The 54,545-nt window shown below is 59.8% G+C and carries 58 protein-coding genes and 1 pseudogene (1 of these 59 cut by a window edge); 30 read left to right on the top strand and 29 right to left on the bottom strand.

The genetic code is table 11. The annotated features are described in order from the left end of the window. Nucleotides 1–140 precede the first annotated feature (140 nt). Together FW800_RS23525 and greB are read left to right on the top strand one after the other, a co-directional pair. Nucleotides 141–1,139, top strand: a complete 999-nt coding sequence (locus FW800_RS23525) for a hypothetical protein (protein ID WP_078820694.1) — start codon at nt 141–143, stop codon at nt 1,137–1,139. A gap of 112 nt (nt 1,140–1,251) precedes the next feature. Further along, entirely contained in the window at nt 1,252–1,731 is a 480-nt protein-coding gene (greB, locus tag FW800_RS23520) for a transcription elongation factor GreB (RefSeq protein ID WP_005786387.1), read from the top strand. Between the two features lie 38 nt (nt 1,732–1,769). Here greB and FW800_RS23515 read toward each other — a convergent pair whose 3' ends face one another. Together FW800_RS23515 and FW800_RS23510 are read right to left on the bottom strand one after the other, a co-directional pair. After that, nucleotides 1,770–4,280 carry an ABC transporter permease gene (locus tag FW800_RS23515; protein ID WP_032877140.1) on the bottom strand — a complete coding sequence of 837 codons (2,511 nt, stop codon included), beginning with the start codon at nt 4,278–4,280 and terminating at the stop codon, nt 1,770–1,772. Beyond that, nucleotides 4,280–4,963 (bottom strand): ABC transporter ATP-binding protein, encoded by a 684-nt coding sequence (locus FW800_RS23510; RefSeq protein WP_005786391.1) that lies wholly within the window; start codon nt 4,961–4,963, stop codon nt 4,280–4,282. The genes FW800_RS23515 and FW800_RS23510 overlap by 1 nt, the downstream gene beginning before the upstream one ends. Nucleotides 4,964–4,973: 10 nt before the next feature. Here FW800_RS23510 and FW800_RS23505 point away from each other — a divergent pair, with 10 nt between their 5' ends. The 3 genes from FW800_RS23505 (at nt 4,974) to FW800_RS23495 (ending at nt 6,972) form a co-directional block, all read left to right on the top strand. Then, a complete protein-coding gene (locus tag FW800_RS23505) occupies nt 4,974–5,579 on the top strand; it encodes an arylesterase (protein WP_446438557.1) in 606 nt (201 codons plus the stop codon). Between the two features lie 58 nt (nt 5,580–5,637). After that, entirely contained in the window at nt 5,638–5,931 is a 294-nt protein-coding gene (locus FW800_RS23500; protein ID WP_003189866.1) for a hypothetical protein, read from the top strand. 78 nt (nt 5,932–6,009) lie between these two features. Further along, nucleotides 6,010–6,972 carry a L,D-transpeptidase family protein gene (locus tag FW800_RS23495; RefSeq protein ID WP_194440350.1) on the top strand — a complete coding sequence of 321 codons (963 nt, stop codon included), beginning with the start codon at nt 6,010–6,012 and terminating at the stop codon, nt 6,970–6,972. Between the two features lie 71 nt (nt 6,973–7,043). On the opposite strand, the gene oprI is transcribed toward FW800_RS23495, so the two are convergent. Beyond that, the gene (gene oprI, locus FW800_RS23490) at nt 7,044–7,295 is read right to left on the bottom strand and encodes an outer membrane lipoprotei OprI (RefSeq protein ID WP_003172710.1); all 252 of its coding nucleotides are present in this window, start codon (nt 7,293–7,295) and stop codon (nt 7,044–7,046) included. Between the two features lie 613 nt (nt 7,296–7,908). Between oprI and FW800_RS23485 the strand changes: the two genes are divergently transcribed. Beyond that, nucleotides 7,909–8,190: a GNAT family N-acetyltransferase gene (locus FW800_RS23485; protein WP_003189869.1), complete on the top strand. Its 282-nt coding sequence runs from the start codon at nt 7,909–7,911 to the stop codon at nt 8,188–8,190. 75 nt (nt 8,191–8,265) lie between these two features. Here FW800_RS23485 and FW800_RS23480 read toward each other — a convergent pair whose 3' ends face one another. Both FW800_RS23480 and FW800_RS23475 read right to left on the bottom strand, forming a co-directional pair. Further along, nucleotides 8,266–9,342 (bottom strand): 3-deoxy-7-phosphoheptulonate synthase, encoded by a 1,077-nt coding sequence (locus FW800_RS23480; protein WP_005786414.1) that lies wholly within the window; start codon nt 9,340–9,342, stop codon nt 8,266–8,268. A gap of 130 nt (nt 9,343–9,472) precedes the next feature. Then, a complete protein-coding gene (locus FW800_RS23475) occupies nt 9,473–9,907 on the bottom strand; it encodes a pilus assembly protein PilZ (protein ID WP_078820697.1) in 435 nt (144 codons plus the stop codon). On the opposite strand from FW800_RS23475, the gene FW800_RS23470 reads away from it, so the two are divergent. From FW800_RS23470 to cysB, 5 genes are all read left to right on the top strand, one after another. Then, nucleotides 9,906–10,292, top strand: a complete 387-nt coding sequence (locus FW800_RS23470) for a hypothetical protein (protein ID WP_005786417.1) — start codon at nt 9,906–9,908, stop codon at nt 10,290–10,292. The genes FW800_RS23475 and FW800_RS23470 overlap by 2 nt on opposite strands. After that, entirely contained in the window at nt 10,289–11,251 is a 963-nt protein-coding gene (locus FW800_RS23465) for a putative 2-dehydropantoate 2-reductase (protein WP_032877136.1), read from the top strand. Before FW800_RS23470 ends, FW800_RS23465 begins: the two co-directional genes overlap by 4 nt. 15 nt (nt 11,252–11,266) lie before the next feature. Then, nucleotides 11,267–12,184: a 5'-nucleotidase gene (locus FW800_RS23460; protein WP_005786420.1), complete on the top strand. Its 918-nt coding sequence runs from the start codon at nt 11,267–11,269 to the stop codon at nt 12,182–12,184. Between the two features lie 48 nt (nt 12,185–12,232). Further along, a complete protein-coding gene (locus tag FW800_RS23455; protein ID WP_005786422.1) occupies nt 12,233–12,733 on the top strand; it encodes a universal stress protein in 501 nt (166 codons plus the stop codon). A gap of 103 nt (nt 12,734–12,836) precedes the next feature. Then, a complete protein-coding gene (gene cysB / locus FW800_RS23450) occupies nt 12,837–13,811 on the top strand; it encodes an HTH-type transcriptional regulator CysB (protein ID WP_005786423.1) in 975 nt (324 codons plus the stop codon). Nucleotides 13,812–13,816: 5 nt separating this feature from the next. On the opposite strand, the gene FW800_RS23445 is transcribed toward cysB, so the two are convergent. Together FW800_RS23445 and FW800_RS23440 are read right to left on the bottom strand one after the other, a co-directional pair. After that, nucleotides 13,817–14,299, bottom strand: coding sequence for a GreA/GreB family elongation factor (locus tag FW800_RS23445; protein WP_078820699.1), 483 nt, complete (start codon nt 14,297–14,299; stop codon nt 13,817–13,819). A gap of 5 nt (nt 14,300–14,304) precedes the next feature. After that, nucleotides 14,305–14,673 carry a hypothetical protein gene (locus FW800_RS23440; RefSeq protein WP_446438556.1) on the bottom strand — a complete coding sequence of 123 codons (369 nt, stop codon included), beginning with the start codon at nt 14,671–14,673 and terminating at the stop codon, nt 14,305–14,307. Between the two features lie 132 nt (nt 14,674–14,805). On the opposite strand from FW800_RS23440, the gene earP reads away from it, so the two are divergent. Next, entirely contained in the window at nt 14,806–15,939 is a 1,134-nt protein-coding gene (gene earP / locus FW800_RS23435; RefSeq protein WP_446438555.1) for an elongation factor P maturation arginine rhamnosyltransferase EarP, read from the top strand. Nucleotides 15,940–15,988: 49 nt separating this feature from the next. After that, on the top strand, nt 15,989–16,561 hold the full coding sequence (locus tag FW800_RS23430; protein ID WP_003172723.1) for an elongation factor P: 573 nt from the start codon (nt 15,989–15,991) through the stop codon (nt 16,559–16,561). A 65-nt stretch (nt 16,562–16,626) separates the two neighbouring features. On the opposite strand, the gene FW800_RS23425 is transcribed toward FW800_RS23430, so the two are convergent. From FW800_RS23425 to FW800_RS23415, 3 genes are all read right to left on the bottom strand, one after another. Continuing rightward, entirely contained in the window at nt 16,627–17,046 is a 420-nt protein-coding gene (locus FW800_RS23425) for an organic hydroperoxide resistance protein (protein WP_446438554.1), read from the bottom strand. Nucleotides 17,047–17,214: 168 nt separating this feature from the next. Next, a complete protein-coding gene (locus FW800_RS23420; RefSeq protein ID WP_005786431.1) occupies nt 17,215–17,667 on the bottom strand; it encodes a MarR family winged helix-turn-helix transcriptional regulator in 453 nt (150 codons plus the stop codon). A gap of 80 nt (nt 17,668–17,747) precedes the next feature. After that, the gene (locus tag FW800_RS23415) at nt 17,748–18,698 is read right to left on the bottom strand and encodes a LysR family transcriptional regulator (protein WP_005786433.1); all 951 of its coding nucleotides are present in this window, start codon (nt 18,696–18,698) and stop codon (nt 17,748–17,750) included. 106 nt (nt 18,699–18,804) lie between these two features. On the opposite strand from FW800_RS23415, the gene FW800_RS23410 reads away from it, so the two are divergent. Then, a complete protein-coding gene (locus FW800_RS23410; RefSeq protein WP_446438553.1) occupies nt 18,805–19,554 on the top strand; it encodes a sulfite exporter TauE/SafE family protein in 750 nt (249 codons plus the stop codon). Here the strand turns inward: FW800_RS23410 and FW800_RS23405 are convergent. Continuing rightward, nucleotides 19,544–20,425 (bottom strand): LysR family transcriptional regulator, encoded by an 882-nt coding sequence (locus FW800_RS23405; protein ID WP_005786436.1) that lies wholly within the window; start codon nt 20,423–20,425, stop codon nt 19,544–19,546. The two genes, FW800_RS23410 and FW800_RS23405, sit on opposite strands and share 11 nt — an antisense overlap. A gap of 70 nt (nt 20,426–20,495) precedes the next feature. On the opposite strand from FW800_RS23405, the gene FW800_RS23400 reads away from it, so the two are divergent. Both FW800_RS23400 and FW800_RS23395 read left to right on the top strand, forming a co-directional pair. Further along, complete coding sequence (locus tag FW800_RS23400; protein WP_032877129.1) at nt 20,496–20,702, top strand: DUF1127 domain-containing protein; 207 nt, start codon at nt 20,496–20,498, stop codon at nt 20,700–20,702. A 45-nt stretch (nt 20,703–20,747) separates the two neighbouring features. Next, nucleotides 20,748–21,968 carry a winged helix-turn-helix domain-containing protein gene (locus FW800_RS23395; protein ID WP_446438552.1) on the top strand — a complete coding sequence of 407 codons (1,221 nt, stop codon included), beginning with the start codon at nt 20,748–20,750 and terminating at the stop codon, nt 21,966–21,968. Here FW800_RS23395 and FW800_RS23390 read toward each other — a convergent pair. Beyond that, complete coding sequence (locus FW800_RS23390) at nt 21,958–23,304, bottom strand: class II 3-deoxy-7-phosphoheptulonate synthase (RefSeq protein ID WP_122732652.1); 1,347 nt, start codon at nt 23,302–23,304, stop codon at nt 21,958–21,960. The genes FW800_RS23395 and FW800_RS23390 overlap by 11 nt on opposite strands. Nucleotides 23,305–23,426: 122 nt before the next feature. Here FW800_RS23390 and FW800_RS23385 point away from each other — a divergent pair, with 122 nt between their 5' ends. Next, nucleotides 23,427–24,182, top strand: a complete 756-nt coding sequence (locus FW800_RS23385) for a spermidine synthase (RefSeq protein WP_005786442.1) — start codon at nt 23,427–23,429, stop codon at nt 24,180–24,182. Nucleotides 24,183–24,300: 118 nt separating this feature from the next. On the opposite strand, the gene FW800_RS23380 is transcribed toward FW800_RS23385, so the two are convergent. Then, the gene (locus FW800_RS23380) at nt 24,301–25,092 is read right to left on the bottom strand and encodes a crotonase/enoyl-CoA hydratase family protein (protein ID WP_446438551.1); all 792 of its coding nucleotides are present in this window, start codon (nt 25,090–25,092) and stop codon (nt 24,301–24,303) included. 422 nt (nt 25,093–25,514) lie between these two features. Between FW800_RS23380 and FW800_RS23375 the strand changes: the two genes are divergently transcribed. Beyond that, nucleotides 25,515–27,188 carry a DEAD/DEAH box helicase gene (locus FW800_RS23375; RefSeq protein ID WP_005786445.1) on the top strand — a complete coding sequence of 558 codons (1,674 nt, stop codon included), beginning with the start codon at nt 25,515–25,517 and terminating at the stop codon, nt 27,186–27,188. Nucleotides 27,189–27,277: 89 nt separating this feature from the next. Here FW800_RS23375 and FW800_RS23370 read toward each other — a convergent pair. After that, nucleotides 27,278–28,050: pseudogene (locus tag FW800_RS23370) on the bottom strand (DODA-type extradiol aromatic ring-opening family dioxygenase). Nucleotides 28,051–28,154: 104 nt separating this feature from the next. Here FW800_RS23370 and FW800_RS23365 point away from each other — a divergent pair. Next, the gene (locus FW800_RS23365; protein WP_446438550.1) at nt 28,155–28,811 is read left to right on the top strand and encodes a thiopurine S-methyltransferase; all 657 of its coding nucleotides are present in this window, start codon (nt 28,155–28,157) and stop codon (nt 28,809–28,811) included. A 57-nt stretch (nt 28,812–28,868) separates the two neighbouring features. Here the strand turns inward: FW800_RS23365 and htpX are convergent, their stop codons facing one another. After that, nucleotides 28,869–29,756, bottom strand: a complete 888-nt coding sequence (htpX, locus tag FW800_RS23360; RefSeq protein WP_005786451.1) for a protease HtpX — start codon at nt 29,754–29,756, stop codon at nt 28,869–28,871. A gap of 304 nt (nt 29,757–30,060) precedes the next feature. Then, nucleotides 30,061–31,272, bottom strand: coding sequence for a pyridoxal phosphate-dependent aminotransferase (locus tag FW800_RS23355; protein ID WP_003189906.1), 1,212 nt, complete (start codon nt 31,270–31,272; stop codon nt 30,061–30,063). Nucleotides 31,273–31,474: 202 nt separating this feature from the next. Here FW800_RS23355 and msrB point away from each other — a divergent pair, with 202 nt between their 5' ends. Beyond that, nucleotides 31,475–31,873, top strand: a complete 399-nt coding sequence (gene msrB, locus FW800_RS23350) for a peptide-methionine (R)-S-oxide reductase MsrB (protein WP_005786454.1) — start codon at nt 31,475–31,477, stop codon at nt 31,871–31,873. A gap of 74 nt (nt 31,874–31,947) precedes the next feature. Next, nucleotides 31,948–32,433, top strand: a complete 486-nt coding sequence (locus tag FW800_RS23345; RefSeq protein ID WP_005786456.1) for a glutathione peroxidase — start codon at nt 31,948–31,950, stop codon at nt 32,431–32,433. A 22-nt stretch (nt 32,434–32,455) separates the two neighbouring features. Here the strand turns inward: FW800_RS23345 and FW800_RS23340 are convergent, their stop codons facing one another. Then, nucleotides 32,456–34,765, bottom strand: a complete 2,310-nt coding sequence (locus FW800_RS23340; protein WP_446438561.1) for a response regulator — start codon at nt 34,763–34,765, stop codon at nt 32,456–32,458. 164 nt (nt 34,766–34,929) lie between these two features. Here FW800_RS23340 and FW800_RS23335 point away from each other — a divergent pair, with 164 nt between their 5' ends. Together FW800_RS23335 and FW800_RS23330 are read left to right on the top strand one after the other, a co-directional pair. Further along, entirely contained in the window at nt 34,930–35,820 is an 891-nt protein-coding gene (locus FW800_RS23335) for an ATP-binding protein (RefSeq protein WP_032877123.1), read from the top strand. Further along, nucleotides 35,817–36,299 (top strand): GAF domain-containing protein, encoded by a 483-nt coding sequence (locus tag FW800_RS23330; protein WP_032877122.1) that lies wholly within the window; start codon nt 35,817–35,819, stop codon nt 36,297–36,299. Before FW800_RS23335 ends, FW800_RS23330 begins: the two co-directional genes overlap by 4 nt. Nucleotides 36,300–36,366: 67 nt before the next feature. Here FW800_RS23330 and FW800_RS23325 read toward each other — a convergent pair whose 3' ends face one another. The 7 genes from FW800_RS23325 to FW800_RS23295 form a co-directional block, all read right to left on the bottom strand. Next, complete coding sequence (locus tag FW800_RS23325; protein ID WP_446438549.1) at nt 36,367–40,002, bottom strand: transporter substrate-binding domain-containing protein; 3,636 nt, start codon at nt 40,000–40,002, stop codon at nt 36,367–36,369. Nucleotides 40,003–40,010: 8 nt separating this feature from the next. Then, complete coding sequence (locus FW800_RS23320; protein ID WP_005786466.1) at nt 40,011–40,637, bottom strand: response regulator transcription factor; 627 nt, start codon at nt 40,635–40,637, stop codon at nt 40,011–40,013. Between the two features lie 269 nt (nt 40,638–40,906). Continuing rightward, complete coding sequence (locus tag FW800_RS23315; RefSeq protein ID WP_032877121.1) at nt 40,907–41,287, bottom strand: response regulator; 381 nt, start codon at nt 41,285–41,287, stop codon at nt 40,907–40,909. 169 nt (nt 41,288–41,456) lie between these two features. Continuing rightward, complete coding sequence (locus tag FW800_RS23310; RefSeq protein WP_005786469.1) at nt 41,457–42,788, bottom strand: deoxyguanosinetriphosphate triphosphohydrolase; 1,332 nt, start codon at nt 42,786–42,788, stop codon at nt 41,457–41,459. Between the two features lie 163 nt (nt 42,789–42,951). Further along, nucleotides 42,952–43,290 (bottom strand): hypothetical protein, encoded by a 339-nt coding sequence (locus tag FW800_RS23305; protein ID WP_032877120.1) that lies wholly within the window; start codon nt 43,288–43,290, stop codon nt 42,952–42,954. After that, complete coding sequence (locus FW800_RS23300; RefSeq protein WP_005786473.1) at nt 43,287–43,691, bottom strand: phage holin family protein; 405 nt, start codon at nt 43,689–43,691, stop codon at nt 43,287–43,289. Before FW800_RS23300 ends, FW800_RS23305 begins: the two co-directional genes overlap by 4 nt. Before the next feature lie 2 nt (nt 43,692–43,693). Then, the gene (locus FW800_RS23295; RefSeq protein WP_005786475.1) at nt 43,694–44,008 is read right to left on the bottom strand and encodes a DUF883 family protein; all 315 of its coding nucleotides are present in this window, start codon (nt 44,006–44,008) and stop codon (nt 43,694–43,696) included. Nucleotides 44,009–44,353: 345 nt separating this feature from the next. Between FW800_RS23295 and FW800_RS23290 the strand changes: the two genes are divergently transcribed. After that, nucleotides 44,354–45,562, top strand: a complete 1,209-nt coding sequence (locus FW800_RS23290) for an ammonium transporter (protein ID WP_032877119.1) — start codon at nt 44,354–44,356, stop codon at nt 45,560–45,562. Here FW800_RS23290 and FW800_RS23285 read toward each other — a convergent pair. Then, nucleotides 45,549–47,285, bottom strand: a complete 1,737-nt coding sequence (locus FW800_RS23285; protein WP_446438548.1) for a cation:proton antiporter — start codon at nt 47,283–47,285, stop codon at nt 45,549–45,551. The genes FW800_RS23290 and FW800_RS23285 overlap by 14 nt on opposite strands. Before the next feature lie 153 nt (nt 47,286–47,438). Between FW800_RS23285 and FW800_RS23280 the strand changes: the two genes are divergently transcribed. The 3 genes from FW800_RS23280 (at nt 47,439) to FW800_RS23270 (ending at nt 49,045) form a co-directional block, all read left to right on the top strand. Beyond that, nucleotides 47,439–47,675, top strand: coding sequence for a glutaredoxin family protein (locus FW800_RS23280; RefSeq protein ID WP_216090952.1), 237 nt, complete (start codon nt 47,439–47,441; stop codon nt 47,673–47,675). Nucleotides 47,676–47,749: 74 nt separating this feature from the next. Beyond that, nucleotides 47,750–48,085 (top strand): hypothetical protein, encoded by a 336-nt coding sequence (locus FW800_RS23275; protein WP_003189932.1) that lies wholly within the window; start codon nt 47,750–47,752, stop codon nt 48,083–48,085. A 69-nt stretch (nt 48,086–48,154) separates the two neighbouring features. Then, a complete protein-coding gene (locus FW800_RS23270) occupies nt 48,155–49,045 on the top strand; it encodes a pseudouridine synthase (RefSeq protein WP_103735121.1) in 891 nt (296 codons plus the stop codon). A gap of 55 nt (nt 49,046–49,100) precedes the next feature. Here FW800_RS23270 and FW800_RS23265 read toward each other — a convergent pair whose 3' ends face one another. Then, the gene (locus FW800_RS23265) at nt 49,101–49,322 is read right to left on the bottom strand and encodes a YgdI/YgdR family lipoprotein (RefSeq protein WP_005786486.1); all 222 of its coding nucleotides are present in this window, start codon (nt 49,320–49,322) and stop codon (nt 49,101–49,103) included. Nucleotides 49,323–49,401: 79 nt separating this feature from the next. Beyond that, entirely contained in the window at nt 49,402–50,004 is a 603-nt protein-coding gene (mobA, locus tag FW800_RS23260) for a molybdenum cofactor guanylyltransferase MobA (protein ID WP_446438547.1), read from the bottom strand. A 76-nt stretch (nt 50,005–50,080) separates the two neighbouring features. On the opposite strand from mobA, the gene moaB reads away from it, so the two are divergent. Together moaB and FW800_RS23250 are read left to right on the top strand one after the other, a co-directional pair. Beyond that, entirely contained in the window at nt 50,081–50,620 is a 540-nt protein-coding gene (gene moaB / locus FW800_RS23255; protein WP_032877117.1) for a molybdenum cofactor biosynthesis protein B, read from the top strand. After that, entirely contained in the window at nt 50,604–51,830 is a 1,227-nt protein-coding gene (locus tag FW800_RS23250) for a molybdopterin molybdotransferase MoeA (RefSeq protein ID WP_446438546.1), read from the top strand. Before moaB ends, FW800_RS23250 begins: the two co-directional genes overlap by 17 nt. A gap of 130 nt (nt 51,831–51,960) precedes the next feature. Here FW800_RS23250 and FW800_RS23245 read toward each other — a convergent pair whose 3' ends face one another. Both FW800_RS23245 and fliK read right to left on the bottom strand, forming a co-directional pair. After that, entirely contained in the window at nt 51,961–52,290 is a 330-nt protein-coding gene (locus tag FW800_RS23245; protein WP_032877115.1) for an EscU/YscU/HrcU family type III secretion system export apparatus switch protein, read from the bottom strand. Next, nucleotides 52,287–53,864 carry a flagellar hook-length control protein FliK gene (gene fliK, locus FW800_RS23240; protein WP_446438545.1) on the bottom strand — a complete coding sequence of 526 codons (1,578 nt, stop codon included), beginning with the start codon at nt 53,862–53,864 and terminating at the stop codon, nt 52,287–52,289. The genes FW800_RS23245 and fliK overlap by 4 nt, the downstream gene beginning before the upstream one ends. A gap of 200 nt (nt 53,865–54,064) precedes the next feature. Between fliK and ccmA the strand changes: the two genes are divergently transcribed. After that, a protein-coding gene (gene ccmA, locus FW800_RS23235; protein WP_223018405.1) for a cytochrome c biogenesis heme-transporting ATPase CcmA crosses the window boundary here: on the top strand, nt 54,065–54,545 show its 5' portion. It continues 155 nt past the right edge of the window; the window shows 481 of its 636 coding nt (coding positions 1–481); the start codon lies at nt 54,065–54,067; its stop codon lies off the right edge, out of view.

The following is a 54,545-nucleotide window of genomic DNA, read 5'->3' as shown; positions in this document are numbered from 1 at the left end:
GGCGCGACTTATAAGAAGAATCCTACGTTCGGCTCGATAATTCGCTGAAACAATTGTTTTGTTTGGAGGGCTTATTAATGTTCGGATGTTTATCTGATGTTTATATAAGGTTTTCTCTTTTGTAACGAGGCCTGATCGCCATGATGCTTCTACGTACTCTTGTTCTTGAGCGCAGCGATGCGCAGGCACCTGTAAACGGTGCGTTGCTCTGTGGGTTTGCTGTCGCCCAAACGGCTTCGAACTTTCTTGTGTATAGCCTCGATGAAGAAGCCGAACCTGGTCATTCCAGGGTCTACATCGCGGTTCTGCGTAAAAAGCTTGAACGCTACTTCCTGGGCGGCGTTGATTCGAAGGAGGATTTGCAGGTGGCGATGCAGGTCTTCAAGCAGGTTCTGACGCAGGCGGCTGCACCTGGCTCCAAGGCGATTCCGGCTGCCGAGCCCCAGGTTCCGTTCCATTTCATTGACCTGAAGGGGTGCAGGTTGCCGCCTGCCCGACCCGAGGATCACCACTCGGTGATCATCAAGAAAGCATTGGTGATGAAGGTGATTACCTTGGGCATGTCAGCCCCTGCGTTGCCTGCCATCGAAAGTAGTACGGTGATCGTGCCGTCGATCCGCTTCTCATCGCAAATGGTTGCACCGCCACGCAACCCAACCCCACCCAGGATTGCGCCACAGCCTGTGGTTGAAGATATCGTGGAAGAACCGGTGCCATCGTTTGTGCAGATGCCGCAGGCGCCCGCTGAGGCAGTTAAGGTGCCTTTTCAGGTTGAACAGCCTGAAGTCCCACCGTTTGAGGAGCCTGCGCCGCTGGAGCAAGAGTCTTTGCTTGAGATGGACAGCACCCTGAGCAATCTCGCCAAGGTCGCTCAGGAGCTGACGCAAAAAAAACGCGCTGTCCTCGAAAAGGAAGAGCAACTTGAGCAGTGGCAGATGCGGCTGCAAGAGCAGCAAAGCCAATTGGACGAAAAACACCGAGAGCTGGAGCAGCGTCATACTCAATTGCAGGATCAGCAATCAGAGGTCAACCAAAAGGCGGAAAAGCTGGCGATGATGATGTCGCAGCTGTCAGGAGTGCGCCAGCATCTGCACGGGACGCTCTTTGGCCTGGATCAGGTCCTGGATGGCCAGGGATAAGCCGATGGGCTCGCCGCCCAGGTTCATTTATCATCACCCCCAGCCAGCCAACGCCAGGGCATGATGCCTGGCGTATTTGGCACCATTGGACACTGCCTGGGGATGCAAGCGTTTGAGTACCAAGCTGATTACCAAAGAAGGCCATGAAGCGCTTAAAAAAGAGTTGGACTACCTGTGGCGGGAAAAGCGTCCGGACACCACGCGCAAAGTGACTTGGGCGGCCTCCCTGGGCGATCGCAGTGAAAACGCGGACTACCAGTACAACAAGAAACTGTTGCGGGAGATCGACCGGCGGGTGCGCTACCTGCGTAAACGCCTGGAAGATATGCGCGTGGTGGAATACATGCCCGAGCAGGAGGGCAAGGTGTTTTTCGGCGCATGGGTCGAAATCGAAAACGAACAGGGTGACACCAAGCGTTTTCGTATCGTGGGTTATGACGAGATTTATGACCGAATGGATTACATCTCCATCGACTCGCCCATGGCACGGGCTCTGCTGCGCAAGGAGGTGGACGATGAGGCAATCGTGCACACCCCAGGCGGCGAGGTGTGCTGGTGGATCACCAAGATTGAATATGTGAAGCAGGCATAATGGCCCGTGCTCTGAACCGAGCACGGGCCAGCCAGGTCTCAGCCTTCGCGCAATACGGTCAGCGGGCTGGCATTCAGTGCGCGACGCGTGCCGAATACCCCGGCAGCGCCGATCAGCACGGCCCCGATCACGGGTAGCAGTAGCAGCCACGGGTGGGGGTGCCACGCCAGGTCAAAGGCGTAGCGGTACAGCACCCACGTCACCAGTTCGGTGCCCAATGCCGCCAGCAGGCCACTGACGGCACCCAGCAGGCCGAACTCAATGCGTCGCGCCTTGATCAGCAATTTGCGCTCGGCACCCAGGGCTCGCAGCAAGGCTCCCTGGCGGATGCGTTCGTCCAGAGTGGCCTGCAAGCCGGAGAACAACACCGCCATGCCCGCCGCCAACACAAACAACAGCACGTACTCCACCGCCAGTGTCACTTGGGCAAGGATGCTGCGCAACTGCTCCAGCAACGCTTCGACCTGCAGGATAGTGACAGCCGGGAAGGCCCGTGCAAGATCGACGATCTGTTGGTCGTGACCGGGTGCCAGGTAGAAACTGGTCAGGTAGGTCGCGGGTAAGTCTTTCAAGGTGCCGGGCTGGAAGATCATGAAGAAGTTAGGCTGGAAATTATCCCAGTTGATGGTCCGCAGGCTGGTGACCCGTGCCTCGCGGTTTTCCCCGCCGATGGTGAACAGCAAATGGTCGTTGAGCTTGAGTTTCAGGCTCTCGGCCACCTTGGCTTCCACCGACACGCCAGGAATCTCATCGCTTGGTTGCGCCGACCACCAGGCGCCTGCCGTCAGGGCGTTACCCGGAGGTAAATCGGCAGCCCAGGTCAGGCTCAGATCGCGTTGAATCGCACGGTCGCCACTGGAGTCCTTGCTGACAATCTCTTGCACGGGTTCGCCGTTGATGCTGATCAATCGCCCCGGCACTACCGGATACAACGGTGCCGCTTGCGCCTGTACTTCCAGCAGGCGGGCGCCAAAGGTGTCCTTGTCGGCCGGCAGGATATTCAATGCGAAGTAGTTGGGCGCGTCTTTGGGCAGTTGATTTTGCCAGGTGTCGAGCAATTCGCCCCGCAACAGTGCGATCAATCCCATGGACAGCAGAATCAGGCCAAAGGCCAGGGATTGGCCTGCCGCCGCCAGCGGGTGGCGCAGCAATTGGCCCAGGCCCAGGCGCCAGGGCAAGGAGGCGCGAGCCAATAGGCGTCGCAGGCTTTGCAACATCAGCAGCAACAAGCCGCCAAGGATCAATGCCGCGACCACGCCGCCGCCCAGCAGAGCGAAGGTCAATACCAGGTCCAGGCTCAGGCGCCACATGATCAGGCCCAAGGCAAACAGCGCCGCGCCGTAGACCATCCAGGTGCTTGAGGGGATGGGCAGCAAATCGCGGCGCAATACCCGCAGCGGCGGTACGCGCCCCAGTGCCGCCAGTGGTGGGAGGGCGAAGCCTGCGAGGGCGACCAGCCCGGTGCCGATCCCCGCGACGGCCGGCAGCAATCCGCCCGGCGGCACATCGGCGGGCAGCAGGTCGTGGAGGAAATAGAACAAACCAAATTGCGCCAGCCAGCCGAGCAGGGCGCCGACCAGGCTTGCCAGCAAGCCCAGTACGCTCAGTTGCAGGCTGAACAGCAACATGGCTTCACGTCGTGACAATCCCAGGCAGCGCAACAACGCGCTGGCATCGAAACGACGACTGGCGAATCGGTTGGCCGACAGTGCCACGGCTACGCCGGCCAGCAGCACGGCCACCAGGCTGGCCATGTTCAGGTAGCGCTCGGCCTTGCCCAGGGCGCCGCCGATCTGCTGGTTGCCATCGCGCGAGTCCTGCAGTCGCTGGTTGGCGGCAAGGCCAGGCTTGATCAAGTCGCGATAGGTTTGCAGCGCCGTGCTGCCTTGCGGGGCGCGCCACAGTTCGCGGTAACTCACACGGCTACCTGGCTGGACTACTCCGGTGGCGTCCAAGTCGGTCAGGTTGATCATCACCCTGGGCGTGAGGCTGTAGAAGTTGCCGGCCCGGTCGGGCTCATACGTCAGGATACGCGCCAGGCGCAGGGTCTTCATGCCGACATCGATGCTGTCGCCGACTTTCAGGTCCAGCGCGGTCAGCAGCCTTGCTTCCACCCAGGCTTCACCGGGTTTGGGGCCGCCGCCCTGCGTTTGCGTACCGAAGGGCTCGGCGCTGCTTTTCAACTCGCCGCGCAAGGGGTACTGCTCGTTGACGGCCTTGATACTGGAAAGCTGAATGCCATTGTCCGTGGCGATAACGCTGGAGAACTCCACGATGCGGGCGTGATCCAGGCCCAGTTCGGCCCCGGACCTGATTTGCTCGGGGCGGGCAGGTGAGCTGCCTTCGAGCACCAGGTCGGCGCCGAGGAACTCGGTGGCACGCAACAGCATGGCGCCGTTGAGGCGCGCGCCGAAGTAGCCAATGGCGGTGCTGGCCGCCACGGCCACCAGCAGGGCAAAGAACAGCACGCGCAGTTCACCTGCGCGGGCGTCGCGCAGTAACTGGCGCATGGCAAGGCTGAACAGGCGCAACAGCGGCAAACGTGCCATCAAGGCTCCAGGGGCGCGACCATCAGGCCGGCTTCAAGGCGGATCAGGCGTCGGCAACGGTGGGCCAGGCGCTCGTCATGGGTGACCAGTACCAGGGTCGTGCCGCTCTCTTTATTGAGCTCGAACAGCAGGTCGCTGATGCGCTCGCCGGTATGGCTGTCGAGGTTGCCGGTGGGTTCGTCGGCAAACAGCACGTCCGGTTCGGCGGCAAACGCGCGGGCAATGGCGACCCGTTGCTGCTCGCCACCGGACAGTTGGCGCGGCGAGTGGGTCAGGCGCTGGCCCAGACCCACACGTTCCAACAGATGCCGGGCACGCTCGCGGGCGTCCTTGCGGCCGTCCAGCTCCAGCGGCAGCATCACGTTTTCCAGTGCGTTGAGGCTGTCGAGCAGTTGGAAGGATTGAAAGACGAAACCCACATGTTCGGCACGGATGCGTGCACGCTGGTCTTCGTCAAGCGTGCTCAAGGCTTGCCCCGCCAGAGTGACTTCGCCGCTGCTGGGCAGGTCGAGGCCGGCCAGCAGGCCCAGCAGGGTGGATTTACCGGAACCGGAGCTGCCGACGATAGCCAGACTATCGCCCTTGTTCAGTTCCAGGCTCAGTTCGTGCAGGATAGTCAGTTCACCTTCCGCGCTGGGAACCACTTTGCTAAGGTTTCGCGCGGTGAGAATGCTTGCGCCCATGGAGAATCCGATGCGAATGTGGTTTTTGAGTGCTGGCCTGGCCTTGATGTGCATGGCCCAGAACGCAGCGGCGGGTACAGTCCTGATCGTTGGCGATAGTATCAGTGCCGGTTTCGGCCTGGATACCCGCAAAGGGTGGGTTGCGCTGCTGGAACAACGGCTCAAGCAGGAGGGTTTTGACGACAAAGTGGTCAACGCATCCCTCAGTGGCGACACCAGTGCGGGTGGCCTCGCACGCCTGCCTGCGGCGCTTGCAGAGCATAAGCCTGACGTAGTGGTTATCGAACTTGGGGGCAATGATGGCTTGCGCGGGCAGCGGCCGGCGCAATTGAAACAAAATCTTGCGTCGATGATTGACCAGTCCAAGGCAGGGGGGGCCAAGGTGCTGCTGCTGGGTATGCAGTTGCCACCCAATTACGGGCCTCGATACACCACCGCATTTGCACAAGTCTATGGTGAGTTGGCCAAGGAAAATGACATTCCCCTGGTGCCGTTTTTCCTTGAGGGGGTGGGCGGTCATCCAGAGCTGATGCAGGCTGATCAATTGCACCCGGCGGTCGCCGCCCAAGGCAAGTTACTGGAAAATGTCTGGCCAACGCTAAAACCGCTGTTATGACGCTTTTCTACCGGCAGGCTTTCGGCTAAGGTGGCGCCCCCCTGATTTGGAGCCCTCGATGTCGCGCCCTGCCTGGTCCCTGTTTAACTACCAACTGATCGAGCCGGACGAGCAGCTGGATCTGTTCGCCTGTCAGGAAGTTCGGGTGCATCTGGTGGCGCGTCAATTGGAGTTGGGCGGCTCGATCGACCGCACGCTCTGTGGCACTTTATTGCCGGCGCAGCCACGCTGGTCGTCGGTGAATCGCTCGATCTTCCAGGATCAGCGCCTGTGCCCGTTGTGCCGGGCGATTCTGGAATCGCAAAAGCGCGGCACGCCTCCGATCTGGCCGGAGCTGCGGTTCGAGCTATAAAACAGCTTGAAGCCTGGCGCTGCGAAGCCGTATACAATCAATTTTTCCCTACCCGTCGTCTTGCGAAGGATTTTCCGGATGTTGTCGCGCCTTTCCGTCGTCACCTGCTGCCTGTCTCTCGCTGCGCTTTGTGCGGCCGGTTCGGCGGCAGCCTTGCAGTTGCCCCTGCCGCCGCCAGGCGAGGACATTGTCGGTCAGGTCCAGGTCATCAAGGCCAAGTACGAAGATACCTTTGCTGACCTGGGCACCACGTACGACCTGGGCTACTCGGAAATGGTTGCGGCCAACCCCGGCGTCGATGCCTGGCTGCCGGGCGCGGGCACCGATATTGTGCTGCCGACACGTTTTATCCTGCCGCCGGGGCCACGGGAAGGCATTGTGATCAATTTGGCCGAGTACCGGCTCTACTACTATCCAAAGGGCCAGGACGTCGTCTACACCTTCCCGCTGGGCATCGGCCGTGAAGGCTGGGGCTCGCCGATCGCCCACACCAGTATCATCGCCAAAACGCCGAACCCGACCTGGACGCCACCGGCCTCGATCAAGGCCGAGCACGCCGCCAACGGTGACCCGCTGCCCAACGTGGTGCCTGCCGGTCCGGATAACCCGCTGGGGCCGTTCAAGTTCACGCTGGGCACGCCGGGTTACCTGATCCATGGCTCCAACATGAAATTTGGTATCGGCACGCGTACCAGCCACGGCTGTTTCCGCATGTTCAATAACAACGTACTGGAAATGGCCGGCATGGTGCCGGTGGGCACCTCGGTACGCATTATCAACGACGCCTACAAGTTCGGCAGCAGTGGTGGCAAGGTCTACCTTGAAGCTCATACCCCGTTGAACGATGACGGCACGCCTTCGGTGGTCGACAAGCACACGGCGGTCATCAACGCGTTGCTCAAGCGTGAAGACCTGTCCAACAACCTGCGCGTGAACTGGGACCAGGTGCGTGATGTGGTCGCGGCCGAGGATGGTTTGCCGACCGAGATTGGCGTGCCGGGCGCGGCGCCGGTGGCCTCCAGCACGCCGGTCGACCTGTAGGCGTGTCAAGCGCGAGGCAAAAAAAAGCCGACCCATAAATGGATCGGCTTGATAACAACCCCGAAGGATTATTACTTGCGGCTTGCTTTCTCAAGCATGCGCAGAGCGCGCTCGTTAGCTTCGTCAGCAGTCTGTTGTGCTTTTTGAGCAGCAGCCAGAGCTTCATCAGCTTTACGGTAGGCTTCGTCTGCACGAGCCTGGGAGCGAGCTGCTGCGTCTTCAGTTGCAGTCAGACGAGCTTCGGTTTCTTTGGAGACGCTGCTGCAACCGGTAGCCAGAACTGCGGCCAGAGCCAGAGCAGAGAATTTCAGAACGTTGTTCATCGTGTTCCCCTTCAAGGACTTTCAATTAGATGGCTACTTGCTCAGAGTGAGCTAATAGCCGGCGTACATACTACCCATTACTTGTAGTAAGTAAACTGACGTTGCGCAAGAAGCAAAAAAAATTCCTGTGCCGAATCTATTTTGGCTAACCTTTTGAAGGTTTGTATGAAAACTGTCCAATTTTTTTCATCTCGATCGACATTGGATCCAGGCTGAAAGGGCCGGCCCGCATGTGTTAAGCCTTGTAAACAGATGAAAATTTATATATCGAAGCGGGCACTTTCGTTGCCATCGGCTTTACTCCGGCTGGTATCTTTTGCGCATCTAGAGGTGACTTTAAGAGCGGCAGTTCGTCTCAAGCTTCAACTGCCGGCAATGTTCAGGCTATCGGTCAACGGTTGATCGAGGCCCTTTCTATATATCCAGCCGGGGCAGGGAATGATGAGTGCGCCTTGAGCAATTGCAGGATTGGTGCCTACTATTCCCTACGTGCTGGCTGTGAGCGCTCAGGGTTTTCTCGTTGTCGAAACCGGCACGGGGTGGCGTAGATGTTCCTTCGCCGGAAAAACATCGGTAAGGTAGGGTCAATATTCAAGACCCGCGAGGAGTAGTGATGAGCGAGGCGTTGTCCATCCACCATGACCAGGCTGGTCATCAGTTCGAGACCAATGTGGACGGTCATCGTGCCTATCTGACCTATATGGACCTCGGGAAGCAGACGCTGGATATCTATCGCACGTTCGTGCCCAACGCGCTGCGCGGACGAGGCATTGCCGCCGCGTTGACAGAAGAAGCCTTGAAGTTTGCCGAAGAGGCCGGCTACACGGTGATCCCGTCGTGCTCGTATGTCGAACGCTACATGGAGCGCCACCAGCGCCATGCCGCAAAGCTGTAACTGACCAGTTGCCAATAAAAACGCCGGGCTTAGCCCGGCGTTTTTGTGTGCGTCTGATCCAGAAAAATGCGTGGTTCAGCTGCGTTTGCGCTTGGGCAACACGTCCTTGAGCTTGGCGTGCATGCTGCGCAGGGTGGTTTCGGTAGCCGCCCAGTCGATGCAGGCATCGGTAATCGACACGCCGTACTGCAAATCGGCCAGATCCTTTGGAATTGCCTGGCAACCCCAGTTCAAATGGCTTTCGACCATCAAGCCGATGATCGACTGGTTGCCTTCCAGGATCTGGTTGGCGACGTTTTCCATCACCAGTGGCTGCAAGGCCGGGTCCTTGTTGGAGTTGGCGTGGCTGCAGTCAACCATGATGTTTGGCTTGATCTTGGCTTTGTTCAGCGCCTGTTCGCACAGTGCGACACTGACCGAATCGTAGTTGGGCTTGCCGTTGCCACCGCGCAGTACTACGTGACCGTAGGCGTTGCCCTTGGTGGTGACGATGGAGACGCCACCTTCCTGGTTGATACCCAGGAAACGGTGAGGGCTGGAGACCGATTGCAGGGCATTGATCGCCACGGTCAGACCGCCGTCGGTACCATTCTTGAAGCCTACGGCCGAAGACAGGCCAGACGCCATTTCGCGGTGGGTCTGGGATTCGGTGGTGCGTGCGCCAATGGCCGACCAGCTGATCAGGTCCTGCAGATACTGCGGGGAGATCGGGTCCAGCGCTTCGGTGGCAGTGGGCAGGCCCATTTCAGCCAGGTCCAGCAACAGTTTGCGCCCGATGTGCAAGCCGTCCTGGATCTTGAACGAGTCGTCCAGGTACGGGTCGTTGATCAAGCCTTTCCAGCCGACGGTGGTACGCGGTTTCTCGAAATAGACGCGCATCACCAGGTACAGGGTGTCGGACACTTCCGCAGCCAGCACCTTGAGACGCTCGGCGTATTCGTGGGCAGCCTTGAGGTCGTGGATCGAGCAAGGCCCGATCACCACGAAAAGACGGTGGTCGGTGCCATCGAGAATGTCACGGATGACTTCGCGACCCTTGGTGACGGTCTGCAGGGCAGCGTCGCTCAGGGGGATTTCGCGCTTGAGCTGATCGGGTGTGATCAGGGTCTCGTTGGATTCGACGTTAAGGTCATTGATCGGTAAATCAGCCATCGTGTTACTCGCCAGGGTCACGGGTGCCGGCCGCCAGCCATCCCCGTGCGGCGGGCACAGCATGATTTGAATACAGGGGGGAGGAACCTTAGCGCGTAACACGGGCCCGCGACAATGGGCAAAGCCCGGTTTAATCCAGCGCCGATTGCACAACGGCCTCATTGGAGAACTCGGCGGCGTGGCGCGACACCCAGTCACGGGCCATGGCTTCCAGTTGCGCAGGTGTTGGCTCGGTGTTTTCGTGCAGGCGACAGTAACGTTCGATCTGGCACACTTGCTCGCCCATTCGCGCACCGAACAAGGCGTGCTCATCGGTAAAGCAAATACCGACGCGATAAGCGTTTTCGCCTTTGCGGCACCAGGCTACATAGCCCGGATAACGGGCGCTGGGCCCCAGGGAGGGGATATGCAGGTCGACCGCCGTGCCTGGGCGCCAGGCTCGCGGCCAATTGCAGGCGACGCCGCCGCGGCCGATAGTGTGCAGGCGTTGACGGGGCAGGGCAGGAGAGGGACGTTGGATCAACTCGACAGCGACATCATCAGGGTGAGGTAAAAAACGACCCATGTACACGGACTCCGAGCGCCGTCCGGTTGACGGCAGTGGCAGCAGTATAGTGAAGGAACTGGAATTGACCGACCTGGATATTGACCAGCAATTGCTGGGATTGCCAGGTATTTCGCTGGTAGTGTTTACCAGTGTCGGCTGCTCCAGTTGCCGTTGGGCACGCCAGCAACTGCCGAGCTGGCCGCTGCCGGTGGACCGCGTGTGCTGGGTTGATGCCGGGCACAATGGCGGTGCAGTCGAACGCTACCAGATCTTTCATTTGCCGGCGTTGTTCCTGGTGTGCGAGGGTCAGTTCCTCGGGCAATTACAGACACGGCTTACGGCATCCGACCTCGCCAAATGTGTAAACCAGGCGCTCACACGCACACCAGAGGATTTGCCATGACAGCCCTTTCATCCCCGTCGCCACGCATTGGCATTATTGGCACGGGTGCCATTGGTGGTTACTACGGCTTGATGCTGGCGCGTGCTGGCTTCGATGTGCATTTCCTGTTGCGCAGCGAATATGCAGCGGTCAGTCAACAGGGCCTGCACGTCAACAGCACGGTGCATGGCCCGTTGCACCTGCATCCGGTTCAGGCCTATGCCTGCGCCGCCGACATGCCTTCATGCGACTGGCTGTTGGTGGGCACCAAATCCACCGGCAACGTGGACCTGGCGCCTACTATCGCCCAGGTCGCGGCGCCGGATGCCAAGGTGGTGCTGCTGCAAAACGGCCTCGATGTGGAGGACAGTCTGCGTGAACATTTGCCAGCGTCGCTGCACCTGCTCGGCGGGCTGTGCTACATCGGCGTGTACCGGTCCGCTCCGGGTGTGGTCGAGCATCAGGCACTGGGCCGGGTCAACCTGGGGTATCACAGCGGTACGGCTGCCAACGATGAGGCGCAGCAAAAGGCAATTGTCGAAGAGGGCGCGGGGCTGTTTCACCGGGCCGGCATCGAGTCCCAGGCCATGGCCAACGTGCATCAGGCGCGCTGGCATAAACTGGTGTGGAACGTGCCGTATAACGGCCTGTCTGTGTTGCTGGGCACGGGAACTAAGGCCATGATGGCGGATGAGTCCAGCCGCGAATTGATCCAGGCTTTGATGGCCGAAGTGGTGCAAGGCGCCCGTGCCTGCGGCCATGAAATTCCCGCCAGCTACGCCGGGCAGATGTTTGCCATGACCGAAACCATGGACGATTACTTGCCCAGCATGTATCACGATCACGTGCATAAGCGCCCATTGGAATTGGCGGCGATCTACGCCCGGCCCCTGGCCGCTGCGAGGGCGGCCGGTTGCGAGCTGCCGCGTATGCAGGCGCTGTTCCAGGCCTTGAGTTTTATTGATCGGCACAATCGCTGATTGGGGGGAGACACCATGGCAAAGGGGTTAGGTGACAAGCTGGTGCTGGCGATTTCCTCGCGGGCGCTGTTCGACCTCAGTGACAGTCACAAAGTCTACCTGGCTGAAGGTGTTGAGGCTTACCGCAAATACCAGATCGAACACGAGGAAGAAACCCTCGAGCCCGGCGATGCCTTCCCGCTGGTCAAAAAACTGCTGAGCCTGAATGCCAGCTTGGGCCGTGCGCGGGTTGAGGTGGTACTGGTGTCGCGCAACAGTGCCGATACCGGGTTGCGGGTGTTCAACTCGATCCAGCATTACGGCCTGGATATTTCGCGCGCCGCTTTCGTCGGCGGGCGTAGTCCTTATCCTTATTTGGCGGCCTTCGGTTGTCATCTGTTTCTCTCCACCCATGCTGAAGATGTGCGCAGCGCCCTGGATGCCGGTTTTGCCGCGGCGACGATTCTGTCGGGCGGTGCGCGTCGGGCTTCGAGCGAAGAACTGCGCATCGCATTCGACGGCGACGCGGTGTTGTTCTCCGACGAGTCCGAGCGTGTCTACCAGGCTGGCGGGCTGGAAGCCTTTCAGGCCAGTGAGCGGGAGTCGGCGCGCCAGCCGTTGCACGGCGGCCCGTTCAAAGGCTTCCTGGCGGCGCTCAACCTGTTGCAGCGCGAGTTTGCCGATGACGCCTGCCCGATCCGCACGGCGCTGGTCACTGCACGTTCGGCGCCGTCCCATGAGCGTGTAATTCGTACGCTGCGTGAGTGGGATATCCGCCTGGACGAGTCGCTGTTTCTCGGGGGGCTGGAAAAATCCGCCTTCCTGGAGGCCTTTGCGGCCGATGTATTTTTTGATGACCAGGCCGGGCATTGCGAGAAAGCCAGGGAGGTGGTGGCCACCGGGCATGTGCCCCATGGCATCAGTAACGAGTTGAGAATCCAGACCGAGAGCTAGCTGCTAAGCTCATTCAATCTCCGCCATCCTGGCAGTCCAGGAGGTTCTATGATTCGTTCGATGTTGTATGCCACGGACCTGGGTCTGTATGCGCCGTACGTGATGCAACATGCGCTGGCACTGGCGCGAACGTTCAAGGCTGACCTGTATGTGATCCATGTGGTCGAGCCCATCGGGTTGTTCGCCGAATCAGTATTACAGAGCTACCTTGATGAGAAGGCGCTGAGCGAATGGCAGAGCCAGGGGTTGAGCACGGTCATGGCGACCATCGAACAGCGCGTATTGGACGGCTTTCGCGATGAGTTGGGAGAAGGGGAGCAGGACCTGCAATTGATTCGTTCGGTCAGGGTGATCCAAGGGGATACCTGCGAGGTGATTCTCGACCAACTGCGAAAACTTTCCGTCGACTTGCTGATCGTAGGGAGTCATAGCCAGGCAACCGGCGTGGCCGTGCCCTTGGGGCGCACCGCTGCTCGCGTGTTGCAGCTGTCTCCGGTGCCGGTTTATCTGGTGCCGTCGCTGCAGCGTAGACGCAGCGAAGATAGCTGATCGGTAAAAACGATAAAAAGTTCTAGATTTATCTGTCTAACCTTTAATATAGTTATATATCGTCGCTGATACCCGTGGCGTCTATCTGCTTTGAGGGATTGATATGAAGCTTCAACAACTGCGCTACATCTGGGAAGTGGCGCACCACGACCTCAACGTTTCCGCTACCGCTCAAAGCCTTTACACCTCGCAACCCGGTATCAGCAAGCAGATCCGCCTGCTCGAAGACGAGTTGGGCGTCGAAGTGTTCGCTCGCAGTGGCAAGCACCTGACCCGCGTCACCCCGGCTGGCGAGCGGATCATCACCACCGCTGGCGAGATCTTGCGTAAAGTCGAGAGCATCAAGCAGATCGCCCAGGAATTCTCCAACGAAAAAAAGGGCACCCTGTCGATCGCCACCACCCACACCCAGGCGCGTTATGCATTGCCGCCGGTGATTCGCGATTTCATCAAGCAATACCCGGACGTCGCCCTGCACATGCACCAGGGCTCACCGATGCAGATCGCCGAGATGGCCGCTGATGGCACCGTCGATTTTGCCATCGCCACCGAGGCCCTGGAGCTGTTCGGCGACTTGGTGATGATGCCGTGCTACCGCTGGAACCGCTGCGTGGTCGTGCCCCAGGGGCACCCCTTGGCCAAGCTGCCGAAGCTGACGCTGGAAGCCCTGGCCGAATACCCGATTGTGACTTATGTATTTGGGTTTACCGGTCGTTCGAAGCTCGACGAAGCGTTCAGTCATCGTGGTCTGACGCCAAAAGTGGTGTTCACCGCGGCGGATGCCGACGTGATCAAAACTTATGTTCGCCTGGGCCTGGGCGTCGGGATCGTCGCCAAGATGGCGGTCGACACCAACCTCGACAAAGACCTGGTGGTGCTGGATGCCAGCGAATTGTTCGAGTCGAGCGTGACCAAGATCGGCTTCCGTCGCGGCACCTTCCTGCGGGGGTTCATGTGCGATTTCATCGAGAAATTCGCACCGCACCTGACCCGCGAAGTCATGGCCAAGGCGATCCAGTGCCACAACAAGCAAGAGCTGGAAGATTTGTTCGACGGCGTTGAATTGCCCGTCCACTGAGTGATTTATCGGGCCTCGGTAACCGTAAAGTGTTGCCGAGCGCCTGCCACCAGAATCTCTACCTCATCGCCTTCAAACTTGCCGAGCAGGCTTTTGCCCAGGGGCGAGCGCGGGGTGATGACGGTCACCGGTTGCCCGACCACATCGACTTTCAACCCTGCCGCATCCGGCGCCAAAAATAGCCATTGCTGGCGACCGTTCTCGTCTTCCAGGCCCAGCAGCGCACCGACTTCTATCCCGCGTTGTTCATCGTACCCTCGCAACTGAAGGTTCTGGCACAGCGTCAGCGATTGCTTGATCTCCTCGACTCGCTTGGCCTGCCCGGCCGCCAGGTATGACGCCTCCAACCCCAGGGTGTCGTATTTGTTCTCGGCGATGTTTTCTTCGTGGGTCGCGGTTTCGTAGGCAGTCTGTGCGGCGCGTTGGGCAATATCGAGGTCGGCGGTGAGTTTTTCCAGGATCAACTGGAGGACGGCGTGTTTATTCATGGTCTTCAATCGCAAAATTGCAGGACATTGGCCCGAGTCTTTTCACTGGGGGCGTTCTGGTCCTGTTGCAGCCAGAACTGGCATTTGGGGTTGGACAGGTTGCGCGCATTGCTGCGGGCCTGGTCCAGGGCCTGTTGTTGTTCCTGCTTTTGCAGGTTTTGTTGATACTGTTCGAACATGCGGTTCGTTGGCTGCGGCACAACTGCGGCTGGCTCGCCCAACTGCTGAACCGCCTGGGCCACGGGTGCCAGGCTTTGGGGAAACAGATAGCGAGTTGCCAGCCAGGCGGTCAGCGCAATGGCGATAAACCCCAGCCACACGCCTGCGGCAATGGCGATGCACAGCTTGAACAGTGACAGCTGACGGTCGGACATGATGGCCTCCTTGCAGACATTGACGGCGTGGTGCCGATTGTCGCACAGCCGCCGTGCAGAATAATCGCGATCAAGCCTTCTGCATCAGCGCATTTATGCGGACAATCGAGCCTTTGGACGATGGAGCCCGGAATGAAAGCCCGCTGGGATATTTTTTGCAGCGTCGTCGACAACTACGGCGACATCGGCGTGACCTGGCGCCTGGCCCGACAGTTGGTGGCGGAGCATGGTTGTGAGGTGTGCTTGTGGGTCGATGACCTGCGGGCGTTCGAGCGCATGTGCCCGCACATTGATGTGCAGATGGACCAGCAATGGCAAGAGGGCGTAGAGGTGCGGCACTGGCCGGCCGAGTGGCCGGGCGCGCAGTCGGCCGATGTGGTGATTGCTGCATTCGCCTGCCAGCTGCCGCCGCACTACATGGAGCGCATGGCCGAGCGTGAGCGCCCGCCGTTGTGGATGAACCTGGATTACCTCAGCGCAGAAGACTGGGTGGTGGGTTGTCATCGCCTGCCTTCGGTGAAGTTCAAGGGGGTGCAGAAGTACTTTTTCTTCCCCGGCTTTCGTCCTGGTACCGGTGGTTTGCTGCGTGAAGCCGGGTTGGTGGAGCGACGCCAGGCTTTTCAGCAGGATGACGTTGCGCAACGACAATTCCTGCAGAGCCTGGGCGTGTCTCCTGCGGGCGGGGCACGATTGATCTCATTGTTTGCCTATGAGAATCCTGGGCTGGCCGGTTGGCTGGACGTGCTCGCCAAGGATGGGCGTGCCACTCACTTGCTGGTGCCGGAAGGGCGAATTCTGGGGGATGTGCAACGCTGGTTGGGCGTGACCAGCCTGTCGGCGGGAGACATCCAGGTACGCGGGGCGCTGACGGTGCAGGTCATTGCATTCATGCGCCAGGAGCAATATGACCATTTGCTGTGGTGTTGCGAGTTCAACGCCGTGCGCGGTGAGGATTCCTTCGTGCGCGCCCAATGGGCGGGGAGGCCGTTGCTGTGGCATATCTACCGCCAGGATGAAGACATCCACCTGGACAAACTGGATGCCTTCCTTGAGTTGTACACCGCTGCACTCTCGCCTGCCGCCAAAGCGGCTGTCTTTGCGCTTTGGCAAGCCTGGAACGCTGATGGCGACATGGCACAGTCCTGGAAAATGCTGCTGGAACACTGGCCCGAGGTGAATGAGCACGCGCAGAACTGGTGTCTGGAACAAGGCTTGCAGGCCGATCTTGCGACGGCGCTGGTACAGTTTTATGAAAGTTGGATATGATACGCCACCTTGATTTTTGTAAATCCCATCCAAATTTCGGATATATGCAATGAAAACTGGTAAAGAACTGAAACCCGGTACAGTGATCCGTCTCGAAAACGACCCTTGGCTGGTTCAGAAAGCTGAGTTCACCAAGTCTGGTCGTAACAGCGCAATCATGAAGACCAAGCTGAAGAACCTGCTGACCGGTTACAAGACCGAGATCGTCTACAGCGCTGACGACAAACTGGACGACGTGATCCTCGACCGCAAGGAAGCGACCCTGTCCTTCATCAGCGGCGACACCTACACGTTCATGGACACCACCGACTACACCATGTACGAGCTGAACGCTGAAGATATCGAAGCCGTTCTGCCGTTCATCGAAGAAGGCATGGAAGACGTCTGCGAAGCGATTTTCTTCGAAGAGCGCCTGGTGTCCGTAGAGCTGCCGACTACCATCGTGCGTAAGGTTGCCTACACCGAAGGTTCCGCTCGCGGCGACACTTCGGGCAAGGTGATGAAGCCTGCCAAGCTGAGCAACGGTACCGAACTGCAAGTGGCCGATTTCATCGAAATCGACGACCTGATCGAGATCGACACCCGCGAAGGTGGTTCGTACAAAGGTCGCGCCAAGAAGTAATTCTGGCCCCGCCGGTACGCAAAAAGCCCGACCTGGTGTCGGGCTTTTTTGTGGGCGTCTGTTTATCAGACTGTTACATGCAAGCGCACATCCACGTTGCCACGGGTGGCGTTGGAATAAGGGCATACCTGGTGGGCGGCGTCGACCAGGCTTTGCGCATCCTCCTGGGCCAGGCCCGGCAGGCTGACGTGCAGGTCGATGTCCAGGCCGAAACCGCCGGGGATCTGACCGATGCCAACTTGGGCGGTGATAGAGGCGTCATCCGGGATTTTGCGTTTGGTCTGGCTGGCGACAAATTTCAGCGCTCCGATAAAGCAAGCGGAGTAGCCCGCGGCGAACAGTTGCTCCGGGTTGGTAGCCTGGCCACCAGCACCGCCCAGTTCCTTGGGGGTGGAGAGTTTGACGTCGAGGATGTTATCGCTGGAAACAGCGCGACCATCACGGCCGCCAGTGGCGGTGGCTACAGCGGTATAGAGCGTTTGCATGGGGCGTTCCTCTTTGATTGTTAGCGCTAAATATTTGCGCGCTAAGTAGTTGGTAAGGCCAATGTATAGCGCTAATGTTTTGCGCGCAAGATAAATGTTTTTGACTTGCTGAAATTGAATGCGGGAGGGGCGCACTGCCCTTCCCACATTCAAGTGATTTGCTGTTTTCTAAATAGCGCTTTGCAGATTGCCGCGCAGCGCGATCAGGTCGGCCTGCAGCTTGCGCAATTGCGCAAGCTGCATCCCGCTGGCGCCCAGGATGCATTGGGGCACGTCCTTGGCCTTGCCCTGCAAGGCACGCCCGGCGTCGGTCAGCTCTACCACCACCACCCGCTCATCTTCGCGGCTACGGGTGCGGCTAAGCAGGCCCTCGGCTTCCAGGCGTTTGAGTAATGGCGTGAGTGAACCGGGGTCCGTCAGCAGGCGGCTGCTGATTTCGCTGACGGTCAAACCATCCTCTTCCCACAGCACCATCATGGCCAGATACTGCGGGTAGGTCAGGCCGAGCGCCTGGAGCAAGGGTTTGTACACCTTTGTCATCAGCAACGAGGTGGAATGCAAGGCGAAGCACAGCTGATTGTCCAGCAGCAGCGATTGACAGGGATCAGGGTTTTTACTCATTGAGGTGCCTCGTAAAAGCGTGTCTGCGCTGGAATCTAGCGGGCAAATCTTTAATGCGCCAGATAATTTTGCCAGGCGGGTCAGATCAGGCCGCTTTGCAAGGCCAAATCCCAAGGCGGCACTGGGCTGAAGCGCGACTTGAGGTATTCAAGGAGTAATCGGCTACGGGCGTTGGGTTGTTGTTCCAGGCGCAGCGCATAAATGCCGGCGGTCTCCGGGCTGGGCAGGCCGTTTTCACAAAACAGCGGCAGCAGCTCACCCCGTACCAGGTATTCACTGGCAAGCCAGGTAGGCAAATGCGCGATGCCCAGCCCCGCCAGCGCACCGCTGAGCAGGGCCTCGGCGTTGTTGGCGCTCAGGCGGATACGCCGCGGACGATAAGTGGTGCGGCGCCCGTCGTGCTCAAAGCGCCAGGCAAACATCGGCGCCAGGCCATCCCAGTCAAGGCCGTCATGCTCGCTCAGTTCTCGAGGATGGGTCGGTGTGCCGCGGCTCTTCAAGTAGGCCGGGCTGGCACAGGCGATACGCACGATGCTCGCCAGCGGGGTAGCGATCAACCGCGTGTCTACGATATGCCCGGCGCGCAGCACCAGGTCGACCTTGCCCAAGTGTGCGCCCTGCATATCGACAAAGCTGTCGATCAGGTGCAGGTGCACGTCCAGGCCCGGGTACACGTTCAAAAAATCCGCAATCACCGGTGCCAGGTGCCGTCGACCGAATGCCGCAGGTGCATCCACCCGGATCAAGCCTTCCGGCGCGTGGCTCAGGGACACTGCTTCCGCCCGCGCCAGTTGCAACTCACTGACGATCCGCCGGGCCCGTTCGGCAAAGGCCAAACCCGCCGGTGTCGGCAGCACCGCATGGGTGCTGCGCTGGAACAGCTGGCTGCCCACTGAGCTTTCCAGGCTGTCGATACGCCTAGCCACCGCGGAGGGCGTCAGCGGATGGCGCCGTGCGGCGGCGGAAAAGCTGCCGGTTTCCAATACGTCCAGAAACAGGCCCAGTTGTTCGGTGAGGGTATTGGGGTTCATTGGCTAGCGCCTGTGCGAGATTGGCATAGCCATTGTGCGTTGCTGTGCGTTTCCGCGCTAGAGCCGACTGCGTAGCATGCAAGGCTTGGGATGACGGAGTAGTGCGGTGTTGGATTTAGTGATGTACCTGATATTGGGCGCGGCCCTGGGCACGGTGGGTGGGCTGTTTGGCATTGGCGGCGGGCTGATTGCTATCCCGGTGCTGGGCGTGCTGTTCGGCCTGGATCAGCAGATCGCCCAGGGCACCGCCTTGGTCATGGTGGTGCCCAATGTGATGCTTGCCCTGTGGCGCTATCACCAGCGTAATCGCATCGAGTTGCGTCACGCCTTGCCATTGGGCGTGATGGGATTCTGCTTTGCCTGGCTGGGATCTATCTGGGCGGTGGGGCTGGATGCGGGCGCAATGCGTATCGGCTTTATTGCGTTCCTGGTGGCGTTGTCGGTCTACAACCTGCTGCGCATGTTCACCCGCAACGCACCGCCCACGGCGCAGATGCGCTATTCATGGCCGTGGCTTGGGGTATTGGGTGCGGCGTCCGGCTCCATGGGCGGATTGTTCGGCGTGGGTGGCGCGGTGGTCGCCACGCCGGTACTCACCAGTGTGTTCGGCACCACCCAAGTGGTTGCCCAAGGCTTATCGTTGGCCTTGGCGCTGCCCAGCACCAGCGTGACCCTGGTCACTTATGCCTGGCACCACGAGGTGGACTGGATGATCGGCCTGCCACTGGCGGTAGGTGGCCTGCTCAGTATCAGTTGGGGTGTGAAAGTCGCGCACGCCATGCCGGAGCGCCTGTTGCGCGGCCTGTTCTGTGGTTTTTTAGTGGTGTGCGCGGTCATGCTGACCTTTAAAGTTTGAAGCCTTCAACGATGTACTCCGCCAGGCATTCCGTGATCGGCGACGTCATCTGCGGGTTGCGCAGCAAGCGCAGATTCATCGACGGCAGCGGGGGAAAGCCTTCTTCGCTGCCAAGCACTCGCAGGTCGTCGGTGATCAGGCTTTCCATGCTGACCATCGCCGCCAGGCCAGCACTGACCACCGCCTGGATCGCCGCGCCGTTGGAGCTGTGATAGGCCAGGCGATAATCCCGTCCGGCCGCATCCAGTGCGGCGCGTGCCCAATGGGTGTACAGGCAGTCATCGCCGGAAATCGCCAGTGGCAGGGCATCGTGCTCATCGACACAGAAGCACGGTGACGCAGCCCACACCATGCGTTCAGTGCGTAACAGCTCACCGATATCATTACCGGGCTCGCGGCTAATGACGGTCAGCGCCAGGTCCCGCCGTTGCATCAATACAGACGACGCCTCGCAGTGCATCTCAAGCTGAATCAGTGGGTAAGCTTTGGAAAACTGCTTCAGGATTCCCGGCAAAAAACGCATGACGTAGTCATCCGGCGTGCCGATGCGTACCAGCCCCACCATATGTGGCTCGCGCAGGGTATTGAACACCTCGCTGTGCAGTTTCAGGATGCGCCGCGCATACCCCAGCAGCACCTGGCCTTCGGGCGTGAGCCGCACTTGTCGGCCGTCACGCTCGAACAGCTTGCGCTGCAACACATCCTCCTCCAGGCGTTTCATCTGCATGCTCACCGCCGATTGAGTGCGGTTGACCAGTTCACCGGCGCGGGTAAAGCCGCCTTGGTCAGCAATGGCCACGAAGGTGCGTAGCACGTCAGTGTCGATACTCGGGTAGCCGGACAATGGATCAATCTCCGAGATGTATTGCATAAGAAACATTCGTTGGATTGATCATAGCGGCAGGCACACACTTTCGTCATCCCTACTGGAGGGCGAGAAGATGAAAGGTCAAAAAGGTTTTGTATTACTGAATAAGTGGTGGTTTGCCGGTCTGTTTAATAGGGTTGCGCGTTGGCAGTTGTTGCATCAAGAGCGCAATATGCTGGCGACGTTGAGCGATGACGCACTCAAGGATATCGGGCTCAACCGCGCCGACGTCGAGCAGGAAAGCCATCGGCATTTCTGGGAAGACCCGCTGCGAAAGTAAGCCAGGATGCAGTAGGGTAGGGGGCGAGCTTTTATGGAGATTGCCATGCCCGCCGACCTGTCCTTTTCACTCAAGCAAGCTCGACGCATGGCGCTGGCCGCCCAGGGTTTCTCGGGGCGCCAGGCGCCTGCCCAGATAAAAGCGGCGCGCCTCAACCGGCTGATCGAACGCCTGGGCGTTATACAAATCGACTCGGTCAACGCATTGGTGCGTTCCCACTACCTGCCGTTGTTCTCCCGCCTGGGCCAGTACACCCCGTTGCTCCTTGAGCAAGCAGCCTGGAGCCAGGGGCGGCGGCGTTCATTGTTCGAGTATTGGGGGCATGAGGCGTCGCTGTTGCCGATGGCGATGTACCCGCTGATGCGCTGGCGCATGGAGCGGGCCAGGCAAGGGCAAGGCATCTATGCGCAGATGGCGCGTTTTGGCCGTGAGCAGCAGGCGACTATTCGGCGTGTGTTGCACAGCGTCGAGCAACAGGGCGCCTTGGGTGCGGGCAGTTTGTCGACCCGAGAGGAGCGTGCTGGGCCCTGGTGGGATTGGAGTGATGAGAAGCACGCACTGGAATGGCTGTTCGCCGCCGGTTTGGTCACCGTCGCGGGGCGCCGAGGTTTTGAGCGACTGTATGATTTGCCGGAGCGTGTGATCCCGGGCGAGATTCTTCAAACGTCCATGAGCGAGGCTCAAGCCCAGCGCGGCTTGCTGATGCATAGCGCAACGGCGCTGGGTATCGCCACCGAAAAGGACCTGCGCGATTATTTCCGCCTCGACCCCGCGGACAGCCGCCCGCGCTTGGCCGAACTGGTCGAGGACGGGCAGTTGCTGACGTGCCAGGTGCAAGGCTTCAAGCAACCAGCGTACTGTCTGCCGGAGCCCAAAGTGCCACGCAAAGTGCCGGCGAGTGCCTTGCTGTCACCGTTCGATTCATTGATATGGGAGCGCAGCCGCACCGAGCGCTTGTTCGATTTCCGCTATCGACTGGAGATCTACACCCCGCAAGACAAGCGGGTGTATGGCTACTACGTGCTGCCGTTTTTGCACAATGAGCGGATCGCTGCGCGCGTCGACCTGCGGGCCGAGCGTGCCCATGGGCGGCTGGCGGTGCATGCAGTGCACGAAGAAGAATCGGGGCTGGAGGACGAAGGCATGTTGGCGCTGGCCGTCAACCTGCGGCAAATGGCCGCCTGGCTGGGGCTGGAGCAGGTCCAGCTCAATTGCCAGCGACCCGATGCCGCCCGATTAAGGGCGGCGATGTTGATCAGCGTTTGACCTGTTTCAAGGTCTCGGCAATCAGAAACGCCAGCTCCAGCGACTGATCGGCATTCATCCGTGGGTCGCAATGGGTGTGATAGCGGTCCGATAGCCCGTCTTCGGTAATCGGCCGTGCGCCGCCGATGCATTCGGTGACGTTCTGCCCGGTCATCTCGATATGAATACCGCCGGCGTAGCTGCCTTCGGCGTGGTGCACCTGAAAGAACTCCTTCACTTCGCCGAGGATTTGCGCAAAGTCGCGGGTCTTGTAGCCGCTGCTGGCCTTGATGGTGTTGCCGTGCATAGGATCGGAGCTCCACAGCACCTGCTTGCCCTCGCGCTGTACGGCGCGGATCAGGTTGGGCAAGTGGTCGCCGACCTTGCCTGCGCCCATGCGCGCAATCAGGTTGAGGCGACCAGGGTCATTGTCCGGGTTAAGGATATCAATCAGGCGGATCAGATCGTCCGGGTTCATGCTCGGCCCGACTTTCACGCCGATCGGGTTGTTCACCCCGCGCAGGAATTCGACGTGGGCGCCGTCCAACTGGCGTGTACGGTCGCCGATCCACAGCATATGGGCCGAGCAGTCGTAGTAGTCGTTGGTCAGGCTGTCGCGGCGCACGAAGGCTTGTTCATAGTTGAGCAGCAACGCTTCGTGGGCGGTGAAGAAGCTGGTTTCGCGCAATTGCGGCGAGCTGTCCATGCCACAGGCGCGCATGAAGGCCAGGGTCTCGTCGATGCGGTCGGCCAGTTGGCTGTACTTCTCGGCCAGGGCTGAGTTGGCGATAAAGTCCAGGTTCCACTTGTGCACCTGGTGCAGGTCGGCGAACCCCCCTTGGGCAAACGCGCGTAGCAGGTTGAGGGTGGCTGTGGACTGGTGGTAGGACTGCAACAGGCGGTCCGGGTCCGGCACACGGCTTTTTTCATCGAAGCCGATGCCGTTGACGATGTCGCCACGGTAGGCAGGCAGGGTGATACCGTCGATGGTCTCATCGTTGGATGAGCGCGGTTTGGCAAACTGGCCGGCCATGCGTCCGACTTTCACCACCGGGCAACCGGCGGCGAAGGTCATGACAATCGCCATCTGCAGCAGCACCTTGAAGGTGTCGCGGATTTTTGCCGCGGAGAACTCGGCAAAACTCTCGGCACAATCGCCACCTTGCAGGAGGAAGGCGCGACCTTGGGTCACTTCGGCAAACTGGCGACGCAACTCACGGGCTTCCCCGGCAAACACCAGCGGCGGGTAGCTGGCCAGGTTCTGCTCCACCTGCAACAGGTGTGCAGCGTCCGGATACTGGGGTTGTTGCTGGATTGGCAGGGCGCGCCAGCTGTCGGGGCTCCAAGGTTGGCTCATCATGAACTCGATTGGGTGATTGACGGATAACGCTGATGTTATCAGCAATTAGTGCGTGACCTGTTGCTGCCGGTTGGCCGACAATCGCGCCTTTGCCAAGCGGTAACCCCTTAGGAGTAGTGATGACCGAGGAGCGTGTCGAGCGCCTGCTGGCCGAAGTCCATGATGATTTCGGCATGATCCGTGTGCTCGAAGTAGCCGATTACCGCTTTCTCGAATTCGGCGACGCCATCGAGCAAAGCTGCGTGTTCACCGCCGACCCGAGCTGGTTGGAGTATGACTACACCCGGGCCATGTTGATCGGTGCGCTGTGCCATGAGCAGCCGGAGAGCGCGTTGTTCCTCGGTTTGGGCGCGGGCACGTTGACCCAGGCATGCCTCAGGTTTCTGCCGCTGGAAGACGTCGAGGCCATTGAACTGCGCCCTGATGTACCGCGCCTGGCCATCGAATACCTGGGGCTTGATGACGACCCGCGCTTGTACATTCGAGTGGGGGACGCCCTGCAATTGCTCGATACCGCTGAATCGGCCGACCTGATCTTCGTCGACCTCTACACCGATGTCGGCCCCGGTGTGGGGCATCTGGCCTGGACCTTTCTGGAAAGCTGCCAGAAGAAACTCAACCCCGGCGGCTGGCTGGTGATCAACCAGTGGGCCACCGATGATGGTAAACCGCTGGGCGCGGCATTGCTGCGTGGGTTGTATCACCGACACTACTGGGAGCTGCCGGTGAAGGAGGGCAATGTGATTCTGCTGGTGCCTTCCGAGCTGGATCAGGAACTGGACCTCGATGCCCTGTCAGCCCGCGCCGAAGCTTTGGCGCCGCGATTGGGGTACTCGTTGCAGCCGTTGATCAAGGCTATTCGGCCGGCAACCTAGTTGTCTGTTCCGGCGCGATCGGGAGCAAGCCCCCTCCCACATTCGACCGCATTTCAGATCCGTTTACACGTACACATGTGGGAGGGGGCTTGCCCCCGATCGCGTCGGTATTGCCAACTCAAATCCCCTTGAACACCCCCGGTCGCTTCTCGATCATCGTCCGCACACCTTCCTTGGCATCCTCGCTGTTGAGCAATTTATCCACCATGGGCGGCAGGGCGGCGGCTGCGACAGCTTCGCCTTCCATACGCGCCAGACGCGCCGACATCAACGTCGCCTGCACGCCAAGCGGCGCCTGACGAGCAATGCGGTTGGCCAGTTCGATGGCGCGGGGCAACAGGTCTTCACTGGCCATTACTTCCTGTACCAGGCCCAGGCGCAGGGCTTCATGGGCGTCGAACTCGTCTCCGGTAAGCAGCCAGCGCATCGCATTGCCCCAGCCCGCGATCTGGTGCAAGCGCATTGTCGCGCCGCCAAACGGAAATATTCCACGTTGCACTTCCATCTGTGCAAAGCGTGTATTGCTGGCGCAGAGGTTGATATCCGCCGCCAGCATCAACTCGATACCAATGGTCAGGCAGTAGCCCTGGGCCGCGACGATCACCGGTTTGCTGACCCTGGGCCCTGCGAATACGCCCCAGGGATCGCACCCGCCCAGCGGCGGTTGCCAGCCGCCCGCCATCACGCCGCTGACATTGGCCAAGTCCAGCCCCGCCGTGAAGTGATCGCCGTGGGCAAATACCACGGCCACCCGGGCGTCATCGTTTCGATCAAATTCGCCATAGGCCAGGCTCAGCTCATTGAGTAAATCCAGATCGAAGGCATTGCGTTTGGCCACGCGGTCCAGGCCCAGCAACAGAACATGGCCCTCAAGTGCACGGCTGACGCGGCTACTGCTGGCTTGTTTCATCGGGTGTGCCCTCGGGCGCGGGTAGGGTTTCAGACCGAAGGGCCTGAGTGGGTGGGTGAACCGTTTAAGCTTGATGACCAGCAGGGCCGGGCCTTTGAAAAATAGACCCTGGCGCACAGATCTGCAAAGCCCGCGACGCAGCGCGGTTTATCAGTGCGCTGCGATAAAAAAAGCTCCCTTTTTCAGCTATTTCCGGTATAGTGCGCGCCGGCCTTTAACCGGGCCGCGTTTAGGTAGCGCAATTCCCCGAAGTCAGCTTCGGCTGCACGTCCGCACAGCGGACTCTCCCTTGACGAATCTTTTTCATTCATTCGTTTTCGCAAATCCCCGCCGACAAAGCAGCCAGGGCGACTCTTGAGTCTCAACACGGCATGCGCAGCTTTGGAGCATGGGTCTTTGCGGATGCACTTAGAGGCAGACCCATGACCCAGGAAACCGGCGGCTTCGCCGCTTTTAATCTTAACCCGAACATTCTCGCCGCTGTCATCGCGACTGGCTACGAAGAACCTTCGGCTATTCAGCAGCAATCGATCCCGATCATCATGGCCGGCCAGGACATGATTGGCCAGGCGCAAACCGGTACCGGTAAAACCGCCGCGTTCGCCCTGCCTATTTTGCATTGCATCGATCCTGCCAAGCGCGAGCCGCAAGCCCTGATCCTGGCGCCAACCCGAGAGTTGGCGCTGCAAGTAGCAACCGCTTTTGAAACCTACGCCAAGCAAATGCCAGGCGTAACCGTTGTGGCCGTTTACGGCGGCGCGCCGATGGGCCCACAACTCAAGGCTATCCGTAACGGCGCACAGATCGTTGTCGCCACCCCGGGCCGTCTGTGCGACCACCTGCGTCGTGACGAGAAAGTCCTGTCGACCGTGAACCACCTGGTTCTGGACGAAGCTGACGAAATGTTGAAGCTGGGCTTTATGGATGACCTGGAAGTCATCTTCAAGGCACTGCCACCGACCCGTCAGACCGTATTGTTCTCGGCTACCCTGCCGCAGTCGATCCGTGCCATTGCCGAACGCCACCTGCGCGATCCGCAACACGTGAAGATCCAGACCAAGACCCAGACCGTTACCGCGATCGAACAGGCTCACCTGTTGGTTCACGCTGACCAGAAGACCTCGGCTGTATTGAGCCTGCTGGAAGTCGAAGACTTCGACGCCCTGATCATGTTCGTGCGCACCAAGCAAGCGACCCTGGACCTGGCCAGTGCCCTGGAAGCCAAAGGCTACAAAGCCGCTGCGCTGAACGGTGACATCGCCCAGAACCAACGTGAGCGCGTGATCGACTCCCTCAAGGATGGCCGTCTGGACATCGTTGTGGCGACCGACGTTGCTGCCCGTGGCCTCGACGTTCCACGTATCACCCACGTGTTCAACGTTGATATGCCGTACGATCCAGAGTCCTACGTTCACCGTATCGGCCGTACCGGCCGTGCGGGTCGCGAAGGTCGTGCACTGCTGCTGGTGACTCCGCGCGAGCGCCGCATGCTGCAAGTGATCGAGCGTGTCACCGGTCAGAAAGTTGCCGAAGTGCGCCTGCCGGATGCCCAGGCCGTTCTTGATGCTCGCATCAAGAAATTGACCAACAGCCTGGCGCCATTGGTGGCTGACGCTGAATCGACTCACGGCGACCTGCTGGACCGCCTGACCGCCGATATCGGTTGCACCCCGCGTGCCCTGGCTGCAGCCCTGCTGCGCAAAGCGACCAATGGTCAAGCCCTGACCCTGGCTGCCATCGAGAAAGAGCGCCCACTGGTACCGAACAACGCCCCGCGCGGTGATCGGCCAGAGCGTTCCGGCGACCGTCCAGAACGTGGCGATCGTGAGCGTCGTGCTCCGGTTCCATTGGCTGAAGGTCGTGCTCGTTGCCGTACCGCGCTGGGTGCGCGTGACGGTATCGCTGCCAAGAACCTGCTGGGCGCTATCCTCAACGAGGGTGGCCTGGCGCGTGAAGCCATCGGTCGCATCCAGGTACGTGACAGCTTCTCCCTGGTGGAGCTGCCGGAGGATGGCCTGGAAAAACTGCTGGCCAAGCTCAAAGACACTCGCGTTGCCGGTAAGCAGCTCAAACTGCGTCGCTACCGCGAAGATTGATCCGCCTCTGGGCTGATTGATCGCACATAAAAAATCCCCGACTGGTTCGGGGATTTTTTTTGCCTGGGATTTCAGGCTGTGCACTTGCGTTAGCCAAAGCGGTAGATGTCCATGCCCAAGGCGCCGAGGGTGAAGCCCTGATGCGCCACGCTGAAATCACCTCCGGCACCCCGCGCAAAGTACAGCGGCAACAAATGCTCGTCGCTGGGGTGGCTGCGCACTGCGTGTGGCGCCAGGAGGCGATAGTCATGCAAGGCTGTTTCGTCACCGGCAGCGAGTTTTTCGACCACCCAGTCGCGAAAGGCTAGCGCCCATGGCGTGATGGTTTCCGGCCCGGCCCGGCGCGCCAGTCCAGCTCACCGAGATTATGGGTGATGCTGCCGGAGCCGATCAGTAGCACACCTTGATCGCGCAGGCTGCAGAGGGCGTGTCCAACCCGGGTTTGAAAAGCCGGGCCCATGCGGCTTGGCAGGGAGACTTGCACCACCGGAATATCCGCCGCCGGGTACATCAGCGACAGGGGCACCCAGGTGCCATGGTCGAAGGGCCGTTGGTTGTCGACGCGTGCAGTCAGGCCGTCAGCCTGCAATAACTCGACAATTTCATTTGCCAGCTGTGGATCACCCGGCGCAGGGTATTGCACCGCAAACAGTTCGCGAGGGAAGCCGCCGAAGTCGTGCCAGGTTTCGGGCGCGGCGCTGCCACTCACCAGTAACTCGTGGCTTTCCCAGTGCGCCGATACCACCACAATCGCCTTGGGCCGTGGCAACGCGGCTGCCAGGGCCTGCAGCGCCGGGCCGCTGGCACCGGGTTGCAGGGCCAGCATCGGGGAGCCATGGGAGATAAACAGGCTGGGGAGCATAAGAGGGGTCCTGAAGAATAATATGGCGCTATCTTCATTCAGATCATTGATCGAGATCTAATATAAGATTTAGTGTCTTTTAATCGATTTTTTCAGGGTGATGCATGGACGCAAAAATTTGGCAGGAACGCTGGGCAACCAATCAGATCGGTTTTCATCAGTCCGACGTTAATCCTTACTTGCAGCGGCATTGGTCAGCGTTGGCCCTGGCTGATGGTGCCAGGGTTTTCGTGCCTTTGTGTGGCAAGAGCCTGGACATGAAGTGGTTGGCGGATCGCGGGCATCGCGTGATGGGTGTGGAGGTGTCTGATCAAGCCGTTGAGGCGTTCTTCAGCGAGCAGGGGCTTACGCCGCAGATCGATCAGAGAGGCGTGTTCAAGGTGTATCAGGCGGGCCTGGTCGAAGTGTGGTGCGGTGACTTCTTCGCCCTTGACTCAAGTGCCGTGGCTGATTGCACGGCGCTGTATGACCGTGCGGCACTGATCGCCTTGCCGCAGCCAATGCGCTCGCGATACACCGAGCATCTCGATACCCTGCTGACCCCCGTCTGTGAGGGGTTGTTGATCACTGTCGACTACGACCAGGCGCAAAGGGCTGGCCCGCCTTTCGCCGTCCCGGATGAGGAAGTGCAGTCGTTGCTGGGCCCGCACTGGAATGTGGTCACGCTGCAAGAGCGGGACATTTTGAGTGAAAGCAGCAAATTCAAGGCGGACGGCGTTACTCGGCTTGATGAGCGTGTTTATCGGCTGACCAGGCGGTAAATCACGCCCACGAAAAAGGGGCGATTCAATCGCCCCTTTTTTGTCTTGCCTGGGTTATCAGCCCCGACGACGCAGTGCGTCGATCCGCTCTTCCAGCGGCGGGTGGCTCATGAACAGGCGAGCCATGCCCTGTTTGATGCCACCGTTGATGCCAAAGGCCGTCAGGCTGTCCGGCATATGCACCGGCAGGCCCTGTTCGGAGCGCAAGCGTTGCAGCGCGCCGATCATTGCGCTGGTGCCCGCCAGGCGTGCGCCGGCTTCATCTGCGCGGAACTCGCGTTTGCGCGAGAACCACATGGTGATCGCGCTGGCCAGGAAGCCCAGCACCAACTCGGCGAAGATGGTCGCCACGAAGTAGGCAATGCCGCGACCTTCTTCGTTCTTGAAGATGACCTTGTCGACAAAGTTGCCGATGATCCGCGCAAAGAACATCACGAAGGTGTTCACTACGCCCTGTACCAGCGCGAGGGTGACCATGTCGCCGTTGGCCACGTGACCGATCTCGTGGGCCAGCACCGCCTTGACTTCATCGGGCGAAAAACGCTCCAGCAAGCCTTGGCTTACGGCCACCAGCGCGTCGTTCTTGTTCCAGCCGGTGGCGAAGGCGTTGGCCTCATAGGCAGGGAAAATCCCCACTTCGGGCATTTTGATGCCTGCTTCTTGAGATAGCTGCTCCACGGTTTGCATCAGCCATTGTTCATGGCGAGTGCGAGGTTGAGTGATGACCTGGGTGCTGGTACTCATCTTCGCCATCCACTTGGAGATGAACAGCGAAAACAGCGAGCCGGCAAAACCAAAGACCGCACAGAAAACCAACAGCTGATTGAGGTTCAGGTCAACCCCGTTGGCCGCCATGAACCCGTTGAAGCCGAACAGGCTCAGGGTGATGCTGGCAATCAGCACGACCGCCAGGTTAGTGGCCAAGAACAGCAGGATGCGCATCATGGTTGTAGGGTTCTCCTCATGCTTAATATGTCGCGTACTGCGGGGTATATAAGGTGCCGCATGGGGTGATTCAACCGAGCGACTATTTCAAACTGTGTCCTACAGCGTGAACGTAAGGCCCTGAAGGGATTTTCCGACCTGTATTGTCGGCCATGACCGGCGTAAGTTTGCCTTGCCGCCCCGTGATTATAGGGGGCACGCCTCGGGCAGGGGCTGAGTGAACTACCACCGCGCGTAAGCGAGAAAGAAGTGTTGCCAGATAATCGCTGTACGACCCAATGTGAGTCGTACAGCGTCAATTTCCTTACTGGCGATAGGACTTCAGGAAGTTGCCGATGCGACCGATGGCCATTTCCAGGTCATCCACACGTGGCAAAGTCACCACGCGGAAGTGATCCGGCCATGGCCAGTTGAACGCAGTGCCCTGGACCACCAGCAGCTTTTCCGACAGTAGCAGGTCGAGCACGAACTTCTCGTCGTTGAGAATCGGGCAGACTTTCGGGTCGATCCGCGGGAACGCATACAACGCGCCCATAGGCTTCACACAGCTCACACCGGGGATCGCGTTGAGCAACTCCCAGGTGCGGTTGCGCTGCTCCAGCAGGCGACCCTGGGGCAAGATCAGGTCATTGATGCTCTGGTAGCCGCCGAGGGCGGTCTGGATGGCGTGCTGGCTCGGCACGTTGGCACACAGGCGCATGTTGGCCAGCATGTCGATGCCTTCGATGTAGCTCTGGGCATTATGCTTGGGGCCGGAAATGGCGATCCATCCGGAGCGGAAGCCCGCCACGCGATACGACTTGGACAGGCCGTTGAAGGTCAGGCATAGCAGGTCCGGAGCCAGGGAGGCGGTGCATATGTGAACGGCGTCATCGTAGAGGATCTTGTCGTAGATCTCGTCGGAGAACACTACCAGGTTGTGCTGGCGTGCCAGTTCAAGCATGCCCAGCAGCACTTCCTTGGAGTACACGGCGCCGGTAGGGTTGTTCGGATTGATGATCACCAGCGCCTTGGTGTTGGGGGTGATCTTGGCCTTGATGTCGGCCAGGTCCGGAAACCAGTCGGCGCCTTCATCACACAGGTAATGCACCGGATGGCCGCCAGCCAGGGTCACGGCAGCGGTCCAGAGCGGATAGTCCGGTGCCGGCACCAGCACTTCATCGCCATTGTTGAGCAGCGCCTGCATCGACATCACGATCAGCTCGGACACGCCGTTGCCCAGGTAGATGTCCTCGATGCCGACACCTTCGACCTGCTTCTGCTGGTAATACTGCATTACCGCCTTGCGTGCACTGAACAGGCCCTTGGAGTCGCTGTAGCCTTGGGCGGTCGGCAGGTTGCGGATCACGTCCTGGAGGATTTCGTCCGGCGCTTCGAAACCAAACGGCGCCGGGTTGCCAATGTTCAACTTGAGGATGCGATGGCCTTCCTCTTCCAGGCGCTTGGCGTGCTTGAGCACTGGGCCGCGAATGTCGTAGCAGACGTTGGCGAGCTTGTTCGATTTGCTGACCTGCATGGCGATGTGATCCTGAAAATGAACGATTCAGACGGCGTAGGCACTACCGTAGGGTGAATCCTGCGCGGTTCGCCCCCATAAATACGTTTGAATGCCGATGGCGCGGGTGCCAGACTGGCGTTTTGAAGAGGCGCAATCATACGTGCCGCCTGATCCATGGAAAAGACACAGATCAGGGTTTTTCAGTTGCCGAGGTGTACCGATGGAAAAGTTGCAGAAAACCGTTGATGAGTGGAAGGCCATGCTCGACCCTGAGCAGTACAACGTGTGCCGCCTCAAGGGCACCGAGCGGCCTTTCAGCGGCAAGTACAACGGCACCAGGACCGACGGCGTGTATCACTGCATCTGCTGTAATGAGCCGCTGTTCGATTCGACCACCAAGTTTGATTCCGGCTGCGGCTGGCCGAGCTTCTACGCGCCGATTGCCGACAGCGCGATGATCGAAATTCGTGACGTCAGCCACGGCATGATTCGTACCGAAGTCACCTGCGCCAAGTGCGACGCACACCTGGGGCATGTGTTCCCGGACGGGCCGCCGCCGACGGGCCTGCGCTACTGCATCAACTCGGTGTGCCTGGACCTGGTGCCGCGCTCGGCTTGAAGCGATAAACAGGCCCGAATGCCAGTCGGTCAAGCGTACGCGTATCACTTCTTCCCCTGAATTGAGGCATTGCCATGAGCGACTCCCTGCTGAGCATCCCTTGCACCACCATCAAGGGTGAGCAAAAGACCCTGGCCGATTTCGCCGGCAAGGCCATTTTGGTGGTCAACACCGCCAGCAAATGTGGCTTCACCCCCCAGTACAAGGGCCTGGAGCAACTTTGGCAGCGCTACAAGGATCAGGGGCTGGTGGTGCTGGGGTTTCCCTGCAACCAGTTCGGCAAGCAGGAACCGGGTAACGAAGGCGCGATAGCCGAGTTCTGCGAGCTGAACTTCGGTGTCAGTTTTCCGCTGTTCAAGAAGGTCGACGTCAATGGCAGCGATGCCCACCCATTGTTCGTACAGTTGAAAAAGCAGGCCCCGGGGCTGCTGGGCTCCAAGAATATCAAGTGGAACTTCACCAAGTTCCTCATCGGCCCCGACGGCAAGCAGGTCAAGCGATTTGCGCCAACGACCAAGCCACAGGACCTGAGCCAGGAGATCGAAGCCTTGCTCAAATGACCACGATAGTGCGGGCGCAGCCTCAGAGGCTTGTCGTTGTCGGTACCCACAACTCCAGCAGCGCATGGAGCTCTTCGCGGCGAAACGGCTTGGCCAGGTAATCGTTCATGCCCGCCGCCCGGCAACGCTCGCGCTCTTCGGACAGGGCATTGGCGGTCAAGGCGACAATGGGCAGGTCTGGCCAGCGCCCGCTACGGCGAATTTGCCGGCTGGCCTCGTAGCCATCCATCACCGGCATGTTGCAGTCCATCAGCACCATATCGAAGCGCTGGTCCTCAAGCAGCTTGAGCGCTTCCCCACCATGGGCAGCCACAATCACCTCACACCCCAGCTTGCTGAGCATCCCCTTGGCCACCAGTTGATTGACCGCGTTGTCCTCCACCAACAAGATGCGCGCGCGGTGAGCCAGCGGCGCGGCTTCCATCTGGATCGGGTCGAGGATCGGTTGCGTGCTGCTGCGCAGGTTGCGTTGCAGGATCTGGTACAGCGCGTTACGGCTCAATGGGCGTGCTTGTTGCTGCAGCGGTGCCAGTGCCGCGACCTCTTCACTGGGCATGAAGTTGCCATAGGCGGTGACCAGCAGAATCGGCGCGCTGATTGCCGGGCGCAAGCGGAACAAGCATTCAGGGCAGTCGGTAATCAACAGGTCAGGGGCCAGTGCGCTCAAATCATCGTCTTGGGAATAGCACCTTGGTGTCAGCCCCCAAGAGGGCAGCAGGGTGGTGAGCAGCTCTGTCAACCCGCCACCGGCATGGGTGATGGCGATTACATCACCTGTGAGCGGTGTATAGCGCGTGGCAGGTAAATGGGTGGGTAGCGGGAGGTCGGCGCAGAACTGGCTGCCAAAGCCCACCTCCGAGCTGATACTCAAGCGGCCTTGCATGGCTTCACACAGATTGTGCGTCAAGGCCAGTCCCAAACCCGTACCGCCAAATTGACGGGTGATGCCCGCACCGGCCTGGGTGAAGGGTTGGAAGATTTTCACCTGGGCTTCCTGGGCGATACCGATGCCGGTATCACAGACTTCAATATTGACCCTGCCTTCCAGGGCACGCAGGCGCACATCGACCCGGCCGAAGCGCGTGAACTTCAAGGCATTGGAAAGCAGATTACTGACGATTTGCCGCACCCGGGTCGGGTCGCCGATGACCTGGGCGGGAAACTGTGGATCAATCAGGCACGTCAGCTCGACACTCGGCGCTGCATTCTGCGACAGCAGGTTGGCAGTGTCTTCCACCAGTGAGCCCAGGTCGAAGGGGATATGTTCCAGTTCCAGTTGGCCGGCATCGAACTTGGACAGATCGAGAATATCGTTGAGCAATTCGACCAGCACTTTGCCCGAGTCATGGGCGATCGACAGTTGCTGGCGCTGCTCGGCATTCAGTGGGCTGTCGAGCGACAGTGCAATCATCCCCAGCAGGCCATTGAGCGGCGTACGGATTTCATGGCTCATATTGGCCAGGAACGCGGCCCGTGCCTGTGCCATCCCCAGCGCGGTCATCCTGGCTGCTTCCAGTTCATCATTGGATTGGCTCAAGCGTTGGTTGCTGGCCTTGAGTTCAAGGGTGCGCGCCGAAACGATATTTTCCAATTGGCCCAGGTATTCGGTGAGGCGGTCCTCGGCGTGACGCCGCTGATGGATCTCGGTTTCCATGTTTTCAAATTGCTGGTTGGCGACGTCGACCAATACGCCGATTTCGTCGTGCTCATGCCCCCGCGGGCAATCCAGGCGTGCCTGTTTGCGGGTACTCAACTCTCGGATAATACGTACCAGCGGTTGCGTGAGCATTACGTAGAATAAGCCCAGCAAGATCCCGGTCAGCAGCAGGCTGCGGGTAAATCCGTTGAGCAGGGTGATCTCGGCGCGATGCAGGAAACGGCTGCCAAAGGCATAGGTATCAACGTCGAGGCGCAATACGCCGAGGGATTCGTTGGGCATATGGTTGAGAAACAGTCGGTCCTCGAACTGACGATTGGCGCCAAACAGAAAATCGCTGACCGGACGATAGTTGCTTTCTTTGCGCGGGCGATTGACGTCGGCCAGCACCGCGCCATTGTTGTCGATCAGCTGCGCACGGGTGATGGCAGGGGAGTGCAGCAGGCCCAGGGTCAGCTCCTGGGCGAGTTCGGCATCGATGTTGTAGGCGATACGCGACGCGGGGTTATGGCTGATTTCAATCAGTGAGCGTATTTCACGGTTGATGGATGCGTCTTCACTGGCATAATCAATGCCGATTTGGATCAGACTGAGCAAGGTTCCCAACACGAAACCGACCAGCACAGTCAATCTGGCTTGTTTATAAGACAAGCGGTGGGCGAACTTGATATCCATCGAGTGTTGAACCACTTCACGTTTCCTTTCGCCCGGCAAGCATAGCTGAACATCCCCAAGCTTCTGCTTGCCGGGCACGAATCGTTTTTTGACGCAGCCTCATGCGGTCTGCCGCAGGGTTGCCAATACGCCATCTTTTACAAGAACTTGCCAGAGGAATAATCATGGATTCTCGATTGAATGCCTTCCTTGAGCGGGCCGACGCCGTACTTGCTCGCCTGGAACCCTTATTGCCGGCCCCGCGCCAAGCCATCGACTGGCGCCAATGCCTGGCCGCTCGTTGGCAGCGTGAAGGTCGCAGTGGCTTCCTGTTGCCGCTGGAAGTGAGCCTGGATATGCGCTTGTCGGACCTGATTGGCGTCGACAAGCAACGTGAACAACTGGCGCGTAATACCCAGCAGTTCCTCGATGGCCTGCCCGCCAACCATGCGCTGCTGTGGGGTTCTCGCGGCACCGGCAAGTCTTCCATGGTGCGCGCCTTGCTGGCTCAGCACGCCACGGCGGGTCTGCGCTTGATCGAAATCGAACGCGACCACCTGGCCGACCTGCCGCGCGTGGTCGAACAGTTGATAAAACTGCCGCAGCGCTTCATTTTGTTTTGCGATGACCTCTCGTTCGAAGCCGGCGAAGGCGATTATCGCGTGCTCAAAAGCGTGCTGGACGGCTCCCTGGAGCAGGCGCCGGAAAACGTGCTGCTGTATGCCACGTCCAACCGCCGTCATCTGGTGCCGGAGAACCAGAGCGACAACGACAACTGGAAACGTGTGGATGGCGAGTTGCACCCGAGCGAGGCGGTAGAGGACAAGATTGCCTTGTCGGACCGTTTTGGCTTGTGGCTGTCGTTCTATCCGTTTTCCCAGGAGCATTTCCTGGATGTGGTGGAACACTGGATCGGCGAGTTGGCCGGCAAGGCCGGCTTGCAGTGGCAGCGCGATGAGCAGCTTGATGTACTCGCGGTGCGCTGGGCCACAGGGCGCGGTAACCGCAATGGCCGTTGTGCCTATCAGTTTGCCCGTTACTGGGTAGGTCTTAAATTGCTGGAACGTCAACCATGATCGATTTGCAACAGGCCGGCAGCGGTCTTGATGGCTACGCCATGCTGTGTGCACAACTGGAGTCATTGCTGGCGGATGAGCGTGACTTTATTGCCAACAGTGCACAGTTTTCTGCGTTTCTGTTCAACCAGCTCGATGACCTGAACTGGGCAGGCTTTTACCTTAATCGCAATGAAGAACTGGTGCTTGGGCCGTTCCAGGGTCAGATAGCCTGCGTACGTATCCCGTTCGGCCGTGGCGTATGTGGCGCTGCTGCGGCTTCACGACAAACCCAGCGAGTAGAGGATGTGCATGCGTTCCCAGGCCATATCGCCTGTGACAGCGCCTCGAACAGTGAGTTGGTGGTGCCATTGGTCAAAGACGGTCAGCTGATTGGCGTGCTTGACCTCGACAGTCCCTCGCTGGCCCGTTTTACACCTCAGGACCAGGCAGGGATTGAACGGCTGGCGGCGATTTTCCTGCGGCTGACCGACTGCTGAACCTGGGAGCCACGGCAGAGGAGTGCAGGAGCGAGTGACTCGCTCCTGCCGTTGCGGGCCCGGGCGTTTATTGGCCTTGCAGCTCGGCCAGTTGAATCTGCAGCATCCTCTCCAGTTCCAGCATGAGATGCTCCAGCGCCTTGATGCCGGTTTCAATGGTTGCCCACTCTTCATTGCGAGCGCAGGTTTGCTCCAGCGCTTCGCATTGCCCAGCCAATGAATGGGCCTGAACGATACGGGCAGCGCCCTTGATTTTGTGGGCTTGTTCAATGATCTCGGGGGGGTGGGCCTGCCGATTCAACAGCGTGACAAGCGCCTGACGGTCGTCACGGCTGCTGCTCAGCAGCTCCTCCAGCAGGCGTCGACTCAATTGCGGGTCGCCGCCGGTCAACGCTTGCAGGCACTCGAGGTTCAGGCGCTGGTTCGCAGGTTTGGGAGCGATTTGCGCCAGTTGCCGTTCCAGTACGGTCAGGCTGATGGGCTTGAACAGGCAGTCATCCATGCCGGCCTGCACGCAACGTTGTCTTTCCTCTGGCTGGGCGTTGGCAGTAAAGCCCAGCACCACACAAGGTACCAATTGCTCGCGTTGCTCATATTCACGGATTGAACGGCTCAGCTCATAGCCATTCATGATGGGCATGTTGCAATCGGCGATCACCAGGTCGAAATGCTCCTTGCGCCAGGCCTGGAACCCTGCAGCACCGTGCTCGGCGGCAGTGAATTGATGACCCAGGTAGCCCAGTTGCTGGCACATCAGCAGGCGGTTCGCCGGGTGGTCGTCTACCACCAGTACATTCAGCACCCGAGTGGCGGCCGGTGCTTCAGGCTGTTGCTCACCCACCACCGTGATCGTTTGCAGGCGGGGTACGCTCAGGTTGACGTGCACCTGGGTACCTACCATGGGCACGCTGCTCAGGCTCAACTGGCCGCCCATCATGGTGCACAGGCTGCGGCAGATCACCAGCCCCAGCCCCGCGCCGCTCCTGGCCAGTTGACCGGAATTGTCCGCTTGGGCAAAGGGTTCGAACAGACGCAGTTGATCCTCCCTGCTGATGCCGATGCCGGTGTCTTCCACCACCAGCTTCAGCTCTATCTGCTCCGGTGCCTGGGTCGGCTGTACTTCCACTTTGATCTTCACCTGGCCTTGCTCGGTGAACTTGATCGCGTTGCTCACCAGGTTCGACAGTACTTGCTTGAAGCGCAGAGGATCTATCAGCACTTCGATATCGTTCAGGTCGGGCTTGAATTCCAGCAGCAGGCTGAGGGTTTTCTGGCGTGCCAGACCGTCGAAGACACGCACCACCGACTCAATCACCTCGCGCAGGTTGACGCGCTCCGGCGCCAGGCTGAGACGGCCGGATTCGATACGTGCGATGTCCAGGATGTCACCGATCAACTCCAGCAGATCCTTGGCCGAGTTGTACGCCACTTCGATGGCTGGGCGGTCGAGATGCCCTTGATCGGCGCGCTTGAGCGTCAGTTCGAGCATTCCGATCACGGCGTTCATGGGCGTACGGATCTCGTGGCTCATGGTGGCAAGGAACGTGCTCTTGGCGCGATTGGCCTCATCGGCCCGCTCTTTGGCGGCGCGTAGCTCATCAAACAACTCGCGTCGGTCGCTGATGTCGATCCAGCCGCCGATGATGCCCTGGACTTCGCCTGTGGAGTCGCGGTACGGCAGGATCCAGTGATAGATCGTCAGTTTGCGCTCGTGGATATGCAATGTGCGATCCAGGATCAGCGGAATGCCCTCGGCCACTACGCGCAGATAGTCGGCATGGTATTGCGCCGCCTCCGACTCCAGGGCCATGCTCATCTGGGTGACGCTTTTTCCGATCACGTCTTCGCGTTTGACGTCGAATACCTGCAGGTAGCTGTCGTTGCAGGTTTGCAGCAGGCCGTTGCGGTCACGCACGTAGATCGGATGGGGGGTTTCATTGACCAGCGCACGCATGAATTCGAATTGGTCGTTCAGGGCCCGTTCGGCCATTTTGCGGTGTTTTATCTGGCGCCGCATGTAGGCGTTCCAGGTCAGGGAAATCAGTAGCAACAGCCCGGTACCGATGATGATTCGAGATATCAATTGATGGTAGTTGCGCCAGTAGCTGTCGGACGCGGCGGTGTAACCCCGCCAACGACTGTTGATCACGCCCATTTCATCCGGGGCGATGCTGAGCAGCGCCTTGTCGAGGATTGAGCTCAGTTCCGTGGCGTGGCGCGATGTCGCCAGGGTATAAGTTGCCGGCGTAGTGCCAATGCTGGCGCTGATCTGCAGCTTGTCCTGAAAAGCCTTGGAAGACAGCAGGTAGTTGGCGATCACCAGTGTGCTCACTGCGCCATCCACTTGGCCCTGTGCGAGTAACTCCGATGCCCTGAAAGTATCACTGGTTTCGACCAGGTGAACCTGGGGGAAATCGTTGGTCAAGGTCTCGATCAAGGGGTTGCCCTGGGTTATCGCCAGGCGCTTTCCTGCCATTTGTGCGATGTTCGCGGGTGGCCCTGGCTTCTTGGGTGTCAACAATACGTAGGAGTTTTCCAGGTAGGGTCGGCTGAAATTGAGCTGCGAGTCCCTTGTGTTGCTCGGCACAATGGCCCCGATCATATCGACCTTCTGGCTGGTGACCTGATCGATCATCGCGTTGACATCACGCCCGCGTACGATCGAAAAGCGTAGGCCGGTGCGCAGGCGAATCAGCTCCAGGAGATCGGCGGTAATGCCGCGAAAGTTGCCGTCCGCATCGAAGAACGTGAGAGGCGCGAAGGTTTCATTGACGATCACCTTGACCACCGGATGCTCTTTAAGCCAGCGCTCTTCGCGTTGGGTCAGTTGCAATTTCTTGTCGGTGAGCAGGATATCGCTGCCGGCGCTCCAGCGTTTGGCGATGCTGTCTCGTTCGGTGATGGGGACCGCAGCCAGGACCGCGTCGACAATGCTCAGCAGCACGCGGTTATCTTCACGCATGGCGAAGCTGAAACCATAAGCCTCATGCTTGCCGAAATTGGCCATGCGGATGTTTTTGAGATAACCCTTGTTGATCATGTAGTGGGTGGAAATGGTGTCACCCAGAAACACATCCGCCTGGTCGAAGGCCACCGCATTCAAGGCGTTCTGATAAGACGGATAGGCGCGGATGATGGCCTTGGGGTACAGCTTTTCTACCTCATTGAGCGGCAGGTAATGGTAGACAAGGCTCAAGCGCAGCCCGTCCAGGCCCTCGTTGAGGCTACGGGTTTCTCCCTCGCGGGTGACCAGTACCGGTTGGTCCACGGCGTAGGGTTCAGAGAGGATAAGGTTCGGTGTCGCAGCCTCAAAACCGTTGGATGAGCCCAACAAGTCGATTTCCCCGGTTTCCAAGGCTCGAATGGCAGCATCCCGGGACGGGTAGCGCATTACATTGACCGGCAAGGAGAGTGCTTTGGCCAACAACCCCGCGTAATCGGCGGTCAGCCCTTCATAATCATAGCCGCTGGACGTCAGGTCGAATGGCGGGTAATCGGGCGCGGAGGTGCCCAGCACCAGTTCGCGTTTGTTCTGTAGCCACTGGTGCTGAGCCTTGTCAAAATGAGTGCCGAGTTGAACGGCTCCCGCACGACTCAATAAGGTGAAGCGTTCCGGGTTTGTTTGGTGCTCTGCGAGCACGGCAGTGCTGAAGTACAGACCGGCACTCAATATAATCAGATAGTCCTTTATACGCCTGGGCATCCGCTTTCTCACACTAGCGCGTTTCGTTTTGCCATCTCGATGAGTTCTACCAAGGATTTGGCTTTGAGTTTTTGCATTAACCTCTTTTTATAAGTACTGACAGTCTTGTTGCTCAAAAACATGCCTTTGGCTATTTCCTTGTTAGTGCGGCCTTGTGCAAAAAGTTGCAAGACCATCAGCTCCCGGTCATTGACTGTCTTGAACAGTTCCAGTTCTTGTACATCCAGGCCTTCCGTTCCGGGGCCGTTCAACGCCTGGCTGGGGAAGTAGTTGTAACCGGACAGGACTGCACGGATGGCGCTCAGCAACTCGCTCAAGTCCCCTTCCTTGCACACATAGCCCTCGGCACCCGAGCGCATGCATCGCGTTGCAAACAGCGTAGGGCATTGCGCCGTGAGCACGAGGGTTTTCATCGAGGTGTTCATGGCGTTGAATCGGCAGAGCACCTCAAGGCCGTCGAGTTTCGGGATGCTGATGTCGAGAATCACCAGGTCTGGAAGGCATTCGCGGACCATCTGTATCGCATCGCACCCATTGTCTGTTTCGCCGACGACCTTGTAACCCTCATGCTCCAGTAACATTCGAATGGCAAGCCGGATTACCGGGTGGTCATCGATAATAAAAACTGAGTTCATAATCACATTCCATGCTGGTGCAAATAAAGCGGGCACATTAGCTCAGAAGATGAGGGCGCAGCATGAAGCTCACAGGGAGTAAGTGCAAAACAGGAAAGTTCCTACGTTTAATAAGGCAAAGGCCTACAAGTTGTTAGGGGAACGTTACAGGGTATATCAACAATTTGAAGGTGGTTGCGCCAATAAACGGGGCCTTGGATTTTACGACGGGCCTTATAGTATTTTTCATTGAAAATGATGTTTAAGTTCCTACATGAGAGAGTTAAAAATTAACCTATTAGCCTTTCCAGCTCATCTTTGTTCAAGGGCTTGGACAAATAGCCAAGCAGTGGAAGACGTCGTTGCAAGGCTTGCCTGCTCAGGTTGATCAATTCCTGTGTGGGTAAGCCGCTTAACAGAATGGCGCCAGTGATGAAGCGCTGGCGGTTGGCGATTTCGATCAGTTCAAGCCCCGGCAGGTCAGGCAGGCATTGGTCACACAGCATCAGGTCGAAGGGGTGTTCGGACCGACTCATCGTGTGTATGGCCTGCTCGGCATTTTCCACAGGTGTCAGTTGCTCGAAGCCGAAGCTTTTGAGCAGGCACTGGGTGGCCAGAAGTTGAAAAGGGTGATCCTCCACCAAAAGAATACGAAGAGAGTGTCTGGGCATAAAAGTGCACACAGTGATGCAAGCGTCGATGGGGGCGGTAGGAATTGCGCGGCTGGCCCGTTAGGAGCGTGCGTGATTATTCTTCGGGTGCCTGTACGAATTCGATCAGGCCGCTCTGTTCCCATCGTAGGGCGATTCGTTTCAGGGAACGGGCGGCTTGATCGGATCGTTATTGAGGGCTGGAGCGCCCGGTCATCTCCCGTGCCATTTCAGTGGCGTAGCTGTCGGTCATACCGGCGATGAAGTCGATCATCCGCAGGAATGAGGCGTGCAGCGGCCAGGCCGGATCCGGCGCGCTATTGCCCAGCAAGTCCAGAATGCGCCGATTCTTGAATGACGGCGTGCGCCCGCCATGTTGTTCAAGGGCCGCGCCGCAGAAGGCGTTCAGCAGGATTTCCAGGGTGGTGTAGGCGCCGATTTCGTGCAGTGTCTTGCGCTTGTCCTGGAAGATCTTCTTGCGCGCCATGTCCTTGGCATCCAGCACACAGCGCTTCGCCGGCCCGTGCATATGCTCGACCAGATCGCCCGGCAGCGTGCCGGCGAGCAGGGCGTCCTGCTGTTCGACAAAGGCCTGCGCCGCTGCATTGGTCAGGTGCTCAATCGCTTTGCCGCGCAAGATCGCCAGCTTGCGGCGCCGAGAGTCAAGCGGGCCCAATTGGCGGTACGTCTGCGGCAAGTCATCGCCCACCAGATCAAGCAACAGCGACTCGACTTCGGCGTACTGCAGCAGCTCCATTTCCAGGCCGTCTTCCAGGTCGATCAGCGCATAGCAGATGTCGTCGGCCGCTTCCATCAGGTATACGAGCGGGTGACGGGCCCAGCGTTGCTCTTCAAGCTGGGGAAGGCCGAGCTTATGGGCGATTTGCTCCAGAATCGGCAGCTCGCTCTGGTAACAGCCGAACTTGTGCTTCTTGTAGCCCAGCGAGTCGGCGTGGCGGGCGGTCCAGGGGTACTTGAGGTACGTCCCCAAGGTGGCGTAGGTCAGCCGCGTGCCGCCGTCGAACTGATGGTATTCAAGTTGGGTCAGTACCCGAAAGCCCTGGGCATTGCCTTCGAAGTTGAGAAAGTCATTGCGTTCGGCGCTGCTCATGTCGTCCAACCAGCCGCGCCCGGCGGCCTGTTGGAACCAGTGGCGAATGGCATCCTCGCCGGAGTGCCCGAACGGCGGGTTACCGATATCGTGGGCAAGGCAAGCCGATTGCACCACCATGCCCAGGTCGCTCGGGTCGCACCAGTCGGGCAGGGCGCCGCGCAACGTTTCACCCACGCGCATACCCAGGGAGCGGCCGACGCAACTGACTTCCAGCGAATGGGTCAGGCGCGTGTGGATATGGTCGTTGCTCGATACCGGATGCACCTGGGTCTTGCGGCCCAGGCGCCGGAACGCGCCGGAGAAAATAATGCGGTCGTGGTCTTTGTGAAAGGGGCTGCGGCCCAGTTCTTCAGGGCTGTGCAGAGGTTTTCCCAGGCGTTCGCGGTTCAGCAGGGTGGGCCAATCCAAGGCAACTACTCTCCGTTCGGTGAATGACATCCGCCAGCTTCCCGTTTCCGGCGTGGCGGAGCAAGCAAAAATCTACAGGTCGGCGGTGCGGGCGAAAAAAGGCCCGGCACCCGTTGATGAGGGCCGGGCCACTGGTATCGGCAAGCTAACCGCCGGCAAAGGTTTAACTTTTGCGCGAGCCTTGCATGGCCAATTTGATCAATGGGATCAACCCTGCACCCAGCCGCACCAGACGTGTCACGCTGCTGATACTGCCGCCCTTGGCGCCCTTGCCGGTGAAAAAGCCCATCAGCGTTACCGCCGCCACGCCCCACAGTGGCGCGTGCTTGATGCCCAGGCTGTCCTGCCAGTTGTGGCGCATGTTGCGCATTTTCTGCAGAGGGGCCATCAGTTGCTGGGACTCATGACGGATTTCCTGGCGGTGCATTTCCATGCGCAGGCGGATCAGCGTCTTGCGCATTTCCCGGCGGGAGGTATTTTTCGGGATCTCGGTCATGCTCATGGCAGCAGGCGCTCCCGGTCGTTGGCCAGCTCTTCGAGCGTGGCGTGGAAGGGCGTGGATTCATCGAACACCGCCGCTTTCAGGCGCACACCGCAGAAGGCCGCGGCCAGGCTATAGAACACGCAAAGGCAGATGATCCCTGTCAGGCGGTAGCCGGTATCCCACACCAGGATCATCACCAGCGTCGACAGCCCTACCAGCAACAGCAGGGCGAATACCAACGCCAGACCGGCAAACAACAACAGGCTGACAGTGCGGGCCTTTTGCTCCTGCAATTCGATGCCAAACAACTCGACATGGCTGTGCAGCAAGCCCAGCACAGCGGCGCCCAGGCGTCGGGAGGTGGAACCGCTTGCCGAAGAATGTGCGCTCGTTGATGAGCTGGATTCGCCGATAGACATGATTAGCGCCTTGTAGCCAGCAGACCGATCAAAAAGCCCACGCCGGCAGCGATGCCGACTGACTGCCATGGGTTGGCTTGCACGTAGTCTTCGGTGGCGGTGATGGCCGCCTGACCGCGCTCGCGCAGGGAGTCTTCGGTCAGTTGCAAGGTCTCGCGGGCCTTGAGCAGGCTCTCGTGGATCTTGGTGCGCAGTTCGTCGGCCTGATCGCCGGCCAGCACTGCGGTGTCGTCCAGCAACCTTTCGGTATCACTGACCAGGGTTTGAAAATCCGCCATCAGTATCTCTTGAGCAGTCTTTGCTGTTTTACCGGCCATGGTTGTCTCCGTGTGTGGCTGATCTGTACGTGTGGTTTCGAGTCGCGGCGTTCGCTGAAGGTTCACTGCAATTGTGTGGTACAGCTTTTGCTTTGCATTGGTGCGCAGGCTCAGAGGCCCGCGCCGAATATGGGCGGTCGGGGCGCAAGCCTTGAAAAACCTTACCCTAAATAACTAAAACCCGCGGAAAAACCCTGTCGGCAACGGTCAGTTGTGTTGATCGCTGCGCTAAAGCGGTTCGTGCCCTCCCAAGAGGGACGAAGCCGGTGGTACCCATTTAGTGCGCCAACCCTCAGCTTGAACCGATTTGGTGCTTTTTGCCTTGATGCAGGCCTGCCAACCTCCATGGAAAATCTGCAAAGTGCGGTGGATACACTCGTCCACAGTTCCAACACCCTGTTTATCCTGATTGGCGCGGTCATGGTCCTGGCCATGCACGCCGGCTTTGCCTTCCTTGAAGTCGGCACGGTGCGCCAGAAGAATCAGGTCAACGCCCTGTCGAAAATCCTCAGCGATTTCGCCATCTCCACCCTGGCCTATTTCTTTATAGGCTATTGGATCTCATACGGTGTGAGCTTCATGCAACCGGCAGCCGTCATCAGCGCCGATCATGGCTACGGCCTGGTGAAGTTTTTCTTCCTGCTGACCTTCGCCGCGGCGATCCCTGCGATCATTTCCGGTGGCATAGCCGAACGTGCGAAGTTTGCGCCGCAGTTGTGCGCCACTGCACTGATCGTGGCGTTTATCTATCCGTTCTTCGAGGGCATGGTGTGGAACGGCAATTTCGGTCTGCAAGCCTGGCTGCTTGCAAGCTTTGGCGCCAGTTTTCACGATTTTGCCGGTTCCGTGGTGGTGCACGCCATGGGCGGCTGGCTGGCGCTGGCGGCGGTGTTGCTGCTGGGGCCGCGCAATGGACGTTATCGCGAAGGGCGCCTGGTGGCGTTTGCACCGTCGAGCATCCCGTTCCTGGCGCTGGGGTCGTGGATCCTGATCGTGGGATGGTTCGGCTTTAACGTGATGAGTGCGCAGACCCTCAACGGGGTCAGCGGCCTGGTGGCCGTCAATTCGTTGATGGCCATGGTTGGCGGTACCGTGGCCGCGCTGGTGATCGGCCGTAACGACCCAGGATTCCTGCACAACGGCCCCTTGGCCGGGCTGGTGGCGATCTGCGCAGGTTCCGACCTGATGCATCCGGTGGGCGCGCTGGTCACCGGAGTAGTCGCAGGCGGCTTGTTTGTGTGGTGCTTTATCGCCGCCCAGGCACGCTGGAAGATCGACGATGTGCTGGGCGTATGGCCGTTGCACGGCTTGTGTGGCGTGTGGGGCGGCATCGCCTGCGGCATCTTCGGGCAGGCCACCCTGGGTGGGCTTGGCGGCGTCAGCTTGATCAGCCAGTTGATCGGCACCGGCCTGGGCGTGTCGGTGGCGTTTGGTGGCGGCTTGCTGGTGTACGGCGTGATCAAGCGCGTGCAAGGGCTGCGCTTGAGTCAGGAAGAGGAGTATTACGGCGCGGACCTGTCGATCCACAAGATCGGTGCGGTCAGTCAGGATTGATCGGCGCTTGTTCATCAGTGTGTGGCGGCGGATAAAACCCGTGCAGCAAGCGATAGTGGTTCTGCCGCACTTCATCCACCCGAGCCTGTACCTGTTGGTCCGGCAGGCCCAGCAGGATCAGGGCGTGGGACGCGAGCATCAGGCTTGACTCAAGCAACTCGGGCACCACTTCGCTGGCCCCCGCGGCCTTGAGTTCAGCCAACTGGCTGTCATCACGGGTGCGCACCAGGATCGGCACCTGTGGGTTGATCCGTCGCGCTTCCTTGAGCACCACCAGGGCGACATCGCTGTTGTCGACGGCGATCACCACCAACCGAGCGCGCTCCAGGCCCACGGCACTGAGCAAGGCACCCCGGCGGCAGTCGCCATAATGCACGCTGCTTTCCTCGGTAGCGGCCTCCTGCACCCGTTCGGGGTCGTCATCCAGGGCGATAAACGCCTGGTGCTCGCGGCGCAAAAACCGCCCGATCGATTGTCCCACCCGACCATAACCGCAAATCACCGCGTGCCCGTGCAACTGAGCGTTGAGCGCGGTGATGTGCTCCAGTTGCACTTGCTGGTTGGGCTTGCGATGCAGGCGCAGGGCAATGGCCGGCGCTGCGCGCAACAGCAGCGGCGTCAACAGCATCGAGCAGAACGTGGCGGCCAGTAGCAGGCCGTTGAACTCATCCGGAATCAACCGGCTCTGCTGCATCTGCGCCATCAGCGCGAAACAGAACTCGCCACCCTGGGCCAGGGCCAGGCCGCTGCGCCAGGCGGTTTCAGTGTCGCTGCCACGCAGCTTGACCAGTACGGCCACCACAGAGCCTTTGACCAACATCAGCGTAAGGGTCAGGCCGAGGATCAACAGGCTGTGGCTGACGAATAACTGCAGGTCGATCAACATGCCGATGCTGACGAAAAACAGCCCCAGCAGAATGTCGCGAAACGGCCGGATATCCGCTTCTATCTGGTGACGATAATGACTCTCGCCCAGCAACATACCGGCCAGAAACGCACCAAGGGCAGGGGACAGGCCGAGCAGGTGGGTGAGCCAGGCGGTGAGCAAGACAATTACCAGCGCCAGCAGCACGAACAACTCTGCGGAATGGGACGCGGCGACCTCATGGAACAACCGCGGCAGCAACCAGCGGCTGGCGAATAACAGGCCGACGAACAACACCACGGTTTTGCCCAGGGTCAGCGGCAATGCCCAGTACCAGGCTTGGTCACTGCTGCCGGCAAACACCGGCACCAGTGTCAGCAGCAATACCGCCACCACATCCTGGAACAGCAGCACGCCTATCGCATTCTGGCCGTGGCTGCTGAAGATCTCCCCAAGACTGGTCAGTTCCTTGCTGACGATGGCCGTGGACGACAACGCCAACCCTGCACCCAGTAACAGCGCGATGCCCGGCGCCAGGCCCAAGCCCATCAGCGCAGCGCCGAGCAGGGCTCCGCATCCCAACACCTGCAAACTACCCAGGCCGAACACCGCGCGGCGCAGGGCGAACATTTTCGACAGGGAAAACTCCAGGCCCAGGGAGAACAGCAGAAACACCACGCCCATCTCGGCCAAGTCCGGCAGGTCCTCGTTGTCGTTCACCCAGTCCAAAGCAGTCGGACCCACCGCCAGGCCCACGCACAGGTAGCCCAGCACGGGCGGCAGTTGCAGCCGGCGAAACAGCGCAATCACCACCAAGGATGAGGCCAGGATGATCAGCAGGTTGGCAAACACAGGCATCTCCATTGCAGGTGGACGGGCAAAAAGCCGCGAGAATCGCTGAATCAGTTATAGGCCATGGTGACCTGGGTCAGGTGTTTTGTCGGCAATGGGATTTCATGGCGCGAGCGGGTTTAGAATGGTCACTTGTTTTTCTGACCGGGTTCTTTCGTCATGCCTCCTGAATGCCAGCTGTTCGGCACCCTGGGTTGCCATCTGTGTGAAATTGCCGAAGCCGAAATCATGCCGCTCGTCGAACACGGGCTGCTGGTGGAGTTGGTGGATATCACTGAGCCAGATGACCTGACAGAAGACTACGGCCTGCGGATTCCGGTGCTTCGCCGCATGGACACCGGGGCGGAACTGGACTGGCCGTTCGACACCGGTCAGGTCGTTGCCTTTCTGCGCTGACGTTTATCCGATGGCGGGCTTGCGAATATTACGTTACTGTATATTCGTACAGCGATTGAATAGAGGGAACGCCCGTGGTGAATGTTGAACAATTGAAAAGCAGCGTCAATCGCATGTCCGCCGATGTGGTGCGCGACGCGGTCAACGAGCTGCGCCTCGATGGGCTGGTCACGGAAGGCAAGACGCCCTTCAACAAAGTGCATTTCAACACCTGCTTTGCGGAAATCGAGGCGCTGTTCCAGCGTGCCGGTTATCACAAACAGTTGGATGTGGTGGGTTATCAAGGCTTGCTCTACGCGCTCTATGATCCGGGCCGCTGGGAAGCAGTGGACGTACTGCGCTGGCTCAAGGAGTTCACCGAGGCGGCGAGCGCTTCGCCGGTGCTGCGGGCCCAACTGGCCAAGGCATGAGAACGGCCCTAGGCTCAATCGCGCTCCATGCGGGATAATGCCCGCCTGTTTCCAGGTTCGAGCATTTGCATGTCCACTTCCGGTTTTTCCGCCGCCCAGCACCAAGCCAGCACGTTGTATCTGCCACCGGGGCCTTGGGCAACGGTGATCGACTGCCTGTGCGATCACTTCCCGGCCATTGGCCGTGAGCAGTGGCTGGACCGCATTGCCCGGGAACGAGTGCTGGATATCAATGGCAGCCCGATCAGCCTGGGCCTGGCCTACAAGGAAGGCCTGTGCATCTATTACTTTCGCGAAGTACCCAACGAAAAAGTGATTCCGGTACAGGAAACTATCCTGTACGCCGATGAACATCTGGTGGTGGCGGACAAGCCGCATTTCCTGCCGGTGACTCCCGCCGGCGAGTACGTTGAGCAAACCCTGTTGCGTCGCCTGATCCGTCGCCTGGACAACCCCGCCCTGGTGCCGTTGCACCGCATTGACCGGCACACGGCGGGGCTGGTGCTGTTCTCGGCCAACCCGCAAAGCCGCTCGGCGTACCAGCAACTGTTTCCCACGCGGCGTATCGACAAATTCTACGAAGCCATCGCCCCGGCCCTGCCGAATCTGAGCTTTCCCCTGGTGCATAAAAGCCGCCTGGTGGATGGCGAACCCTTCTTTCGGATGCAGGAAGGGCAGGGCGCCAGCAACACCGAGACGGCCGTTGAAGTGCGCGAGAAAAAGGGTGGTTTATGGCGTTACGGTCTGTTCCCGGTGACCGGCAAGAAACACCAGTTGCGCGTACACATGACTGCCCTCGGGGCGAGTATCTGCAATGACCCGTTCTATCCCGAGGTGGTCAAGGACGCCGAGGACGACTACGCCCACCCCCTGAAGCTGCTGGCCCAGGGCGTACGTTTCATCGACCCGCTAAATGGTGAAGAACGCAGTTTTCACAGCCGTATCACCCTCGATTGGTAAACACCGCAAACGACAAGGCCCGCGCGAGGCGGGCCTTGTTGGCAAGCGTTAAGGCTTACAGATCTTTAACGGTGCGAACCTGGTCTTTATTGATACGGGTGCGCTTGCCGTCAAGCTGTTGGAATTCGTAGAAACCCGAATCTTCGTCAAATTTCGGGGTGTCGACGGCCTGGATTTCGCGACCGTCATTCAGGGTGATCACTGTTGGCGAGGCGCAACCGGCGAGGGTGGCGAGGCCCAGTGCAAGCATGAGAGCGGCGATGGTCCGTTGAGTCATGAGTTTGTCTCCGAGAAAATACTTTTAAATTGCTGACCTTGTGACGTATGGGACGTCGGCAAAGTTCCTTGTGAAAGGCTCATTCTGACACGCCAGCCCGTGGGTGCAACAGCTCGGGCGTATTAAGATTGGCCAGGCGCGGGTCATCGGCCGGGCATTCCAGGCCGACGCCACCCAGTTGCAGCAGGACCTTGCGCGGGCTGCGTTCACCCGCTTGCCAGGCCCGTTCCACCTGATCTTTCAGGCCTGTTGGGATAATGCACAGCAAGGGTTCCCAGAACTCGCCATGACGCACCATGACGGGAACCTGCAGATTGCGTTGGGCAATCTGACGCAGGTCGGCCAGCAGTCGCTCATCAATCTGCGGCACATCGCACGGCAAGATCAGCAGATGTTCATGGCGTGCAGCGAAGAGTCCTGCTCGGATACCCGCCAACGGGCCGGGAAAGTCCGGGCTGTCATCACTGACCAGTTGGTCGGCATAGGGCGCGTAGTGTTCAAGGTTTCGATTGCACGAGATGATCAGGTCATCCGTGAGCGGCCTGGCCAGCCGTTGCAGGTGGGCAATCAAGGGCTCGCCCCGCCATTGAAGCAGCCCCTTGTCCTGGCCGCCCATGCGTTGGCCACGACCACCGGCCAACAACAGAATCGAACAAGGCAGGGGTGAAGATTCAAGAGACATGGCGGTTCCACTGCGGCAGGTAAAGAGGGGCCTGTGATATAACATCGGGCTGTTTTTTCGACAACTGGACCGAGCCATGAAAGCCAAGGCCGATGCGCCCTTTGTACCCTTGAATATTGCTGTATTGACCGTCAGCGACACCCGCACCCTGGACACCGACACCTCCGGCCAGGTCTTCGTCGATCGCCTGACCGCCGCCGGCCACCATCTGGCCGAGCGCGTGCTGCTCAAGGACGACCTCTACAAGATTCGCGCCCAGGTTGCCCACTGGATCGCCGAAGACGTGGTGCAAGTGGTGCTGATCACCGGGGGCACCGGCTTCACCGGCCGTGACAGCACCCCTGAAGCCGTGAGCTGCCTGCTCGACAAGCAGGTCGATGGCTTCGGCGAACTGTTCCGCCAGATCTCCGTGGCCGATATCGGCACCTCCACCGTGCAATCGCGCGCCCTGGCCGGCCTGGCCAATGGCACCCTGGTGTGCTGCCTGCCGGGCTCCACCAATGCCGTGCGCACCGGTTGGGATGGCATCCTCGCCGAGCAACTGGATAATCGTCACCGCCCATGCAATTTCGTCCCGCACCTGAAGCAGGCCCAACCCTGTGAATCCCGTGGATAAGCCGGGCAAGACCGGCGCACTGATGCCGGTGGAAGCAGCCTTGCAGAGGCTGCTCGCCATGGCGGAATCGGCGCCGATCCGTGACCAGCATGTGCTGCCCCTGGCGCAGTGCGATGGCCGCGTACTGGCTCAGGACCTGATCTCGACGCTCGACCTGCCGCCGTGGCCCAACAGTGCCATGGACGGCTACGCCGTGCGCCTGGCGGACTGGACCGGGGAACCGCTGGTGGTGAGCCAACGCATTTTCGCTGGCACTGCGCCCGAGCCGCTGGCGGCCGGCACCTGCGCACGGATCTTTACCGGCGCGCCGGTACCCGAAGGCGCAGACTGCGTGCAAATGCAGGAAAACGCGGTGGTTCATGCCGATCAGCGCGTGAGTTTCACCGAGCCGTTACGGGTGGGCGACAACATCCGACCACAGGGCCAGGAGACTACGGTGGGTGAGTGCGTACTCAGCGCCGGAACGCGCCTGGGGCCCATCGAGTTGGGCCTGGCTGCGTCTCTGGGGCGGGATCGGCTCGATGTGGTGCGCCGCCCGCGCGTGGCCGTGCTGTCGACCGGCGATGAATTGATCGAGCCAGGCTTGCCGTTGGGCCCGGGACAGATCTACAACAGCAACCGTCGCGTGCTGTGCAGCTGGCTGGCGCGCATGGGCTGCGAAGTGATCGATGCCGGGATTCTGCCGGATGATCTGCAACAGACCCGCACGTGTCTGGCCGGCCTGGGCAGTGTCGACCTGATTCTGTCTACCGGCGGTGTGTCGGTGGGCGAAGCGGACTTCCTCGGCATGGCCTTGCGTGAAGAGGGCGAGTTGGCGTTGTGGAAGCTGGCGATCAAGCCAGGCAAACCGCTGACCTTCGGGCATTTTCGTGGCGTGCCGGTGATCGGCCTGCCAGGTAACCCGGCCTCGACCCTGGTGACCTTTGCGCTATTGGCGCGCCCGTACCTGCTGCGCCGCCAAGGCGTGGCGCAGGTGCAGCCGCTGCGTTTCGAGGTGCCGGCAGGATTCGACTGGCCCAAACCAGGCAACCGCCGCGAATACCTGCGCGGGCGTATCGAGCAGGGCAAGGCGATTATCTATCGCAACCAGAGCTCCGGGGTGCTGCGCAGTGCGGCGTGGGCGGAGGGGTTTGTGGAGGTGATGGAGGGGACCACATTGGCCATTGGCGACCGGGTCAATTTCATTCCTCTGAGTGAAGTCCTGAACTGAACACAGATCAAAAAATGTGGGAGGGGGCTTGCTCCCGATAGCGGTGTATCAGCCCCAGATAGGTTGGCTGTAATGACGCTATCGGGAGCAAGCCCCCTCCCACAGTGGATCTTGGTATGCCTGTGGCTACTCAGTAATCGTCGCCACGCTCAGTGACATCCCGCTCCATCGGCCCCGCATCCGGGTCGTAGCCCACCGGGAACTTGCCCTTCAACGTCCATGCAAACGCAATGATCTCGGCAATCGTGCGATAGAGCTCTTCTGGAATACTGTCCCCCAGTTCCATACGCGCCAGCAGCTTCACCAGCTCGGCATTTTCATAGATCGGTACTTCATTCTCCCGTGCCAGCTTGAGAATCGCTTCGGCCAGGGCGTCATCGCCCTTGGCGGTCAGGGTGGGGGCTTGTTGGCCGTCGTACTTGAGGGCGATAGCCTGGCGGGGTGGGGCGGCGTTCTTCATGCGGTTTCATCCACCCAGCGTTGTTCCAATCCGGTTTTTGCACCGCGTGGCGGGGTGCCCAGGTGGCAATCCAGGTCGCCGACGTTAAGTCCGGATGACACCAGGCGCTCGCGCAGGCTGCCCAGGTGACTTTCGATCAGGCTGGCGGTGAAAGGGCGACTGGCCCACAACTGGCTGGACAGTTTGCCTTGGGACAACTGCGCCTGAACTTGCAGCGGCCCCAGCGGCTCCATGTCGAAGGCCAGTTCGACGCGCCAAAGCATCTGCTTCGGATCTTTTTTATCCTTGCGCTCGGACTGATCCTTGTCAGGCGCAGGCTCCTCGCGCTGAAACTTGACCTGCAACGGCACGATGTCTTGCAGGGTGCGCATGGGGATTTCCAACTGCCACGTGGTTTGCAGGCGGCCATCGGCGGTGGTGCCGGTCTGTTCCAGGCTTGACAGTTGGTGGCTCTGCAAGCGCGAGATCGCCCCGGCGGCCAGGCGCAGCAGGTTTTCCAGGTCGCCTTCACCTTCCAGTTTCGCGATCAGCCGCTCCGGCAAGGGGAAACCGGCGGGTATCTGCCGAGCGCCGACCTGGCCGAGAGTGTTCAACGGGCTGCGCACAAAGTGCGGCAGCACCTGGGCCAGGGTATTGGTGGCGAGGATCGCATTCAGGTTGGTGTTGGCGGGCAGGGCGGGCAGCAGGTCCGCGACCAGGCGCAACAGCGCGCCTTTCATATCCAGCGGTGGGATTTGTGGGTTCTGCCCAGCGAGCAATTTGGCTTCCAGGAAGGCGCCGCTGTTTTGCACCACTTGTGCCAGTACCTTGGGATTGCTGACTTGCGCCAGATCGGGCAAGGCTGCCAGTAAACGCTCGGCAGCGGCCCGCAGCTCGGCCGAGGTGTTGTCGCCACGGGGCAGGTTTTGCAGGGCAGTGAACACCGCATCCAGCGAGCCTTGGCGACTTTGCTGGGTTGCCAGTTGCTGCGTCACGGCCAGTTGGTCTTTCAGCCCGCTCAGCGGCACAAAATTCAGGGTTTGCGCGTTCTGCACCATGGCACTGAGCAAGCTGCCGACCCGCAAGGGTTGAGGGCTTTCCAGCGTCAGCGTGGTACCGGCCAGGGCATTATTGAGCAGACTCACCAGCGAGCGATAGATCGCCGCTTGCGCTGAGCCTTGAGGCAGCATCTGAGTGGTCAGCACCTTGGCTTGCAGCAGGGTGCCCACCGGCATTTGTGTGGTGTCGAGGCGGGTGAGGGCGGCCACGTTGGCGCTCATGGCTTGCTGCAAGCTGATGGCCAGGTTGCCCGCAGGCGTTTGGCTCACTGCCACATTGCTGCCCAGAGGCAAGGGCTGGGCGCTGCTGGCTTGAACCAGGGTCTGGCGACCACCTTCAAGGGTCAGCTTGAGCAACAGCTGAAAGGCTTCACTGCCTTGTTTCAGCGCGATGACTTCAGCGTTTACGGTTTTCCCGGCGCCAATCAACCCGGCCTGTGGCTCCAGGAGCTTGAGCAACTCGCCAGCCGCAGGCAGCGGGGCAGCCTTGGGTGCTGAGGCTGGAGGCAGTGGAGGAAGATTGATCTCACCGGTCATCGTGCGCATCGTCTCTGGGGAAATTGCCCTCTTTAGAGTAGGGCATCGCATGTATAATGCCGCCCGTCTGCAAAGAGAGCGGTAAAAACCTCACAACTATTTGATCCAGCTCTCTAAAATCGGTCGCCAAAGTCGTTATTGTGCATCTCTCTATAACGGCCGCTGCACCGCCGACTTGAACCGTAAAGGCCCGCGATCTCTTGACCAGCCCTCTTCTTGAAGCCGTAGCGCTTGCCTGTGAACGCGACCTGCGCCTGTTGTTCGAGCAACTCGACCTGCGTCTGGCGGCTGGCGACATGGTGCAAATCAGCGGCCCCAATGGCAGCGGCAAGACCAGTTTGCTGCGTCTGCTGGCCGGTTTGATGCAGCCCACGGCGGGTGTTGTTCGGCTCAACGGTAAGCCCCTGCACGAACAACGTGCCGAGCTGGCACGCAACCTGGTCTGGATCGGCCACGCCGCCGGTATCAAGGACGTGCTCAGCGCCGAAGAAAACCTCAGCTGGCTCAGCGCCCTGCATCACCCTGCTACCCGCGATGGCATCTGGCAGGCCCTGGCCGCCGTTGGCCTCAAGGGCTTTGAAGATGTGCCCTGTCACACGCTGTCAGCCGGCCAGCAGCGCCGCGTGGCCCTGGCGCGTTTGTACCTGTCCGGCCCGCCGCTGTGGATTCTCGACGAACCCT

The sequence above is a fragment of the Pseudomonas sp. 910_23 genome, from assembly GCF_052850795.1.
The sequence above is the reverse complement of the archived record's forward strand: the minus strand, read 5'-3'. Positions and strand labels throughout refer to the sequence as shown.

Excerpts from the sequence above, each read along its gene's own strand:
- FW800_RS23525 (WP_078820694.1), top strand. The coding sequence starts at position 141 with ATGATGCTTCTACGTACTCTTGTTCTTGAGCGCAGCGATGCGCAGGCA.
- FW800_RS23515 (WP_032877140.1), bottom strand. The coding sequence starts at position 4,280 with ATGGCACGTTTGCCGCTGTTGCGCCTGTTCAGCCTTGCCATGCGCCAG.
- FW800_RS23510 (WP_005786391.1), bottom strand. The coding sequence starts at position 4,963 with ATGGGCGCAAGCATTCTCACCGCGCGAAACCTTAGCAAAGTGGTTCCC.
- FW800_RS23505 (WP_446438557.1), top strand. The coding sequence starts at position 4,974 with ATGCGAATGTGGTTTTTGAGTGCTGGCCTGGCCTTGATGTGCATGGCC.
- FW800_RS23500 (WP_003189866.1), top strand. The coding sequence starts at position 5,638 with ATGTCGCGCCCTGCCTGGTCCCTGTTTAACTACCAACTGATCGAGCCG.
- FW800_RS23495 (WP_194440350.1), top strand. The coding sequence starts at position 6,010 with ATGTTGTCGCGCCTTTCCGTCGTCACCTGCTGCCTGTCTCTCGCTGCG.
- oprI (WP_003172710.1), bottom strand. The coding sequence starts at position 7,295 with ATGAACAACGTTCTGAAATTCTCTGCTCTGGCTCTGGCCGCAGTTCTG.
- FW800_RS23485 (WP_003189869.1), top strand. The coding sequence starts at position 7,909 with ATGAGCGAGGCGTTGTCCATCCACCATGACCAGGCTGGTCATCAGTTC.
- FW800_RS23480 (WP_005786414.1), bottom strand. The coding sequence starts at position 9,342 with ATGGCTGATTTACCGATCAATGACCTTAACGTCGAATCCAACGAGACC.
- FW800_RS23470 (WP_005786417.1), top strand. The coding sequence starts at position 9,906 with ATGTACACGGACTCCGAGCGCCGTCCGGTTGACGGCAGTGGCAGCAGT.
- FW800_RS23475 (WP_078820697.1), bottom strand. The coding sequence starts at position 9,907 with ATGGGTCGTTTTTTACCTCACCCTGATGATGTCGCTGTCGAGTTGATC.
- FW800_RS23465 (WP_032877136.1), top strand. The coding sequence starts at position 10,289 with ATGACAGCCCTTTCATCCCCGTCGCCACGCATTGGCATTATTGGCACG.
- FW800_RS23460 (WP_005786420.1), top strand. The coding sequence starts at position 11,267 with ATGGCAAAGGGGTTAGGTGACAAGCTGGTGCTGGCGATTTCCTCGCGG.
- FW800_RS23455 (WP_005786422.1), top strand. The coding sequence starts at position 12,233 with ATGATTCGTTCGATGTTGTATGCCACGGACCTGGGTCTGTATGCGCCG.
- cysB (WP_005786423.1), top strand. The coding sequence starts at position 12,837 with ATGAAGCTTCAACAACTGCGCTACATCTGGGAAGTGGCGCACCACGAC.
- FW800_RS23445 (WP_078820699.1), bottom strand. The coding sequence starts at position 14,299 with ATGAATAAACACGCCGTCCTCCAGTTGATCCTGGAAAAACTCACCGCC.
- FW800_RS23440 (WP_446438556.1), bottom strand. The coding sequence starts at position 14,673 with ATGTCCGACCGTCAGCTGTCACTGTTCAAGCTGTGCATCGCCATTGCC.
- earP (WP_446438555.1), top strand. The coding sequence starts at position 14,806 with ATGAAAGCCCGCTGGGATATTTTTTGCAGCGTCGTCGACAACTACGGC.
- FW800_RS23430 (WP_003172723.1), top strand. The coding sequence starts at position 15,989 with ATGAAAACTGGTAAAGAACTGAAACCCGGTACAGTGATCCGTCTCGAA.
- FW800_RS23425 (WP_446438554.1), bottom strand. The coding sequence starts at position 17,046 with ATGCAAACGCTCTATACCGCTGTAGCCACCGCCACTGGCGGCCGTGAT.
- FW800_RS23420 (WP_005786431.1), bottom strand. The coding sequence starts at position 17,667 with ATGAGTAAAAACCCTGATCCCTGTCAATCGCTGCTGCTGGACAATCAG.
- FW800_RS23415 (WP_005786433.1), bottom strand. The coding sequence starts at position 18,698 with ATGAACCCCAATACCCTCACCGAACAACTGGGCCTGTTTCTGGACGTA.
- FW800_RS23405 (WP_005786436.1), bottom strand. The coding sequence starts at position 20,425 with ATGCAATACATCTCGGAGATTGATCCATTGTCCGGCTACCCGAGTATC.
- FW800_RS23400 (WP_032877129.1), top strand. The coding sequence starts at position 20,496 with ATGAAAGGTCAAAAAGGTTTTGTATTACTGAATAAGTGGTGGTTTGCC.
- FW800_RS23395 (WP_446438552.1), top strand. The coding sequence starts at position 20,748 with ATGCCCGCCGACCTGTCCTTTTCACTCAAGCAAGCTCGACGCATGGCG.
- FW800_RS23390 (WP_122732652.1), bottom strand. The coding sequence starts at position 23,304 with ATGAGCCAACCTTGGAGCCCCGACAGCTGGCGCGCCCTGCCAATCCAG.
- FW800_RS23385 (WP_005786442.1), top strand. The coding sequence starts at position 23,427 with ATGACCGAGGAGCGTGTCGAGCGCCTGCTGGCCGAAGTCCATGATGAT.
- FW800_RS23380 (WP_446438551.1), bottom strand. The coding sequence starts at position 25,092 with ATGAAACAAGCCAGCAGTAGCCGCGTCAGCCGTGCACTTGAGGGCCAT.
- FW800_RS23375 (WP_005786445.1), top strand. The coding sequence starts at position 25,515 with ATGACCCAGGAAACCGGCGGCTTCGCCGCTTTTAATCTTAACCCGAAC.
- FW800_RS23365 (WP_446438550.1), top strand. The coding sequence starts at position 28,155 with ATGGACGCAAAAATTTGGCAGGAACGCTGGGCAACCAATCAGATCGGT.
- htpX (WP_005786451.1), bottom strand. The coding sequence starts at position 29,756 with ATGATGCGCATCCTGCTGTTCTTGGCCACTAACCTGGCGGTCGTGCTG.
- FW800_RS23355 (WP_003189906.1), bottom strand. The coding sequence starts at position 31,272 with ATGCAGGTCAGCAAATCGAACAAGCTCGCCAACGTCTGCTACGACATT.
- msrB (WP_005786454.1), top strand. The coding sequence starts at position 31,475 with ATGGAAAAGTTGCAGAAAACCGTTGATGAGTGGAAGGCCATGCTCGAC.
- FW800_RS23345 (WP_005786456.1), top strand. The coding sequence starts at position 31,948 with ATGAGCGACTCCCTGCTGAGCATCCCTTGCACCACCATCAAGGGTGAG.
- FW800_RS23340 (WP_446438561.1), bottom strand. The coding sequence starts at position 34,765 with ATGGATATCAAGTTCGCCCACCGCTTGTCTTATAAACAAGCCAGATTG.
- FW800_RS23335 (WP_032877123.1), top strand. The coding sequence starts at position 34,930 with ATGGATTCTCGATTGAATGCCTTCCTTGAGCGGGCCGACGCCGTACTT.
- FW800_RS23330 (WP_032877122.1), top strand. The coding sequence starts at position 35,817 with ATGATCGATTTGCAACAGGCCGGCAGCGGTCTTGATGGCTACGCCATG.
- FW800_RS23325 (WP_446438549.1), bottom strand. The coding sequence starts at position 40,002 with ATGCCCAGGCGTATAAAGGACTATCTGATTATATTGAGTGCCGGTCTG.
- FW800_RS23320 (WP_005786466.1), bottom strand. The coding sequence starts at position 40,637 with ATGAACTCAGTTTTTATTATCGATGACCACCCGGTAATCCGGCTTGCC.
- FW800_RS23315 (WP_032877121.1), bottom strand. The coding sequence starts at position 41,287 with ATGCCCAGACACTCTCTTCGTATTCTTTTGGTGGAGGATCACCCTTTT.
- FW800_RS23305 (WP_032877120.1), bottom strand. The coding sequence starts at position 43,290 with ATGAGCATGACCGAGATCCCGAAAAATACCTCCCGCCGGGAAATGCGC.
- FW800_RS23300 (WP_005786473.1), bottom strand. The coding sequence starts at position 43,691 with ATGTCTATCGGCGAATCCAGCTCATCAACGAGCGCACATTCTTCGGCA.
- FW800_RS23295 (WP_005786475.1), bottom strand. The coding sequence starts at position 44,008 with ATGGCCGGTAAAACAGCAAAGACTGCTCAAGAGATACTGATGGCGGAT.
- FW800_RS23290 (WP_032877119.1), top strand. The coding sequence starts at position 44,354 with ATGGAAAATCTGCAAAGTGCGGTGGATACACTCGTCCACAGTTCCAAC.
- FW800_RS23285 (WP_446438548.1), bottom strand. The coding sequence starts at position 47,285 with ATGCCTGTGTTTGCCAACCTGCTGATCATCCTGGCCTCATCCTTGGTG.
- FW800_RS23280 (WP_216090952.1), top strand. The coding sequence starts at position 47,439 with ATGCCTCCTGAATGCCAGCTGTTCGGCACCCTGGGTTGCCATCTGTGT.
- FW800_RS23270 (WP_103735121.1), top strand. The coding sequence starts at position 48,155 with ATGTCCACTTCCGGTTTTTCCGCCGCCCAGCACCAAGCCAGCACGTTG.
- FW800_RS23265 (WP_005786486.1), bottom strand. The coding sequence starts at position 49,322 with ATGACTCAACGGACCATCGCCGCTCTCATGCTTGCACTGGGCCTCGCC.
- mobA (WP_446438547.1), bottom strand. The coding sequence starts at position 50,004 with ATGTCTCTTGAATCTTCACCCCTGCCTTGTTCGATTCTGTTGTTGGCC.
- moaB (WP_032877117.1), top strand. The coding sequence starts at position 50,081 with ATGAAAGCCAAGGCCGATGCGCCCTTTGTACCCTTGAATATTGCTGTA.
- FW800_RS23245 (WP_032877115.1), bottom strand. The coding sequence starts at position 52,290 with ATGAAGAACGCCGCCCCACCCCGCCAGGCTATCGCCCTCAAGTACGAC.
- fliK (WP_446438545.1), bottom strand. The coding sequence starts at position 53,864 with ATGACCGGTGAGATCAATCTTCCTCCACTGCCTCCAGCCTCAGCACCC.